Annotated in this window: 41 protein-coding genes and 1 pseudogene (1 of these 42 running past the window's edge); 17 read left to right on the top strand and 25 right to left on the bottom strand. The window is 70.4% G+C overall.

Annotated elements, in window-relative coordinates; translation table 11 throughout:
- Positions 1-12 carry the start of a hypothetical protein gene (locus ACSNOD_RS02115; RefSeq protein WP_436764960.1) on the bottom strand. The gene continues 528 nt to the left of window position 1, outside the view, so 12 of the gene's 540 nt are visible here — the first part of the coding sequence; its start codon is at positions 10-12; the stop codon falls past the left edge of the window.
- A gap of 928 nt (positions 13-940) precedes the next feature.
- On the opposite strand from ACSNOD_RS02115, the pseudogene ACSNOD_RS02110 reads away from it, so the two are divergent.
- Positions 941-1,057, top strand: a pseudogene (locus ACSNOD_RS02110) (transporter); the annotation flags it as partial.
- A 234-nt stretch (positions 1,058-1,291) separates the two neighbouring features.
- Here the strand turns inward: ACSNOD_RS02110 and mads8 are convergent.
- The 6 genes from mads8 to ACSNOD_RS02080 all read right to left on the bottom strand — a co-directional run bounded on the left by mads8 (position 1,292) and on the right by ACSNOD_RS02080 (position 18,809).
- Positions 1,292-6,898 (bottom strand): methylation-associated defense system ATP-binding protein MAD8, encoded by a 5,607-nt coding sequence (gene mads8, locus ACSNOD_RS02105; RefSeq protein WP_436764959.1) that lies wholly within the window; start codon positions 6,896-6,898, stop codon positions 1,292-1,294.
- Complete coding sequence (gene mads7, locus ACSNOD_RS02100; RefSeq protein WP_436764958.1) at positions 6,898-8,562, bottom strand: methylation-associated defense system protein MAD7; 1,665 nt, start codon at positions 8,560-8,562, stop codon at positions 6,898-6,900. The genes mads8 and mads7 overlap by 1 nt, the downstream gene beginning before the upstream one ends.
- Complete coding sequence (gene mads6 / locus ACSNOD_RS02095) at positions 8,553-12,875, bottom strand: methylation-associated defense system protein kinase MAD6 (RefSeq protein WP_436764957.1); 4,323 nt, start codon at positions 12,873-12,875, stop codon at positions 8,553-8,555. Before mads6 ends, mads7 begins: the two co-directional genes overlap by 10 nt.
- Complete coding sequence (gene mads5 / locus ACSNOD_RS02090) at positions 12,875-14,299, bottom strand: methylation-associated defense system restriction endonuclease subunit S MAD5 (RefSeq protein WP_436764956.1); 1,425 nt, start codon at positions 14,297-14,299, stop codon at positions 12,875-12,877. The genes mads6 and mads5 overlap by 1 nt, the downstream gene beginning before the upstream one ends.
- Positions 14,296-16,437, bottom strand: a complete 2,142-nt coding sequence (gene mads2, locus ACSNOD_RS02085) for a methylation-associated defense system DNA methyltransferase MAD2 (protein ID WP_436764955.1) — start codon at positions 16,435-16,437, stop codon at positions 14,296-14,298. Before mads2 ends, mads5 begins: the two co-directional genes overlap by 4 nt.
- A gap of 251 nt (positions 16,438-16,688) precedes the next feature.
- On the bottom strand, positions 16,689-18,809 hold the full coding sequence (locus ACSNOD_RS02080; RefSeq protein ID WP_436764954.1) for an AIPR family protein: 2,121 nt from the start codon (positions 18,807-18,809) through the stop codon (positions 16,689-16,691).
- A gap of 173 nt (positions 18,810-18,982) precedes the next feature.
- Between ACSNOD_RS02080 and ACSNOD_RS02075 the strand changes: the two genes are divergently transcribed.
- Entirely contained in the window at positions 18,983-19,423 is a 441-nt protein-coding gene (locus tag ACSNOD_RS02075; RefSeq protein WP_436764953.1) for a hypothetical protein, read from the top strand.
- A gap of 148 nt (positions 19,424-19,571) precedes the next feature.
- On the opposite strand, the gene ACSNOD_RS02070 is transcribed toward ACSNOD_RS02075, so the two are convergent.
- The gene (locus ACSNOD_RS02070; protein ID WP_436764952.1) at positions 19,572-19,835 is read right to left on the bottom strand and encodes a helix-turn-helix domain-containing protein; all 264 of its coding nucleotides are present in this window, start codon (positions 19,833-19,835) and stop codon (positions 19,572-19,574) included.
- On the bottom strand, positions 19,832-20,596 hold the full coding sequence (locus ACSNOD_RS02065) for a hypothetical protein (RefSeq protein WP_436764951.1): 765 nt from the start codon (positions 20,594-20,596) through the stop codon (positions 19,832-19,834). The genes ACSNOD_RS02070 and ACSNOD_RS02065 overlap by 4 nt, the downstream gene beginning before the upstream one ends.
- A gap of 746 nt (positions 20,597-21,342) precedes the next feature.
- Here ACSNOD_RS02065 and ACSNOD_RS02060 point away from each other — a divergent pair.
- Positions 21,343-24,045: a tetratricopeptide repeat protein gene (locus tag ACSNOD_RS02060; RefSeq protein WP_436764950.1), complete on the top strand. Its 2,703-nt coding sequence runs from the start codon at positions 21,343-21,345 to the stop codon at positions 24,043-24,045.
- A gap of 30 nt (positions 24,046-24,075) precedes the next feature.
- On the opposite strand, the gene ACSNOD_RS02055 is transcribed toward ACSNOD_RS02060, so the two are convergent.
- Positions 24,076-24,978 (bottom strand): serine/threonine protein kinase, encoded by a 903-nt coding sequence (locus ACSNOD_RS02055; RefSeq protein WP_436764949.1) that lies wholly within the window; start codon positions 24,976-24,978, stop codon positions 24,076-24,078.
- Between the two features lie 109 nt (positions 24,979-25,087).
- Between ACSNOD_RS02055 and ACSNOD_RS02050 the strand changes: the two genes are divergently transcribed.
- The 5 genes from ACSNOD_RS02050 to ACSNOD_RS02030 all read left to right on the top strand — a co-directional run bounded on the left by ACSNOD_RS02050 (position 25,088) and on the right by ACSNOD_RS02030 (position 34,049).
- On the top strand, positions 25,088-26,584 hold the full coding sequence (locus tag ACSNOD_RS02050) for a PD-(D/E)XK nuclease family protein (protein WP_436764948.1): 1,497 nt from the start codon (positions 25,088-25,090) through the stop codon (positions 26,582-26,584).
- Between the two features lie 56 nt (positions 26,585-26,640).
- Entirely contained in the window at positions 26,641-27,720 is a 1,080-nt protein-coding gene (locus ACSNOD_RS02045; protein WP_436764947.1) for a hypothetical protein, read from the top strand.
- Positions 27,720-31,223 carry a hypothetical protein gene (locus ACSNOD_RS02040; protein ID WP_436764946.1) on the top strand — a complete coding sequence of 1,168 codons (3,504 nt, stop codon included), beginning with the start codon at positions 27,720-27,722 and terminating at the stop codon, positions 31,221-31,223. The genes ACSNOD_RS02045 and ACSNOD_RS02040 overlap by 1 nt, the downstream gene beginning before the upstream one ends.
- Before the next feature lie 32 nt (positions 31,224-31,255).
- Positions 31,256-33,274 carry a pPIWI_RE module domain-containing protein gene (locus tag ACSNOD_RS02035; protein WP_436764945.1) on the top strand — a complete coding sequence of 673 codons (2,019 nt, stop codon included), beginning with the start codon at positions 31,256-31,258 and terminating at the stop codon, positions 33,272-33,274.
- Positions 33,275-33,341: 67 nt separating this feature from the next.
- On the top strand, positions 33,342-34,049 hold the full coding sequence (locus ACSNOD_RS02030) for an RNAseH domain-containing protein (RefSeq protein ID WP_436764944.1): 708 nt from the start codon (positions 33,342-33,344) through the stop codon (positions 34,047-34,049).
- Between the two features lie 194 nt (positions 34,050-34,243).
- Here ACSNOD_RS02030 and ACSNOD_RS02025 read toward each other — a convergent pair whose 3' ends face one another.
- The 7 genes from ACSNOD_RS02025 to ACSNOD_RS01995 form a co-directional block, all read right to left on the bottom strand.
- Positions 34,244-36,490, bottom strand: coding sequence for an MMPL family transporter (locus tag ACSNOD_RS02025; RefSeq protein ID WP_436764943.1), 2,247 nt, complete (start codon positions 36,488-36,490; stop codon positions 34,244-34,246).
- Positions 36,491-36,807: 317 nt separating this feature from the next.
- Positions 36,808-37,047, bottom strand: coding sequence for a ferredoxin (locus ACSNOD_RS02020; protein ID WP_436764942.1), 240 nt, complete (start codon positions 37,045-37,047; stop codon positions 36,808-36,810).
- Between the two features lie 4 nt (positions 37,048-37,051).
- Complete coding sequence (locus ACSNOD_RS02015; protein WP_436764941.1) at positions 37,052-38,266, bottom strand: cytochrome P450; 1,215 nt, start codon at positions 38,264-38,266, stop codon at positions 37,052-37,054.
- Between the two features lie 30 nt (positions 38,267-38,296).
- Positions 38,297-39,100: an ABC transporter permease gene (locus tag ACSNOD_RS02010; protein WP_436764940.1), complete on the bottom strand. Its 804-nt coding sequence runs from the start codon at positions 39,098-39,100 to the stop codon at positions 38,297-38,299.
- Positions 39,097-40,086: an ATP-binding cassette domain-containing protein gene (locus ACSNOD_RS02005; RefSeq protein ID WP_436764939.1), complete on the bottom strand. Its 990-nt coding sequence runs from the start codon at positions 40,084-40,086 to the stop codon at positions 39,097-39,099. Before ACSNOD_RS02005 ends, ACSNOD_RS02010 begins: the two co-directional genes overlap by 4 nt.
- A gap of 169 nt (positions 40,087-40,255) precedes the next feature.
- Positions 40,256-41,092, bottom strand: a complete 837-nt coding sequence (locus tag ACSNOD_RS02000) for a DUF4097 family beta strand repeat-containing protein (RefSeq protein ID WP_436764938.1) — start codon at positions 41,090-41,092, stop codon at positions 40,256-40,258.
- A gap of 102 nt (positions 41,093-41,194) precedes the next feature.
- Complete coding sequence (locus tag ACSNOD_RS01995) at positions 41,195-41,737, bottom strand: hypothetical protein (protein ID WP_436764937.1); 543 nt, start codon at positions 41,735-41,737, stop codon at positions 41,195-41,197.
- A gap of 242 nt (positions 41,738-41,979) precedes the next feature.
- Between ACSNOD_RS01995 and ACSNOD_RS01990 the strand changes: the two genes are divergently transcribed.
- From ACSNOD_RS01990 to ACSNOD_RS01960, 7 genes are all read left to right on the top strand, one after another.
- Positions 41,980-42,591 carry a hypothetical protein gene (locus ACSNOD_RS01990; protein WP_436764936.1) on the top strand — a complete coding sequence of 204 codons (612 nt, stop codon included), beginning with the start codon at positions 41,980-41,982 and terminating at the stop codon, positions 42,589-42,591.
- Positions 42,592-42,718: 127 nt separating this feature from the next.
- The gene (locus ACSNOD_RS01985) at positions 42,719-43,543 is read left to right on the top strand and encodes an aromatase/cyclase (RefSeq protein WP_436764935.1); all 825 of its coding nucleotides are present in this window, start codon (positions 42,719-42,721) and stop codon (positions 43,541-43,543) included.
- Positions 43,540-44,316 carry a cyclase family protein gene (locus tag ACSNOD_RS01980; RefSeq protein ID WP_436764934.1) on the top strand — a complete coding sequence of 259 codons (777 nt, stop codon included), beginning with the start codon at positions 43,540-43,542 and terminating at the stop codon, positions 44,314-44,316. The genes ACSNOD_RS01985 and ACSNOD_RS01980 overlap by 4 nt, the downstream gene beginning before the upstream one ends.
- A 14-nt stretch (positions 44,317-44,330) precedes the next feature.
- Positions 44,331-45,050, top strand: coding sequence for a malonic semialdehyde reductase (locus ACSNOD_RS01975; protein ID WP_436764933.1), 720 nt, complete (start codon positions 44,331-44,333; stop codon positions 45,048-45,050).
- A 56-nt stretch (positions 45,051-45,106) separates the two neighbouring features.
- Positions 45,107-46,375 (top strand): beta-ketoacyl-[acyl-carrier-protein] synthase family protein, encoded by a 1,269-nt coding sequence (locus tag ACSNOD_RS01970; protein WP_436764932.1) that lies wholly within the window; start codon positions 45,107-45,109, stop codon positions 46,373-46,375.
- A complete protein-coding gene (locus ACSNOD_RS01965; protein ID WP_436764931.1) occupies positions 46,372-47,598 on the top strand; it encodes a ketosynthase chain-length factor in 1,227 nt (408 codons plus the stop codon). Before ACSNOD_RS01970 ends, ACSNOD_RS01965 begins: the two co-directional genes overlap by 4 nt.
- A gap of 49 nt (positions 47,599-47,647) precedes the next feature.
- Positions 47,648-47,950, top strand: coding sequence for an acyl carrier protein (locus ACSNOD_RS01960; RefSeq protein ID WP_436764930.1), 303 nt, complete (start codon positions 47,648-47,650; stop codon positions 47,948-47,950).
- Here ACSNOD_RS01960 and ACSNOD_RS01955 read toward each other — a convergent pair.
- The 3 genes from ACSNOD_RS01955 to ACSNOD_RS01945 all read right to left on the bottom strand — a co-directional run bounded on the left by ACSNOD_RS01955 (position 47,910) and on the right by ACSNOD_RS01945 (position 50,323).
- Positions 47,910-49,265, bottom strand: a complete 1,356-nt coding sequence (locus ACSNOD_RS01955; RefSeq protein ID WP_436764929.1) for an MAB_1171c family putative transporter — start codon at positions 49,263-49,265, stop codon at positions 47,910-47,912. The two genes, ACSNOD_RS01960 and ACSNOD_RS01955, sit on opposite strands and share 41 nt — an antisense overlap.
- A 59-nt stretch (positions 49,266-49,324) precedes the next feature.
- A complete protein-coding gene (locus ACSNOD_RS01950; RefSeq protein ID WP_436764928.1) occupies positions 49,325-49,774 on the bottom strand; it encodes an ImmA/IrrE family metallo-endopeptidase in 450 nt (149 codons plus the stop codon).
- Between the two features lie 123 nt (positions 49,775-49,897).
- Entirely contained in the window at positions 49,898-50,323 is a 426-nt protein-coding gene (locus ACSNOD_RS01945; protein WP_436764927.1) for a helix-turn-helix domain-containing protein, read from the bottom strand.
- A gap of 198 nt (positions 50,324-50,521) precedes the next feature.
- On the opposite strand from ACSNOD_RS01945, the gene ACSNOD_RS01940 reads away from it, so the two are divergent.
- Positions 50,522-51,352, top strand: a complete 831-nt coding sequence (locus ACSNOD_RS01940; RefSeq protein ID WP_436764967.1) for an AfsR/SARP family transcriptional regulator — start codon at positions 50,522-50,524, stop codon at positions 51,350-51,352.
- A gap of 97 nt (positions 51,353-51,449) precedes the next feature.
- Here the strand turns inward: ACSNOD_RS01940 and ACSNOD_RS01935 are convergent, their stop codons facing one another.
- The 5 genes from ACSNOD_RS01935 to ACSNOD_RS01915 form a co-directional block, all read right to left on the bottom strand.
- Positions 51,450-52,286, bottom strand: coding sequence for an NAD(P)H-binding protein (locus ACSNOD_RS01935; protein WP_436764926.1), 837 nt, complete (start codon positions 52,284-52,286; stop codon positions 51,450-51,452).
- Positions 52,287-52,471: 185 nt separating this feature from the next.
- Positions 52,472-53,290, bottom strand: a complete 819-nt coding sequence (locus ACSNOD_RS01930) for a helix-turn-helix transcriptional regulator (protein ID WP_436764925.1) — start codon at positions 53,288-53,290, stop codon at positions 52,472-52,474.
- 47 nt (positions 53,291-53,337) lie between these two features.
- Positions 53,338-54,480: an acyl-CoA dehydrogenase family protein gene (locus ACSNOD_RS01925; RefSeq protein WP_436764924.1), complete on the bottom strand. Its 1,143-nt coding sequence runs from the start codon at positions 54,478-54,480 to the stop codon at positions 53,338-53,340.
- Positions 54,481-54,485: 5 nt separating this feature from the next.
- Positions 54,486-54,965, bottom strand: coding sequence for a lipocalin-like domain-containing protein (locus ACSNOD_RS01920; protein ID WP_436764923.1), 480 nt, complete (start codon positions 54,963-54,965; stop codon positions 54,486-54,488).
- Between the two features lie 49 nt (positions 54,966-55,014).
- Positions 55,015-56,589, bottom strand: a complete 1,575-nt coding sequence (locus tag ACSNOD_RS01915) for an FAD-dependent monooxygenase (RefSeq protein ID WP_436764922.1) — start codon at positions 56,587-56,589, stop codon at positions 55,015-55,017.
- A gap of 335 nt (positions 56,590-56,924) precedes the next feature.
- Between ACSNOD_RS01915 and ACSNOD_RS01910 the strand changes: the two genes are divergently transcribed.
- Complete coding sequence (locus ACSNOD_RS01910; RefSeq protein WP_436764921.1) at positions 56,925-57,620, top strand: O-methyltransferase; 696 nt, start codon at positions 56,925-56,927, stop codon at positions 57,618-57,620.
- Positions 57,621-57,671 lie beyond the last annotated feature (51 nt).

Here is a 57,671-nt window from a genome sequence, read left to right as displayed (position 1 = left end):
GAGGAACCCCACCGTCTGGCCCTGTACGGTGATGGTGAAGTGGGGAGACGCACTGTGGCGGCGATGCGACGGGGGTGCGGAGCCGGTCTGTCCTGTGGACTGGAGTGCCCTTCATTCTCGGTGCGATGATCAGCGCCTGGATAAGCCTGAGGGCACGTCCCTGGACGGGCTTGGTCAGGACCATCGGCTGGGTTCCGTTTTGCATGGCCTGGACCGCCGCGTGCGGCCGCGCGAGCCGCGAGGGCACGGGGACGGGTTTGAGAGCGGCCAGACGCCAGGCGGGGATGTCGGCGAACTTGATTTCATACCCGTCACGGCACCAACCTCCGTACAACTTCTTCGTCTCCGGGGTCCTTCCGGACCTGCGTGTCGCGGCGACGCGGGACGGCCACTTCTCCAAGTCCAGGCCACTGCCGCTCTTGACGATCCGGCCGTCGGCCTCCGCGAGCTCTTGCAGCAGCTGCTCCGTGAACGTCACGCGAGACTGTGGGGGAGGGCTTGGCTTTCGCCTGGCGGCCGGGGTTTCCTGCGCTTGCGTGGGCGGGGGTTGCGGAGGGGCTGCCTAGGCTTTCCGCAGGCGAAACCCGCCGGGAGGGTATGTGCCGGGGGGCCAAGTAATGTCGGCCGGCGCTCGTCAGAGAGCGACGCTCCACTGCCTGCCCTCCCGGGAGACCGTGACCGACGGACGAATGTTGTCAGTCCTGGCTGCCAACGACTCGTGCTCGGAACAGATTCGCTCGCAGGGACATGTGGTGCCTTCTCCTGCCTGCGTCAGCAGAAGACGTAGCCTTCCAAGCGAGTCGATCGTGTCCAGAGAGCGGCCCGGGTGTGGGTAGGCGGTGGCAAGGGCTTCGCCAGGCCATTCCATCGCCTTTTCTGGTTACGCGTCCTGCCGCTCCTTCCACACTGTGACGACCGTTCTCAGGATCAGGTGGGCCCCAGGGACGTGACGGGCCTCGGCCACTATGGGACGGGTGACCAGAGGGTACGGCTGCGCGCCGAGCCGGATCTGGAGCGCGCCCAGGACCTGTTCCGCGCCAGCTACGCGGCAGCGTGATGCGCTCATGGACTTTGATGCCGCACGTGGTTTATGCGTGTTCTTCGTCGCGAGGGTGCCTTTCGAAGGACGGGCCGGACGTGGTGGTGGAGGAAGCAGCATCCAGAGAATCCCTGGTTAGGTAACCGGGGATTCTCTGCCTCTATGCCGCCGCGCGCATCGGAAGGTAGCTCGGCTATAACCACCAGCTGGAGGGCTTGGCCGTACCCATTGAGCGGCGTGCGCCAACACACGTCACCTGCTACCTCCCGCAGTCTTGGTCCCACCTCCGTGCATCGTCACCCGGGGGCGACACCGGATGCGCAAGGCACCGTTGGTGAAGGCGGGGTCGGTGGCCTTACTCGACCACACGTACGCCTCGCCAGGTTGGAGCTGTGCCATCTGCTCCGAGCGCAACCCGGCAAAGGCGGTGTTCGCCTTCTGGAGGTGCTTCAGCCAGGCCGGCGAGGTGAACTTATGCAGAATGACGTGGTCGGAAAGTTCAATCAGGGAGATCGGCACGGAAGGAGGATCCTGGCTGGCAACCAGGATGCTCATTCCCTTGTGCCGCATCTCGCGGACGGTCTCGACTAGACCGGCGACGAGGTCGGGACTGTCGATGTATTTGTGGGCCTCATCGAATACGACCAACTTGTTGAAGTGCTCCTCTTCGCCTCGGGCCTCGGCGAAGAGTTGCATGAGGACGACGAAGAGGCCGAGGGCCTCATCCTTCTCGATGTACTCGTCGCGAAGGTCCACGATGATCAGGCGGCCGGGGCGGATCAGCTTGGTGAGGTGGGCGCTGTCGTCGATGTAATCCTCGGCGAGGTTCAGTCGCTCCTGGGCGAGCTGCTTGACGTGATCCGGCATACCGGAGTTGGCAACTCCTTCCCGGATAACGGCGAGGCTCAGGTTGTTGCGGTTGGCCCGCATGATGCGGGTGAGCTGTCGGATGTACGTCGACTGGTTACCGACCGCGCCCATGAGGAAGCGCCAGTGAGACACCTGGAGCTCGCTAGAGGAGAATGCCAGCGGCTGAACCTCGATACCGGGGAACTCCTGCCGGCGCTCGGCCACTTGATCGGAAGGGGCGAGCAGCAGGACATCCGTCAGGGCCTGGGGTTCGGCCCCGTAGCGCTCCTTGAGCACATCGAGCTGTGCGCTGTCGTCGTTCGGCCGAGCCATGGAGGTGAATTCCGGGGCGTAGTCCATGGTCCGGCTGTAATGGAACACCACGGTCGCCAGGGGGTGTGGGAGTGCGTTGATAGGCGGGGTGGGCAATGTGGCCATCTCGATGATGCTGCCCAGGGTGTAGCTCTTGCCACCTCCTTGTACGCCGAAGAGGCTGATGGTGTGGGTCTCATCAAGGTCGACAGCGACCTTCCGGCCAGCCACTTCGCCGAGCACGCCGTGCTGCGCGGACGGACGAGTGACACCGAGGAAGATTTCGGGGAGTGTTCCGTGAAAGGTCATGGCCGGAGTAACGGGGGAGGGCCGGGCGTCGACGGTTGGAGCATTGTGGAAGCCGCGCTGGTCGAGGACGGTGTCCAGGGGGGCCTGGTCACGGATGGCGGGTACGGGCGCACCCGCTTCGATGCCAGGTGTGGACTCCTCCGAATCCGGGTTGTTGTTATGACCCCTCCGTTCAGCGGAGGTAGGTGCGGAAGCTTCATCTGCCTTGGGTGCCGCGCTAGCCTCGTCGGTGAAGGGCACCGCCTTTCCCTCGCTTGCGGGGCCATCCTCCGACTCCGGAATGCTCGCCATGTCGGGTGCACGGAATTCCGCGTCGGGGAGGCGCGGAACCGCCAGTTGCAGCAGCGCTAGGGTGGGAGCGGTGGCCGTGCCGTCCGCCTCCGGCCCTTCCTCGGCGCCACCTTCGACGGGCGCGTCCACGGGGGCACCCGGCCGCACGGTGGGGATTGCGTCGATCAGTTCAGTGACCAGGTCCTTGCCGATCCGGTGGTACTCCACTCCGTTCTCGTGCTCGCGATCGGTTCCACTCCGCGCGAGATCGAAGATCAGTCCGGTGCGGGTGAATTCGAGCCGGTAGCCGTCGTCGAGGCTGTCGAGGAGGGCGTGTGCCGCAGCGCGGGGCGCGTGGCCCACGGTGCCGTGGCGTGCCGCCCGCTCCAGATAGAAGCGGAGCATCAAGCCCAGGGCGAGGTTCTTCACCGGGCGGTCCACCCTGTCCGGAGTGGAGCGGTCCGGGTCGAAGGACTCGGCGAGGATGGTCTCGCTCTGCCGCAGCTGCTGGGCGACCTTCGTCTTGAGGCGCTGGTAGGCGCCGATGTCGTCGAGTGCCGTGTAGCACTTGACCTCGACGAGTCGGCAGGTGATCGTCCGCCGTTGTGCGTCGAGGTGGAATAGGCCGAGGTCACTGCGCTGAAAGGAGAGAGCCTCGCCGAGTTCGCGGGACTGGCGGCGGGCTTCGGTGTACAGCTCGGGATGAGCGTCGAGTGGGACGACCACTTGATTGTGGAGCGCGTCCTGGTAGTCGAGGTAGAGACGGGCCAGGGAGAGGCCGAGGACCTCGGTCCGCTGGTTGGGGGCGGTGGAGGCCAACTTGAAGGCGAGGTTTCCGGAGAGCAGGCGCAGTTGCTCGAAGAAGGTGTTGAGATGGCGCTGCTCCACGTCGATCCCGTGCTGCTCGGCGGTGGGGCCCAGCAGGTTGCGCAGTTCGTCGACCGAGTTCGAGCTGACCATGATCTGGTGACCGAGGCTGCTGTCGAGCGGCGGTGCGTAGTCGATGACGTACTCGGGCCGGTCGCGTCGGGGGGCGTGGTCGAAGTACTCGAGCCCGAGGGTGCGGTCGATGGTCACGACCCAGTCACCGATCCGGTGGGCCTGGTAGAGCAGGGCACGGTCGTCGTTGTCGAGGGAGAGAACGGTGCAGGGCACATTGCGGGGTGCCTGACCGGCGGTGGCGACGTTGGCGGCTGCACCGGCGAGCAGGCCGGGCAGGCGGCTCAGGAGCGTGGCGAGATCCTCGGCGTCCTCCGTGGGCAGAGCGGCCCCATGGCGTGGAACCGTCCGCCAGACGATCTGCTGCTCGGTGTCCTCGTAGGTGGCGGACGTAGTCTGGACGAGCCCGTGGACCGGAGCGTGCACGATGTCGTGACGCCCGACGGAGCTGTGCTGTTCGCCGCCGAAGGCGTCGATGAGGACGGTCAGGTGGGCGTCGAACTCGGCGGACAGTTCACTGAACTCCGCCACGGAGCGCACGGAGTAGACGAGTTTCGCGTTCCGGGTGCCACCCGCGGTGTGGAGGAAGGCCTCCGCCTCGGCGGAGGAGATCTGGATCTGAGGGCTGAGCAACTCGCCCAGGGCCGCCCCGGTCTCCGGCGCTTCCGGGTCGGTGACGCACAGCCGGATGTCGTACGTGAGCTCGCGGGTGGCGGGACGCCGCTGGAGTTCGAGAAGCGCGTCGGCGACGACCTCGGCCCGGCCGGCGTTGACGACGTTCATGACGAGGGTCCGGACGTACGGATGGAGGCGGACGTAGCGCTCCATGCGGTCGGCCAGCGCCGTCCCGGACAGTGCGCCGACCCCGTTGGCGGCGCGGGAAGCGGTGGTCGGCAGGTGCAGTGCGGCGGCGAGCCGGCCCAGCAGGCCCCGGGGGTCGGCCGTCTCGCTGGGGAGATAGGCTCCCCAGTACGGGGTGAGGTTGTCCGCGGCGGCCATGAGGCGTCCGTCCTGGCGCGGGACGGCGAAGGGGAACCCCAGCGGGGAGAGAGCTTCGAGCAGGGAGTCGCGTGCGGCGATGACGCGGCGCTTGTCCGAGCCGGCGAGCCGCCCAGTCCATTCCAAGCCCATGGCCGACCAGCCGGCCAGCCAGAGGGCGCGCAGCGGGTGGGTGGGGGAGACGAGCAGGACGGTGTCACGACGGCCGAGGCCGTCGGTGAGGGCGGCGGCCACACAGTCGATCTGCTGGATCCGGGCCAGTGCCACGAGCGCGGCACCCCGGGCGTCGTCGCCGGCCCGTTCGGCCTGGAGCGACTGGGCCTCCACCAGTTCGGCGTACGCCTCGGCGTAGGCGACGAGTTCATCGCGTACGTGCTCGAAGTCGACGGCCTCGCTGACCAGGAGATCGACCGGCTTTTCCGCGCCGTCACGTCGACCGCTGACGGCGGCGAAATAGGCGCCGCGTGCGACGAGGAAGGCGTCGTACATCTCGGCCGCTCGCCCGCCGAGCACCTCGGCCAGGTCGCCGTCATCGGTGCCGGGCATTTCAGCCGTGCCGTTGGGGTGGAGTACGAGGTGGCGCAAGGAGGTGTCCTCGGGGCGCGCGAGCAGATCCTGCTGGGCCTGCACGAGCAGCGGGGAGAGACGGATCTCGGCGCTTCCCGCAGGCCGGATTCTGGCGTTCAGGGCACGCTGGGGGCTGCGCAGGGACGACGTCTTCCACCGGATGTCGGTGAGCGTGACGCGAGCCGGGTCGTCCCCAGTGGCGAGGGCTTCGAACTGCAGGGACCGGAGCGCCTGCGCGACTCCGTCGTGACGGCCGGCGCTGCGCTCCGGCGGCTCCTCGGTCTCGGCGTCGGGGATGACGTAGAAGCGCTCGCTCTCACCGCCGGGCAGATCGTGGGCGCCGGGGGCGACGTCGAGGGGGTCGCCCGAGGCGTCGAGCGGGGTGACACGGACGTAGTGCCACCCCTCCTCCCAGTCGATCTTGTTCAGATTGCGCAGCGGGGCCTTGTACTCGGGCTTCGCCCGTGTTCCCTTGGCGACATGGGCGATCCGTCCGATAGGGCCGCCGCTCTCCGAGACGATCTCCACCCGGAAGCGTTCGAGCCCGTCCACCTTGAGCGGAGAGGGCTCGACCGTGAAACGGGCCGTCAACTCGCGAACGCCCTTCTCTCCGGCGAGAAGGTAGGGCTGGCCCACCATGGCCTGGAGCGCCGGATAGGTGTGCTGCTCCTCGGCGTTGTCACCGGCGGCTGGCAGGCCGAGCTCGCGGACGTCGATGGAGACGGTGACCTGCCGCCGCTCGTCGATACGCCAGTTCCCGAAGGAGAGCCCCCAGTTCTCCCGGTCGACGACGATGCGGCGCGTCCAGGCCACCGGATCCTCCAGGCCGCAGCGGGTGGCGAATCCGGCGAGCTTGGCGGCGAAGTCCGCGTCGTTGAGACCGAGGTCGAGAACCCGCTGGCGTTCGGAACGGTTCGACGAGGTCAGCCTGTCGACCAGCCCCCGGTTCCGCTCAGCCCGGTCCTTCACCAGGGTGGGGTCGGCGTAGAGGTCGAAGTCGGGGACGAGCCCGAAGTGGTAGACCGCTGCGCCGGCGACTCGCTCACGGAAGCCGTTGATCTGGAGCGTCAGTAGGTAGGACGCGACCGTGCGGTCGCTCAGCCGGCGGTCGGCATTGCGACGGAGGGCGGCGAGCAGCTCGTCCACTCCCCGGCGCAGCCGGTCCGGCACCTGCTGCAGCAAATGTTCGGCAAGCTGACCGTACGCGTCGCCCAGCGGTACCTCCTCGAAGGTCGCGATACCGAAGGAGTCCTCGGCACTCACCCGGGTGCCCGGCGGCACGAAGACGAGGAGCGGACCGGGCAGCACGCCGTCGCCTTCGGTGCGGTTGCGGAGCTCGACCAGCTTGGTGCTGGTGACAGTCACATCGTGGAACGGGTGGTCAGGGTTGAGGTCCTCCGCGGTTCCGAGGACACACACGGTGGCCGCCGGGCCGAGCGCTCCGCGCAACCGGCGCACCAGGGGTGCCGCCAGCTCGGCCTCCACCTCGGTGACCCGCATGCAGTGGCCGGCCGCCCGCTCCCCGACCAGTTTGGCGAGCCCGGGCACGAGCACGCCTTCCAGAGCCTCGCGGAGGTCCTTGGCCGTGATCTCTGTCAGTCCGGTGGCGCTCATCAGGCCCCCGCTCCCGTCGTTGCCTCGGTTCCGATGGTGTACCGGGGGGTGATGGTCTGTGTCAGATAGGCGTCGGACATGTCCTGGTAGTAGCCGATCTCACGGAGCCGGTTCAGGAATGCCGCGGCGTTGGCGCGCAGCGTTGCTTGCTCGTCCAGGTGCGCGCCGGAGAAGCCGTCGGTGTCCGGCAGCTGATCGATGTAGAGCCCGTACCGGTCGCGCAATAGGGCAAGGAACTCGTCCACCCGCATGGGCGCGGTCCTGAGGTTCCCCGACCCGTCGTCGCCCTCCCTGAGCAGCGACACCTGAAGGAGCACTTCGAGAAGGCGGGCGTCGAGGACGAACCGGCGCGCAGTGCCGCTGCCGCCGGAACGTCCGCCGCGGGGCTGCGCGAGCAGCGCGCCGGGACGGTGCTTGAGGAGCATCGAATCGAGGCAGTCGATGAAGTAGCCGCGGTAGTAGCGCCCCCGGTAGTGCATCAGCATCTCGATGTACTCGTCGAAGGGGGAGAGCTTGAGCTGGGTGATCTGCTTCAGCTCGGCGGGCAGGTCCTCTTCTTCGTCCCGCACGCGGTTGACCCGCTGGAGGAAGAAGGCGTCGCGGTCCTTGGTGTACGACTTGCCGAGCCGCTGCAGGGCTTCTTCCGGGGTGAAGTAATTCCGACCGGCCGGGTGGCTGAGCTTGGTGGTCTTGACCGCCAGATGCTCGGAGAACTCGTCCAGCTTCTTCACTTGGTAGGTGGCCTGGATGAAACGCGAGATCTGCCGGTACCAGATCTCCGCGCTGTGCTCGGCCAGCGCGGCGGCCGGGGTGCCGGGAATCCCTTCGACATCGAGGAAGAGCCGCGCCCGGTACGGGCAGCGGTCCGCGGTCTCCTCTCCCGGGTGTCCCTTGCGGCAGGCGGCAGAGCCCGTGCCGGCTTCGACGACCGCGGGTAGCAGCTTCATCATCCGCAGGTGGTATAGGGACAAGTGAAAGGCGAAGAGGATCTTCAGGTAGTCCACGAGGACGGTGCGAGGCATGTGGTCCTGGTGGTATAGCAGCCGCATGACGTCCTGGCACAGCTGCTGTGCCGGTTCGGCGCACAGCGGCGGGTATCGCTTGCGGGGCTTGCTGGTGTCGGGACGGTCCTGCATCTGCTTGCCGGCCTGCTGTACGAGGTGCAGCAGCGCCTGCGTCTCCACGTCGGTGCCCGGGCCGGGAGTGATCTCGCCGGTGGAACGGTCCACGTCCGAGAAGAAGAACTCACGGAGCTCCTTCAGCGCCCCCTCGTTCTCCGCGAGCATCTCGTACAGCTGCTCGTCGGCCCCGTACGGGCGCGACTTGCGACTGTTGCGGAAGCGGTAGGTGAAGCCGTGTAGCGGCCGGGGGCTCGCCACAGCCTCGGTCGCCTTCCCACGGTTGACCAGGTCCAGGAGGTGGGTGGATGTCCAGCGGGTGGTGGTCTCCCTGTCGAAGCCGTCGAAGACCTCCGGGTGCTGCAGGAACAGTTTGACGAACACGTCAACGTCGAGCGTGTTCGCCCGGCTGATCTTGCTGGGCATTCCGCCGTGCCACAGGCGGGCCAGGAGCGCGGTGAGGACGCGGTCCATGTCCAGCGCCTTGTAGTCGATTCGGCTGATGCCCGGGTGGTGGAACGTTCCCAGGGATGCGGTCAGCGCCATGTCGTCTCCTCCACCCCGGCGGCGTGCGGGCCGGCCCCGTCACCGTGGTCGGCCGTTGCCGTCAGTTCTTCCATGTGCAATACGGAGTCCTCGGTACGGTGGATCCGCCGCAGGTCATGGCCGTGCGTGGTGAGAAGGACTTCCTGGTACGGGACGGCCGCCAGCCGGTTTTTGAAGACGGCGAGGGCGAGCTGCTGCCCCTGCAGGTCGGCGACCGAGGGCCGGTAGCCGCGCTCGAAGCGCCGCAGCAGCTCGAACAGGTCGAGTCGAATGTCCAGTTCGGCCGTGCCGCCCTGATTACCGGCCGGATCCCGGTAGCTGAGACGCAGCGAGGTGCGCCCGGACTCGATGTACGGGGAGGCCGGTGCGGCGCCGGGTTCCAGCCGGAAGCCCTCGGCCGGGAACCGGCGGAAGCTGCGGATGGTGCCGCCGGGTACGTCCCGCACTTTCAGCGCGAGGGCGTCCCCGATGCGCTCCGGGGCGACGAGTCCTTCACCGCGGTTGAGCGCCCGCAGGATGGCGTCCCGTTCCCCGGTGCCCGCTTTGGTGGCGCGGGAGAGCAGCTCCATGAACCGTAGAACCGAGGGGTAGGGGAGCATCCGCTCGGCCCGCTCCTCGTCGTGGAGCTCGAAGTAGAGCAGTCGGCGGGCCGCGTCCACGTACCGGCGGTGAGCGGCAGCCTGGGAAGCACGCTCGGTGGCCGACCGGCCGAGCTGCGCGAACTCCTGGCGGAGCAGGACACGGTCGCGGTCTCCGCGCCCGTCGACGGTGACCAGCGCCCCGTCCTCAAGGAGTCCGGCGTAGTCGAGCCGCCGGTCCAGCTGCGGCTGGGGCACCGCCGCCACGTCGGCCTCCCGCAGCAGGGAGAGCAGCCGGTCTCGTTCACGCGGGGAGCCGTCGGCGGCGGGCGGGGATCCCAGGTGCGCGGAGAAATAGAAGCTGTCCAGGATCTGCTGGGACTCACCGGCCGCGTACAGATGGTGGATCTCGGCGCAGTCGCGGCCTGAGGTGAGCGTGTAGGCGAGCGCGGAGCGCAGGTCGCGCAGCGTGATGTGAAGCTTTCCGCGCAGCTGGGTCAGTTCGTAAACGCGCCGCAGGCGCCGCTTGGCCTGGGGGCCGGCGGCAGGGTGCTGAAAAGTCTGGGCGTTGTGCCGGGCGTAGCAGACGGCGGCGAGGTCGCAGCTCTCGCAGTCCTCCCAGAAGCGGTCGCTTGTCATCCGGTCCAGCATCCGCTCCAGGAGCGACTCCCCGTCCTGCGGTTTCCCGTCGGCACCGAGCGGGCGGGCGGCGACATCACGCGCGTTGAGGTTGACGACGGCGACCGACTGCCCAGTGGCGTTCCCTGCGAGACCGAGGTTCGCCAGCTTGGCGAGGTGCGGGAAGCGATCATGGTGGTGGCTGAGGAAGTCGACCAGGCGGCCCTCGTTGATGGCGATCAGCCGGGTCTCGCCCTGGACCTGCCAGGACGACTCGTCGGTCCCGGCGAACGGCGCGAAGAACGCCTCCAGGACGTCGTCGCCGCTGGTTTCGCCTTCGTCCTGACTTCCGTCGTGATTCGTGCGGAAGCGGTGCCCGGCCAGCGTGAAATCGGTACCGTTGGGACGGGCTGGCCCGAACTCGGCGCCGAGGTCGCGGGCCTGCCTCTCGAAGCTCTCCAGGAAAGCGGTCTTGCCGTCGCCCGCGTTGCCGGTGACTACGACCAGCGCGTGCCGTCCCGCGCGGAGCGCGGGGACGAGCTCCCGGTCCAGGGCCGTCTCGACGTACACGGACATGGCGTGCGGGTCTAGGCCACGGGTGCCCCGGTTGCTGCGCCGGCTCTGGCTGTAGAGCGTCTGCAGGTGCGCGACGAACGGGTTGCTGTTCGGTTCGGGCGGGCCGCCCCGGACGTCGCCTCCGGTGGTCGGCGACGCGGGCGGCTTCTGACCGAGCGTCGGCACCGGTGCCGACGCGGTGGCTACGCGCACGGACTCCAGCGCCTCCAGCGCGCCCAGGAGCTCTTCGGCGGTGGTGAACCGCTCGCCCCGGTAAGGGGAGATCATGCGCAGCAGGGTCTCGGCGAAACCGGGCGACAGATCACTGAACCCGCTGTACTCGGTGCGCGGGTCGAGCGGACGCACGCCCGGCGACGGCTGGCCGACGCCATCCCAGGGGTACTGCCCGCCGGTCAGCGCCTCGTACAGGGTGACGCCGAGACCGAACAGGTCACGGTCGGTGTACCCGGGGCCGTCGGCGGGGACCTGGTCCAGGTCGGGCGGGGTGTAGCGCGGGCTGGTGTAGGTGTGCCCCTCGGAGGAGTCCGCGGTCTTCGCGATCCCGAAGTCGATCAGCTTGACGCCGTCGTCGGTCCACAGCAGATTGCTCGGCTTTATGTCACAGTGCCACACCCCGCGCTCGTGGATGTGCCGCAATCCGCGGGCCGTGTCGACCGCGAGCCGCAGGACGTCCGCCGCTCCCATCCGCCCGCCTCGGATCACCTCGGCCACGTCCTTGCCGTCGACGAACTCGAAGACCAGGTACGGGTACTCGTCCGGCGGCAGCAGCCGGTCCGCGTCGACCATCGCCACCACATTGGGGTGCCGCGCGTCCTGGAGCCGCTGCAGGACGTCCGCCTCGCGGCGCAGCCGCTCCAGGACGGAGTCCCGATCCCGCAGGACCAGCTTCACCGCCCGGTCGACACTCCTTATCGTGTCGTACACCCGGTAGGCCACACCGAACGAACCAGGACGGCCGAGCCGGTTGCGCACCAGGTACTTCGTGCCGAGCTGGAAGTCGGCCGGCAGGTCCCGGAAGAACTCCGGGCCCCGCGGGGCGTCCGGTGCCTGCTGCGCGGCGGCAGCGGCCGGAGACCCGGAGGCGGAGGACGAGCCGATGCGTTTGGCCGGGGCGTTCCGCCCGCCCATGACGAGGTCGAGCCGCCGCAGCGCCTCGACGGCGGTGGGCCGACCCGCCGGATCCGTCGCGCACAGCTTCTGCAGCCAGTGGGCCAGCTCCACGCGTACCTGTGCCGCTTCGAGCCCGCTGGCCGGCAGCCGTCCGGCAGCGTCGGCCTGCTCGGTAGCCGAGGAGAAGGGCAGCTCGCCGGTGAGGAGCTGGTAGCCGATGACGCCGACGGCGTAGATGTCGGCCTTCATACCCATAGCGGACGGGTCGGCGTGGCACTCGGGCGCCAGATACGCGCGGTCGGCGATCTGGTGCGCCTCCTGCCCCACGGTGTGAGCGCGCCGCTGCGCCGTCTTCGCGTACTCGAATCCGGTCAACATCGCCCGGCCGTCCTGGGCGATCAGAACCGTCGACGGGTTCAGCTCCCGGTGCGCGATGTGCCGGTGGTGCGTGTGCGCGAGGCCCATCAGGATGTGCCGGATCGTGCGCAGTTTCGCGTCCGTGGTCAACGGGTCGGCGGCCCCCGTCAGATGCAGGGCCAGCGCGTGTCCGGGCACGTCGTCGTAGACGGTGACGAAGACGCCCTCGTCGTCATCGGGGAAGAAGTCCCGCACCCCGACGATGTTCGGGTGTGGGGGCAGTTTGCCGAGTGCCTCGTACGCGATGCCGATCCGCTTCTGCTGCAGCAGCCGCTCGGCCTCCGGGGCGTACGGGTCGGCCTTGCGGACGGACAGCCGGACCGTGCCCGAACCCTGCGGCGCGATGGCGTTCTTGGCCCGGTACTCGCGGTGGATGCCGTCGCTGCTCTCCTCGGGCGCGGTCTCGCCAAGCCGCTCTATCACCTCCCAGCTACCGAACTGCAGCGGACCGGACGGCGGACGGGATGCCCCCTGGACCGTACGCACGATCAGCTCGTGGTGGGCGGAGATGTCCGTGTCGAACCGGTTGGTGGAGGTGGGGACACGGCTCACGTCCGCGAGCCGCCCGATCAGGTCGGGCAGCTTCACGGTGTCGCGGGCGTCCAGATGCCGGGGTGTGCGGTCGACGAGCAGGGCGTCCGGCGCGGGCAGCACCACGAGCGCGTCGGTGTAGAGCCGGGACAGTTGCCGGTGAGCCGTCTCCAGGATCGTCTTCAGATGCTTGGCGTGCCCGCGAAGCTTCGGCAGCGGGGAGCGGAACGGGGCCCGGCGGGACGGGTGCCACTTCCGGCCGTCGACCTCGATGCGGCCCCGGGCCCCCTTGACGTCGATGACGTACACGGCGTGCCCGGTGACCACGACGAGGTCGACCTCGAACAGCTCGTTCCGGTGGTGCGGAATCTCGACGGAGTGCAGGACCGTCCAGTCGTCGGGGGCGTGATCACGCAGGTGCGCGATCACCCTCCGCTCGGCATCGTTGACGGCCTCCCCAACTGCAACGATCCTGGCACCCATCAGCCAGCGGCCTCCTCGATGGCGGTGGTGAGCAGCGCGAGGGCCTTATCTTCGAGGACGTCGGCGCGGTCGCGGCACTGGTAGGCGTAGCGGACGGTGGCAGCGATGCGGGCGCGGTCAGCGGGGGGTGCGAGGGGGATGTGCAGTTCGCGCAGGAACCGAGGGTGATACTCCTGCTGCTTGCCCCCGACACTGAAGGAACGCAGCGCCCGGAAGGCTGCTTCCGACCTGAAGAAGGCAAACAAGTAGGCGCCAGATACTTCTGGGTCGCCACTGAGGACGCGGACGTAGTCCTGGCTGTAGGCGTGCTTCAGCCACGATCCGGTGACGAAGATGGAACGGCTGTACACCTCGTTCTCGCCCAGAGTTCCACGTGCCGCGACCAGGATCGTCTCGTCCTTGAGGCGAATGTCGTCGGGAGCCTGCGCTTCATTGATCCAGCGCCCCTCAGGGCGGAGCCAGAAGGACTGACGCTGGCCGATGAGGCGGACACCATGCCCTGGGTCGCTGTCGATTCGCTTGAATCGGGCGCCTGTCCTGAGGGTGCCGCCCTCACAGATCGCGCCGAGTGATCGGCCGGGCACCGCTCTCAACTTCTCAATCAATCGCTGTGCCCTTGGCGCGAAGTTCAATGCTCGTAGGGAGACTGACCCCACACTTGCGACCTCGAAGCCGAGATCCCGCTCCTGTTGGTGCCATCGCAGCTCATTCAGCTCGGGTAGCCCGTTGCTGTCGAAGAAGTCCTGCGTCGCTGCGACGAGCTGCTCCTGGTGCCGAGCCCGCAGTCGAGCGCTGTGCTCCACAAGCCGATGGATCCGGCCCTCGACCTCCTCGCCGAACCGCGGCACCGGAAGCCCCGCGATGTGGTGCGGCTCGATGTGCTTCACCGCCGACCCGTACACCGACCCGCGTACGAGCGACTCGCCGAAGCGGCTGAGGAGGAAGGCGTACAGATACCCGGACTTGATCTTCTTCGGGTCGGGCTCGACCTTGACAATGTCTTCCGAAGCCCAGCAGTCACCCATGTCGGGTCGGACGTAAGCCCGTCTGCCAGCATTGAAGCCCGAGCGTGAAATTAGCGTCATCCCGGGTTTGAGCCGGAGGTTCGACAAAGCGGGCGACTCGGCGTCCGTCTTCCGTAGCCGGGGCAACCCGGTGAGGTCGGCCGCCATCATGTCCTTCGTACCGAGGAACGGCACACTGTGCTCGGGGTCCGTGAGGTAGATCCTCCGGAACATGGGCCCGCTGAAGATCCCGCCGTTGTGCCCGGCAGCCAGACTTGCCAGAGGCTCGGACTTCGGGATCCGCTCCAGCAGCTTCTTAGTCTTCATCGAACCCGCGACATACGGCGACGCATCCAGCCTCAACCCTTGCTCCGCGAGCCAGCTGGACATCACCGGGTTGGAAGGGTTCGCGATCTTCACGCGCCCGCCCCCGTGACCTTGCGCGCGTCCACGCCCGGCATCGGATGCTTGGCCCGGAACTCCCGGTACTTCTCGGCGATCACCGGCAGGTCGTTGTCGATGACCGGCTTGCTGCGCCGCAGCGGCCGAGTTACCTCCTTGCCCCGGATACGGAGCCGCTCCATCACGACCTCTGTCTCCACGACGATGTCCCCGTTGGGCTCGCGCTTGTACAGGTCGTTGCCGCGCCGGTCGAAGCCGACCTTCTCGGCGACCGCCATGAAGACCGGGTACGACTTCTCTGTCCCCAACCGGCAGTTGCGCACTTCCTGCTCAGTCTTTCGCTTCAGGAAGAGGAGCGTGGTGAGGATGTTGACGTTGGCGTCGACGACGAACGTTTCCACCGGGAGCTCGACGCTCGCGAGCACCCAGCAGTGCTCCAGGATGTACCGGCGGATCGCCTCGTCGGTCGGCCCGGGGTTCGACAAGATGCCGTTGGGCAGGACGATGCCGATCCGCCCGCCGGGCTTTACCCACTCGATGGCCCGCTGGATGAACAGCTGCTCCGGCGCCATGCTCGCCGGCGTGCTGGTGGTGCTCGCCTCGACCTCGCCGGTCTCCTTGTTCCGTCCCCACGACTTGGCGATGCCGTCGCGGAACGAACCGAGGACCGACTCGTCGCTGACCGGGATGTCCGCCCCGAACGGCGGGTTGGTCAGCAGTACATCGACGGTCTCGCCGAGCGGGATCTTCTTCTTAGCCTGCTCCACGCCGGAGAGGTGCCCGCGCGGGAAGGCGAGGGAGTCCATGTGGAAGACATTGCCCGTGGTCTGCGCGAGCGTCATGATCGCCATGGTTGTCGCGCGTACCAGGAACGGGTCGAAGTCAGCGCCGACCAGGTGCTTCTCCGCGTACGCCTTGAGCCGGTCGCCGTAGCGCTCGCGCTCCTCCTCGGTGTCGGGGAAGCCGAAGGTGCCGGCTTCCTTCTTCCAGCTGTCGCGCAGGTGCTTGAGTGTGGCCTGGAGGAAGCCTCCGGTACCGCAGGTCGGGTCGAGAACCGTCTCGTCCTCCTGGGGATCGAGCATCTCCACCATCAGGTTGACCGCGCCGCGCGGGGTGAAGTACTGGCCCCGGTCGCCGCGCAGGTTGGTGCCAACGAGTTCCTGGTAGGCGATGCCCTTGGCGTCGACATCGGTGCCGGTCAGGTCGTACGGGGCGAGCTCACTGACGATGAAGGCGAGCGCCCGGTCGGACAGGGTGATCTCGTCGCTGGGCTTGAAGACGTCCTTGTACTCGGTCTTGACGTCCTCGAAGAGCTCCTTGACACGGGCGCTGATGGCGGCCCGTCCGTCCTTGTCGAACATCTCTTTCAGACCGGTACGGAACCGGCCTCGCCCGGTGCCGCGGCTGACCCGCTCGTCGTACATCTTGGAGAACAGCAGATAGAGGAACTGCCAGAAGGCGGCGTCCTTCGGCATTCCCTCGTTGCCGTGGATGTAGTTGTGGCAGCGCCGGAAGGCGATCTTGAGCATTTCCGGGTCGGCCTGGCGCAGCCGCTGGTGCGAGGCGACGGTCCGGCTGCCGATGGTCCCGTCGGCAATCTCCCAGTCGCTGCGGTCCTCGAAGGTCACGCCGAAGTCGCCGACCACCTTCTTGAGGAAGAAGAAGTCGACGCCGTCCGTCCACATACCGTCCACGCACTTGGGCCGGTCCTCGTTGCCCATCAGCTCCTGGAGCTCGGCTAGGTCCTTCTCCGCCTGCTCGGGCTCGCGGATCTTCACGACGTTCTTGCCGCGCTTGGGCTCCTGCTTGCAGACGACGACCCGGCGCAGGTTCGCCGTGGTGTGCGGCATCCCGGACTCGAAGATCGCGATGTCGGCCTTCTTCGTCCGCTTGCGCGTGGCGCCTTCCTCACTCACCGTGACGGAAAAGTCGCGGGCCATGTCGTGGGGGTCGATACCATGCTCGTGGACGAGAGCCCGGGCGATGCGCTGGCGCACCTTCTCCTTCGCCGTCTCCTTGATCGCGACACCGCTGATGTAGTCGACGACCTGGCCCTCTTCCAGGGCCGTGACCTGGGGCTGGGTGTCCTCCGCCGCAGGCTCCGCGCTGTCCCCGGGCTGCCGCGGGATGTCCAGGTCCAAGGTCAGTTCCTCCATCGGCGTGCTGCTCTTCTTCCTTGTGCTCGGTGGTGCGGGGCGGTGTCCCGGTCGGGCAGGTCCGCGCGTGCGCGATCACAACCGCCACCTGCGAATCCTACGGCCGCCAGGGCACCCCCAACGGTGGTTCCCGTCAGGAGGCGGGGCTGCCTGCCGACGCCGCTGCGCGAGACTACAGCGAGGCACTGACAATCCCCGGGGTGCGCCGTCCGGCAGCGGCGCGTCACTGCCTCCGCCTCACGGTCCGACGATCAGCCGTCGGTCGGCTCGTCCCCCACGTTCAGGCCTGCCTCCAGCCGCACGGCCAGCGCCAGGTCGTCCAGGGACCCCTCACCGGGAACAAACCAGCGGAGGGTGCCTTGTACGGACGACGTCACTCCGGACGCCTGCTTACGCATCTCCTTGGCGAGACCGCTGGGCGAGTACCACTCGCCGTCCGCATGCCACTGCAGTGGGTAGCGGCCGTTGTCGTTGCTCCAGGATGCCAGCGACCGCTTGGGGTCCGCGGCCAGCCATTCGGCCATGTCGCGGCGCTCGGGCTTGCTGTAGGGCCGGTACTCCAGTACCGCGCCCTCCGCGATGCGGCCGTTCGCGATCAGCGTGGTGACAGCGTTCACCTGCCGTCCGCGCGTCTCGACCTCGGTGACCTGGTAGTCGTCGCCCAGGGGCGGCGCGTCCTTGCCGGAGTCCAGCCCCCGGAGCGCGGCCCGGACGACGCGCTCGATCCGTTCCGTGTTCCGCACCGCGGCGATGATGTGGCTGGACTTCCCGTACTCCTGGTCGATCGCGGAGAGTGACCAGGCGAGGGCGTCCCGTACCAGATCGGGGACCTTCTTGAGCTCGTTCGGCCAGTAGAAGTCGGGGTCCTCGATTGACCGCGTGTTCAGGCTGCGGAAGACGATGTGCGTGACCAGCAGATCGCCGTGGAAGGCGGCAGCGTCCGCCCGCCACAGGAGTCCGTCGCGGAGCTCCTGGAGCCGGGCTCGCACCGCGCGGAGGAGCTGGACCGAGCGCCAGACCCGGTAGGCGTTCGGCGACGGGCCGAAGATCTCCTGGTAGGTGTCGTCCTCCCACAGGCCGGCGAGGTTCTGGTCGCGCTTCGCCGCCGCCGCGAGTTCGGCGTTCGGACTTGTGGCCGCCAGGGCTTCGGCCGCCTCCGTCATCGAGCAGCCGTGCTCGGGCTCCGGCAGCGCCTCCCCGCGCTTGATCACATAGCTGAGGTGCAGCATCAGGGCGAAGTCGTCACGGAGCTGGACCTGGGCCTGATCGAGCGACTTGAAGTCGCGCTCCTCGATCGGGTTCTGCGTGTTCGTGGTCGTGGTGACCTGGTCGCCGAAGCCCGGTGGGCAGTCCTCCAGCGAGATCAGCCGGACCATGACCCTGCCGAACTGGGCGGAATCTGGGTTCGCGGTGTACGCCCGGTGGATAGCGCTGACCGTCTGTGCGCCGTTGACCACACTGACCCCGGTGAGCTGGAAGTCACCGACCTTGCCTGGGACCGACTTGCCGATGGGCCTGATCGTCTCGCAGAGCATGGTGATGCCGTTGCTGAAGTACCAGAAGTGCTCCGGCTGCTCCAGCAAGGTGTTCCTGATCTTGATGTTGACATCGGTCAGGTCGAGGTTGTCGCGGATGTTGCGGGCGAAGAGACCACGCCGGTGCTCGCCGTAGAGGTCCGCCAGGTCCGGCGCTGTCATGGTTCCGTACAGGGCCTTGTACGGGGTCGACTCCTGGATGAAGCCGTCCAGGCGGACCCTGGTGTTGATCTGCGGGGCAGCCGCGTCGCCAAGGATGGCACGGTGGAAGTCGCGCAGGTCCAGGACCTTGTAGTCGACCATCTCCTCGACCTCGTTGAACTCCGCGATCTTCTCCTCGATGAGATCGCGGATGCCCGGGTCGAGCGGCGCGGTCCGGACGAGCGCGAGGACCAGGGTGATCTTAGGGGTGCCGGACTCGTAGGCGCGCTCGATGTCGGGGACGAACGGCTGGAACCGGCTGTTGAACTTCGAGTACCGGCGGTCGAGCATCATGTTCAGGCCCCGGAACATCCGGTCGACCTCGGACTCGCCGAAGCTGCCTTTGGCCTGGTCGCTCCACTTTGCCTGCACCAGGCAGATCCTCGGCTGGGCCGACCTCAGCTCCACGGCGATGGAGTCGAGACCGCGGTCGTCCTCGCCATCGAAGACGCTGAGCGCCGCGACACGATCGGGACAGGGGTGCTCGATCTGCACGGCGAGCGCTGCGAGCCCTCGGCTGAGGAAGGCCTCTCGCTGCTTCGTCTCCGAAGCCCGGGCCTTGTCCGCCATGTCGATGAGGCCGGTGAACCGCTCGTCGATCGCTTTGCGGACGTACCCCACGTGCAGCTTGCTCATGCTTCCACCCCTGTCCACGCCTTGGAGATCCTCGACACCCTATCGAGGGAGGATGCTTGGTGATGACGATGTGTCATTTCCGGGTGCAGGCAATCGGCCGCTTCGGCTCATAATCGTGATCGTCACAGTGACGCAAGATGGCCCAGTTGGCTCGCAGCGGGGAGGGACACATCATGAGTGAGCTGGTCGATCAGATCGCGGCACTTGAACGGAGGGTCGGGGAGGCGGACGAGGCGCGCAAGACGACTGACCGTCTCTGGGATGCCACCGAGGACGTACTCGACGAGCTCCGCTCGCTGCAGTCTGCGTTCTACACCTTCAGTTCCGACACCGACGGACCGGCGACAACGACTATCCGGCTGTCCAACGTGCTGCGTACGAGATTCAGAGCGCTGTCGCCGCCCAGCGCCTCCTCCCACTCGTTCGCCGACCATGCTGCTCAATTGGCGCTTCACAAGGGTTCGCCGCTCCCTGCCCTCGGCACGATGGGATCTGTCCCGGAGGTTGCAGCCAGCGGAGCAGGGACCCGCCCTCACCTGGGAGGAGTTGATGTGGGATTCGGAGCGGGGTTGGCGTCTCGGGAGGAGTCGCTTCGGAAGATCCGGTGCCGATGACGCACCATGTGGAAGTGCGTCGCGCTCCTAAGGATGGTCAAGAAGGAACGCCTGCCCCGCCGGTTTCCTAAGCAGCGCCGTGCGGCCCCGTGGCATCAGCCACGGGGCCGCACCTTGGCGGAGGATACGAGGCCCCTCTTCTTCCTTGTCAGGACCTGGCGCCCGGGTCGTCCACGTCCACGCTGTACAGCGGACGGTCCTCGATCCCCAAGGCGTGCATCAGCTCGTTGGTCGGAATCCTGTACCTGCCTCCGACGCGAAGGACGGGGCAGGGGAACTCGTTCTTGCGGATCAGCCGGTACGCGGTCGTCGAGCCGATCCCGAGCGCCCGGGCCGCCGTCCGCAGGTCCACTGCGACCGGCAGGTCGAACATCTCGGTGAATCTGAGTGGCCCCTCGGCCGGGTCCTTCATGCTCGCCTCCTCGCAGGGCGGACCGGCCGGGTGCCCACCCGGCCCCCGGACCGTCGCTGCTTCCGGGGGCCGTGGCGCGTCGAACGGCCCCACGCCCCGTCGTCGGTGTTGATAAAGGCCCCCTTGCGCAGACACTCCGGGCGCACCCGGAAGCGCAGCGGTGCGCGCAGCCCGTCCGGGCTGTTCGGACGGTCGACCTGCACGTCCAGGCCCTCCTCGGCCGGAGCGTCTGCCTCCCAGTCGGACGCGGTGAGCGCGCGATCCTGCGCGATGCGCTCGACCTCGGTGGAGGGGAGCTCCCGCAGGCCGTCGCGGGCGAAGCGCCACGCCCTGCTGCGCGCTGCGTGGATCAGGGAGGAGTCGGAGAGGCGGCTCGCGGTGTCCGGGGCCGCCAGCTCTTCCAAGAGGGCCAGGACCATCTCGGCCTCCACGTCCGACCGATCGGCACGCAGGCGCGTGCAGACGCGGTGAACCGTCCCGGTCAACCGGGGCAGTGCCAGCCAGATCATCAGGAGCTTCCCCGTCCTGTGTGGAGCGAGGTCACTCAGCGCGGTGCAAAGTACTTCCTTCCAGATCGCTGCGGCGAACTGCGGGTCGGAACCCGGACCGTACAAGGCCACGTGCGTCTCGGCGGCGGTCAGCCGGACCGGCTCCACTCCCTCGATGTCCGTAGGTACGGTCACGAGGACCGCGTCGCCGACCTGCAGCTCGTCGAAGTGCCGCCTCACCGAGGCGAACGTGCTGCTGGATGGTGGGTACATCAGGAAATATCCTCTCTCTGAGCTGAGAATTTGAGGTGTGCCGAGGTGCTGACGGGCTGCAGGCCTACAGGGTGGCCATCCCTCAGATGCGGATGGAATGGGAATAGGCCCCAGGCGCCCCACTTCGATGCGTTCCTATGCGGTGTTGGTCTTGCCGACCAGGAATCGTCGCCTTCGACCACGAGCGCGTGACAGGTGCGGACAGGCCGCGAGCTCGCCGATCGGAGGAGTTCGGAGGGGTGGGGTCGAGGTGGGTGGGTGCCCGCCCGGGGCGGGCACCCACGAGCTGTGGAGCTCAGACGGTCTCGAAGGGTGAGGCGTCCGGTGCCTCGGTGCGTGAGGTCGCCGGTGTGGTGCCCTCGGTCCGGTCGACCGCCCGCCGGCGGTGGCTCGGCGGCCAGTCGGGGGACTGGCGCAGACGGCTCGCCCGACGGTGTCGCTGACGGTTGTTCATTGAACCCGCGTTCCTTCCTGATGGATCGATGGATGACTACGCCGCCGTCTCGCGCTTCTGCGAGAGGCTGGTGCCATCGTGCCCGGGGACGGGACGAGCCCGTGGAGCGGAAACTGAGGGAAAACTGAGATCTGGGGGCGCGAAGGAGCAAGCGCGTGTAAAACGGCACACCGCAGCACACAAATGAAGGGGCGTTGTCGAGGGCCATACCACTGCTTTCGGTGCAGAGGAGGGAAGGGCGATGGAGGGGCGCGTACTAGGCCCGGTCAGAGCCGAAGGAGACGGCGGTGGAGTGGCCTTCGGAGTTTCTAAACCGGCCGCGCTGTTCGCACTTCTGGTGACATCACCTGGCTGCCGGTGCACCAGGAAGGAGGTCGCCGAAGTCCTCTGGGAGGGTGTCGAGGACGCCGGCGACCTGGTGGACCGTGTTGTCTCCGACCTGCGGAAGCAACTGGGCCGGGAGGTAGTGCCCCGGGGCACGTCGGGTTACTGCACGCTCCGCGTCCCGGAGGGCGGTGTCGACCTGCTCCGCTTCCGCGATCGGGTGGCGAGGGCTGCAGAGCTGAGTCATCCGGAGCGGTTCGAGCTACTCGGTGCGGCCCTGGAGGAGTGGGACGGCGGCGAACCGCTGCGCGGGCTCATCGGGAGCGGCTTCCATCTGCGCCGGGAGGAGCTAAGGGCCGAGTTGATGGCTGCCGTGTACGCCCGGCTGGACGCCGCCTGGAGGTCCAGGGAGGAGAAATGGCTCCGCGAGGAGACGGAGAAATGGCTCGAGCGTGCCCCGGAATCGCCCCAAATTTTCCGGTTCTACCTGCTCGCTCACGGCGACCTGCCGGAGCGTCGACGTGAACGGCTCATCCAGGAATGGGCGAAGCGCAACGGAAAGCCGGACGCCGACTTGCAGAGCGCCATCGACCAGGTCCGGGGAGTCGCCCACCGGCCGGGCGGGACGGTCCTACCGCCCGTACCCGCCCAGTTACCCTGCAGCGGCCGCAGGCCGGTCGGGCAGGATGAACTGATCCGCAGGCTCGTCGAGGCCGTGTGCGAGGAGCAAGACGCCGGCAACCTGGCGCTGGTCCTCATCAGCGGCATGGCGGGTGTCGGGAAGAGCTTGGTGGCCCGACACCTCGCCCGTCGGCTGCGGGAGCGGTTCCCCGATGGGGTGCTCTACGCAAAACTGAACGGGTTCGCCGACGGAGATGTGCGCCCTGCTGAACCGGACGAGGTTCTGAACCGATTTCTGGCCGCGCTGCCGCCTTACACCACGGTGACCGGACCGGAGAGCAAGAGCAATGCGCTGCGGTCCGCGCTGGCCCACCGCTCGGCTCTCATCGTCCTAGACGACGCGCTCAATACCCAGCAGGTGCTGCCGCTGCTCCCCGGAGACGGTACATGCGCCGTGATCGTCACCAGCCGCAACGACCTCTTGCGCCTGCAGTCCGAGAGAAAGGTGTTGTTCCGCAAGGTGGAACCGCTGCGAGAGGTGGACGCCCTGGAAGTGCTTCAGGAGAAGGTGCCGGCCGAAGACCGGGCGAAGCACGCCCAGGCCTTCAGCGATCTGGTCCGTCTCTGTGGCCGGCTGCCGCTGGCCCTCGTTGTGGTGGCCCGGCTTTTGGAAGGCGGTGGGCGTCCGCTGCGTACCCTCCCGGCCCTGGTGCGGGAGATGGAGGAGGAGCGGAAGCGGGCGAAGCTGGACACCCTGCACCTTCCGGAGCACGAACTGTCGGTCCGTGCCGCGCTGAACTGCTCCATGCGCGTGCTCGGCGACGATGCCCGGCTGCTGCTGTGGCAGCTCGCCGTCCACCCCGGGCCCAGCGCCTCCTGGGAGGCGGTGATGGACCTCGGGAGGGCGGCGGGCGAAGGGGCGCGCACCGACCTGGCCCTGGTGGAGCTCGTGGCGGCGAACCTGGTGGAGCTCCAGGGTGACCGCTACGGGCTGCACGATCTCGTGCGGGCCTTCGCCCGCAGCCACGTGCGACCGGGGTCGGACGCAGATACGGCGGACATCGAGAGGGCGACCGTACGGCAGGTGCTGGAACACCAGGTGCACAACGTCCGCGCCTGTGACCGGGTGCTTGACCACGAGCGCACCCTGCCCGTCGGCGAGCCCGACGGGGTCACGGTCACCGACCCCGCGGAACCGGGGCAGGCCATGGCGTTCCTCGACAAGGAGTACGCCACCGTCCAGCGAGGTATCCGATTAGCCATCGGTCAGGGCCTCGAGCGGTACCAATGGCTGCTACCGATGGCCTTGGTTACCTACCAGTGGCGCCGCCACCTCCTCGACGACGCACTGAGGAACCTCCGGTACGCCGCAGAGGCAGCGGAATCCGCCTCTGCCCCGGTCGATTGCGCCATGGTCCACCGGATGCTGGCAGGGACGCAGTGGCGGCTCGGCAACTACGACCCTGCCGTGGGCCACCTGCGCCGGGCCGTCCTGCTCAGCAAGGAGGACCAGAGCGAGGCAGGCCGACTGAGTCTGGCCCGGTCGCTGCACCGGCTCGGGATCACCCTGCGCAAGCAGGACGACCGAACGGGTGCGGAGGAAGCGCTGTGCCAGGCGCTGGAGTTGTGTCGAGAGGTGTCCGACCCGGTCGGGGAAGCGGCCGCCCTGAACGCCCTTGGTGCGCTCCACCACGACCGGGGCGATCACGAGCAGGCTCTGCGTCGGTGCGCCGATGCCCTAGTTGTGGTGGAGCGCACGGTGGAGCGCAGCGGCTTGGCCGACGTGCTGTTCACCCTGGCCAAGGTGCACCTGGCCCGCGCCGAGCGGGGCGAGGCCGTGTCCCTGTACCGGCGGGCCTGCGACATCTACCGCGAACAGGAGAACTGGCCCAACGAGGACAAGGCGAGGCTGCTCTTCGCGGACGTCCTGGTGTCCGCCGGTAAGACCGAAGAAGCGGTACGGGAGCTGGAGAGAGTCATCGTGCTGCGCGAGCTGATGGGTAATGAAGGCGTACGTGAGGTCCGGGAGCTGCTGGAAGGGCTGAGGTGACCCGGTGGGCCGGCGGCCGCCGGGTCACCGTCACAGCCGGGGCGGATGCGTGCGGTAGTGCTCGGTCGGGTCGGGGCGCAACCGCTTCGACGGCCGCCGTGAGCCCAGCCGGGGCAGGTACGGGCGGAGCCGGTCGAACACCTCACGGACATCCGCCGGGCGCTCCTCCGTCTCCCACCGGACCATCCACAGTGCGAGGGAGGCGAACTCAGGGGGGAGCTTGGCGAGCAGATCGGCCGGCAGCACCGGGCCGCCCGGTTCCGCCCGCTCCTCCAGTCCGCCGTAGGGCAGCCGCATGACGGTCATCTCCAGCAGGATGCAGCCGAGCCCGAAGATGTCCGCCCGCCGCGTCAGACCTGAGGGGCACGCGTCGGACTGCTCGGGGGAGGCCCAGCCACGCGTGCCGCGCTCGTGGGATGTCGGCTCGCCCGCCATGATCGCGTGGCCCATGTCGATGAGACGGAGACGGCCGTCCGGTTCCACGATGACGTTCTCAGGTTTGAGATCGCAGTGCACCAGATTCCGGTCGTGCACTTCCTGCAGGATTTCGCACAGCTGGCCGATGACGGACGCGACAGTCCCGGGATGCCGTACGGGGCGGGCCGCCAATAGGACGTTCTGCAGTTGGCGCCCCTCGACGAATTCCATGACCAGGCATCGGCGTCCCCGGTGCATCCCGGTGGCGATTATTTCGGGAATCGCCTGAATTCCCGTCAGCATCATCATGCGCGAGCCCTCTTCGAGAAGCTTACTGCCGGCCCAGTGGAAATCGCTTTCGGGGCCGAGATCCCGGGCCTTCTGGAGCTTCAACGCCACCCTCTCCCCGCTCCTGCGGTCGCGGCCGAGGAAAAGGTCGCCCTGGCCGCCGTCGCCGACCATGTCCAGCACTTCGTAGCGCTTTTCCACATTGCCGATCTCCTGAATCTCCCTCAAGGCCGCCCTCCTTCTCTTCCGTACAGAAACGGAGCAGGAAATGTCACAGTCATGGCTGCCACCCGACGGGGTGACCCGCACCTCCGAAGTCATCACGGTATCCGCTGGAATGTTCAAGGGAGGAGAGTTCCGATGCCCCGCCGCCGACGCCCTCAAGTCCCGCGGCTACCACACCGCCGCACCCGTACCGCGCCGCCGCGAGCGGTTGGAACACTTCGCTCTTGGCCCCTTCATGGCCGCCTGCGACGCCCGCTTCCGGCCTTCCGGCAGCCCGCCCCGGACACGTACCGCGCCCCTGCACGACGGCCTGAGGACCTGGTCGGACCATGGCGTGAAGATGTACGAGGCGGCCTTCCCCGCCAACCCGGAACGCCCCCTGAACGAGGTCCCCGAGCCGTGGACGTACCGCTACCGGCCGTCCGGCCCCGACCCGCGGAATGCCCAGGAGTACCGCTTCACCGTGTGGGGCCGCTGCCTGGCCTCCGCCGATGGTGCCTACCGTGAAATCCGTCTGCCCGTGCACCGCCTGAACCGGGACCTGCCGCCCCACGGGTTCACCGCCGCCGTCGCCCTGGTGTTGGCCGAGGGCACCCCCGGGCCTCCGCCGGAGCATGTACGGATCGTGGAGTTCGCGCTGTTCGACGGCCGTACGCGGGAGCTCTTCGCCGGTAACCGGGCGCAGGCGCTCGCCCGGTACCGCGAGCACGGCCCCGACGCCCTGGCCGGCGTACTGGACGGACGGGACTACCGCCCGGGGTCCGCCTGCGGCGGATGCCCCTACCTGCCGGTCTGCCCGGCCCTGCGCGCGGCGCCCGGACTGCTGGGCATCGAGGCGCCGGACCGGCCCCGCCGGACCTGGTCGGTGACCAACGGACGCAACTACCGGGCCTGCCCGGCCCGCGACCACATGCGCCGGTTACACCTACCCACGGCGGACTCCGTTGAGCGCGAGGTGACGGCCGAGCGTGGCCGGGCCTTGCACGCCTACCTTGCCGACCGGCACGGCCACGGATCGCCACGACCGTGCACGGTCGAGGTCCCCGAGGAGTGGGTGCCGGACGGATTCGACCTGCCCGACCACGAACGCACGCTAGGTGCCCTCCTGTTGCGGCGGCACGCCGCGGTCTGCCCGCTGCGATGCGTCCGGGACGGGACGGACGTGCGGACCGAACCCCGGGTGGTGCGGCACGACACCGCCGCCGACGTGGTGGTGATCGCCGCACCCGACCTGCTCTACCGGGACGCCGACTCTTGGGTATGGCGCGAGACCAAGACCTCTGTCACCGACCGGCCATCCAATCGCCCCCTGATGGAGCTGTACCCCCAACTGGCCCTGGCGGTCGTGCTGATCGCCCGCGGTGACCTGGGCGGAGCTCCGTCACGTGCCCGGGTCGAGCTGGAGGTGCTGCGCCCCGGCGGTGCCGACCTGGAAATCATCGATCCCTTCTCCTCAGCCAACCGGACCGCGGCGGAGGAAGTCCTGCGGGCGATGGTGGCCGACTGGCACGGGGACGATCGCTACGCGGCCGTGCCCGGACGCTCCTGTGAGCGGTGCGAAGTGGTCCGCTGGTGCTCGGCGTCGCGCGCCACCGAGGCCGCGGCATGAGGGCGGGGGCAGCCCGCCGGGCCGGCCGGCCGGGCCCCGGGGAGGCGTCCGACGGCGTGGGCAGAGCACTCTTCGGCGAGCTCGCCCGCATGGTGGCGGCCCTCGCCGAGGTGCAGGAACTCCGCTCGTTCGCCCTGCCCTACCCCAGTATCGCCCAGCGTGCGCTGGACCGCACGGTCATGCACTGCCTCGATGTCGGGGAGACACCGCCGAGAAGCCTTCCAGAGCTGTGGGAGTGGTGCCGGACGAGGCCGGCTGGCGATCCGCTCTTCGCGGTTCCAGCCTCCCTGGTCACCCCGGATACGACGCTGGTGCACCCGGTTGGCCGAATGCCGACCCGGTCGTGCCTCGAAGTCGCCTCCCACGCGCCGGACGGGGGAGCGGCGGCAAACGCCCGCGCGCTTCTGGACGACCTGGAAGCGCGGTGCGCAACGGGTGAGCGGTACCGGCAATGCCGGAGATTCCTGGCCAACCACCCGGTGGTCCACCAGCGGGACCGCTTCGGGCCCGGCTGGAGCAAGGCCGTCTGGAGCCGGGTCAAGGACCTCTACGGGCCGTTGCCCGAATCCCTGCTTGTCGACGACGTCTTCCTGCGCTGCCCCTCGTGCGGGCTTCCTGCGCTGTCCCGGAACGGGGCTGTGCCCGTACCCGGGCCGTCCGCCACCGACGCGGACATCTGGTGCGAGGGGGAGGAATGCCCGCGCGACGATCCCCTGGAACTAATCCGCGAGCCGGACCAGGCGTGGATTCTGCGGCGTTCGTTGCGGATGTTCCTCGCACTGCCGCACCGGACCGAAGAGGCTGCCCGGGACGCCCTGGATCGCGCCGGAATCGACCACGAGGCCCTGCCAGGGCCTCTGTCCGCCTACCGGTTGAAGGACGCCGGTCCCGGGATCGTTGACATGCAGGTGTACGACCGCCTGCAGCCGGCCCTTCTTGCCGCACATCTCGCCGACAGCGCGCCCTTCGCGGACCGCACCCTCGTTGTGGTACCGGCCTCGCTTGCCGGACGGGACGGTTACCGGGAGGCCTTCACCGACGCCCTTCCCGCGCTCCCGCGGGCCCGACTGGTGCTCACCACACCCGTGGACCTCGTGCCCGACCTGGGACGGCCCCCGGAGAGAGGAGAAGGATGATGCGTAGCATCACACCGCCCCTGACCGACGTACTACGCACACTCAAGGCGTTCGTGGGGTCGTCCGTCCCCAAGCCCGCCCTGGAAGCCCTCTGCCAGGTGGAACTCGGCCTGTACCTCCAGCAGAAGCTAATGCCGGGCAGCCCCGCGAGCAGCGCCTGGGTGCTGTTCAGTGGGTACGGGTTCGCCGAGGCGTACGGAGCGCCGCTGCCACCGGAGACCGCGCAGACGCTTCGTGTCGCCAGGTACTCGCTGTGGACGCTGCGCAGGAGCCGTACCTGGCGCGAGGCGCTGGAGATCTACCAGACGTTCGCTCCCAGGGTGCGCGGCTACGACGTACCGGACACCGAGTCACCCGCCACCCGCCGCGAACTCTCCGTCGCGGGCGACCGCTTTTCCGTCTACGAGCAACTGCTTCGTGTCGCCCCGCCGCTCGCGGGCCAACGCATGCCTGTCGCGGGCCAGGGCCCGCATGCCTTCCCCGTCAGCCGCACCATGGCCGTCGTCGACCTGCCGCCCGTCCCTCACACCCCCCTCGTCGCCCACGACATGGACCTGGGGCCGGCCGGCGGCGGAGAGCCCCTGGTCTTTACAAGGAGGAGCCTGGAGCGCACAGCGGCGGAGATGGACGCCACGCACGCCCGCGTCGGCGAGGGAAGGGCGCCGCGCTGGCTGGACCGGCTGCGGGCCTTTGACCTGTCCACCAAGGAGAACGGTACGTTCCACAAGGCCAGCCGGGAAAAGGACTTCACGTTCACGGTCGACGGCACCCAGCACCTGCTCGGCATCGTCGGCGCGGGCAAGAGCACGCTGCGCGACATCGTCGCCGTCCATCTCGCCAAACTCGGCAAGCGCACCACCATCGTGGTCACTGAAGTCGCGGAGGTGCTGAAGCTCGTCCAGCTCTACAACCTCTATACCGGCGGCGCCGCCGCACCCGTGCTCGGCTCCTCCGGCCGGGAGCGGCACGCCCAGCGGCTGCACCGCCGGCTGGCGGGCCGGGGCGAGCACCGGCTGCTTGCCCATGACGACCCCGGTTTCGCCTACCTCGGAACCTCCTGCGTGCTCAACGTCAGGCGCCAGGGCGCCACGTCGTCCACCGAGCCGCTCGCCTTCGGCGAGGCGCCCTGCTCCCGGCTCCAGCCACCATCGGACCCGCGGCGCGACAAGGGCGGCGGACGGGCCTCCGAGTGGCAGAAGGGGGCGACGAGCTGCCCGTATTGGTCCGCCTGCCCCCGGCACCACGGAGCTCGCGCCCTGGTCGGCAGCCTGATCTGGGTGGCCACGCCGGCCGGACTGATCGACGGCTCGACGCCCCGCCCCCAGAACGGTGAGCGCATCCGCTACCTCGAACTCGCGTGCGGCCGCAGCGACCTCGTGATCGTCGACGAGGCCGACCGTGTACAGATGCAGCTCGACCAGACCTTCGCACCCGCCGTCGTCCTCGCCAGCGAAGAGGACAAGGGCCTCATCGACCAGCTGAGTCGGCACAAGATCCGGGAACTCGCGGCGAGCGGGCGCACCCAGCTCTCCGAACGGGACGTGGAGACCTTCGCCGCCGCCCTCAACACAGCCGCAGCGGCCACCGACCGACTGTACGCGATGCTCGTCGCCGGGTACGAGTTGCGCAACTGGGTACGGACGGGTTACTTCAGCGCCTGGACGCTCCAGCTGGGACTGCTCGACGAACGCTACGCACTCCCCGACGGCAGTGGGCCGGAGCACCAAGACCACGCGCCCAGAGAGGCCCTCGGAAAGCTTCTCGACGCCTTTCGAGACAACCCCTTCGGCGACCGCCGCCGCAGGACGCAGGAAGACTTCAGCCGGCTGACCGCCCTTCTCAATGAGCTGCTCCACACCGGTAACCCGGAGAACACCCGGCGCCACCTGACCGAGGTCATGGACGAGGTATTTCACATCGACCCGGAGTACATGGCTGCCCGGAAGCAGAAGTACAAGGAGGAATACGAAGAGTGGCGGCGCGAGGAGGAGGAACGGCAGAAGAAGCGCGGGCGCCGCCGGAAGCCCAAGCCGCCACCCCAGACCCCCGAGCAGTGGCGGCAGAAACTTGCCGAGCGCTTCGAGTTCGCGCTGCTGTTGAGCGCCCTGGAACCCCGGCTCGCCATGATCAACGCTATGTGGCCCCGTGTCGAGGCGGCCCTCAGTTTGGGCTACAACACGATGTACCGTCGGCCGCTCGACTACGGCCCGATGGTGCCCGAGGCCCCGATGGGCAACGTACTCGGCTTCCAGTTCCGGGTCGCGGGCGAAGACGAGGGTGGAATCCGCAGCGGCGAATTGACCTTCTTTCGATGCAGCGGCGTCGGGCGTGAGCTGCTGCGCGCCATGCCCCACCTTGCCTCCGTCGATGGCAGGCCCGGCGCCCATCTTCTACTCATGTCCGGCAGCAGCTGGGCGGGGGCGTCCAGCCGCTACCACGTCTGCGTCCCGGTTGGTGTGATCATTGAGCCGCCGACCGAGGTGACCGAACGCATCGCGGACGAGAGCCTGATGCGATTCGAGTTCATCGACGACGGGGACGAAAAGCTGCGCCTGTCGGGGGCCCACCCGGACGACCGCCCCGAAAAGCTGCGCCGCATCGCCACCCACCTCGGAGCAGGCGAGTACGAAGCTCTTGAAGGGGGCCCGCTGGAGCGCGAGTTGCTGTCCCTACCCCCGGGGCGCGCCCAGATTCTCCTGCTGGTCGGCAGTTACGCCGAGGCGCGCATCGTGGCCGACACCCTGCACAACCTTAACTCCCGCTGGCGCGACAGCGTGCTGTGCCTGGTCTCGGACGACGAGGAGATCGCCCCGGAAGACGAGGCGCCGTCCGCCTATCGCGCCCGGTCACTGCGCCGGGGCGACGTCGAGTACCTGAAGGACCTCGACGCGAATGTCCTCGTGGCCCCCCTACTGGCCGTGGAGCGGGGCCACAACATCCTCAACGACGACGACGAGGCGGCCATCGGCACGGTCTACTTCCTGGCACGGCCCAATCCGCATCCCGAGGACCTGTCCCTGGCCGTCCACGCCGTCAACGACTGGATCGTCCGCGCCGTCACCAGCGGTGACTTCGACACCTGGGTACGGGGACAGGCCACGGTCGAGGAAGGTGCCGACGAGGTCCGCCGCCTCGCCCGTTCGCGCTGGTACCAGGTGCTTGCCCGCTCGATGGCGTGGAGCCGCCTCGACGACGAGGTCCGGGAGCAGGTCACGTGGGACATGCTGGTCCTGATGTGGCAGGTGATCGGGCGGCTGGTGCGCGGCGGTGTACCGGCCCGGGTTGTCTTCGTCGATGCCGCCTTCGCCCCCAACCGTGGGGCCGTACCACCGCGAACCGACACCCCTGAGTCCAGCCTGCTGCACAGCGTGCTCGACGTGCTGGACCCGTACTTCGAAGGCGGCACGAAGAGCGCGGAGGAGCAGTTCATCGCCCGCGCCCTGTACGAACCGCTTCGGCGCATGCTCACCCGCCTGCTCGTCCCTGCATCCCCCCACCCGTAAGCGCTGGACTCCAACTGTAAGGAGGCAATCTCGTGTATCACACCATTCGCGTCGCGGCCTACGAACCCGACCCGCTCCATGGACCGTGGCAGGAGGAGATGAGGGTGCTGCGGCTCGGCGAGGAGTTGCACACCGAGCTCACCAGGATGCACGCCGAGGCAGACAAGGGCTCCGTTAGCCCCGACCGGCTTCCCGTACGTAGGCTCAACTCCCTGCTCCAGGCGATGGCGCCCGGTGTCATCGCGACCGGCCGCAACGCCGGAACAGACGGTCGCCTGCCATGGCTCTATGCGCGGGAAGCCGTCCCGCCGGAGGTGCTTGTCCCGGTGATCGGCGCCTGGGCGGCGGGCATGTACCGGGAGGAAGACGACACCGAAGACGCCGATCTGGAGGAGAGGCTCTGCTCCGACGACCCGGCCGAGGCCGTCCATCTACCACGTTGGGAGGCCGAATCGGTCGACCTCGCCGAGACCGTGACCTCGGCGGGCGGAACCGCCGAACCCGCCGCGCGGCTCTACAGCCTGCTACCCGAGTGGGTCGCCTTCCGCCTGGCCGCCCGGGCGTTCCGAACTGGGGGCACCACACTCCACTTCCGCGTCGAGAGCTCGGGCAACGGTGCGCGACTCGTCTCCTGGCCGCCGCAGCGATATGAGCGACGCGGGCAAACTTGGTACTACTCGGCCTGCCTCAACATCACCGTCCACACCGTGCCGTTTGCCATACGGTTTCGGGTCCATGTGTCCACTCAGGTACGCCGGTGGGCCACCCGGCTCGACGTACGCCCCCACCAGCTCGGCGGCACGACCGTCCTGCTCGATGCCCCGCTGCCATGGCCGGGAGGGCCGGACCGGGGCCACCGGCTGATGGTGAACACCCTCGGCTTCGACTGGCGGCTGAAGAAACTGGCCTGGCGCCACCACAGCCCCGCACCGCTGGTGCCCGAGCTGGACATCGTCCGCAACTACCCGCTCCCCGAGGCGCTCTTTTCTCACCCGGAACACTGGATCAATGGGTCCGGGGATGTGGCCGCCGGCATCGTTTACCATCCGGCGATCGGCCCACACGAAGTCGGACCGGGGCTGATGCCTCGGGAGCGGGCGAATCTGGACGCCTGGGTCGAGGAAGGGTTGCGCCCCATGCTGACCCGGGTCCCTGATCTCACACGCGTGACCCGGAGGAACACCCCCTCGCTGCTGCCCCGTTCAGGTGCCGGACGCGATCCGGGCGTTCGGGACGCGCAGCTGGCCTTGCAGCGGCGGGCGGCGCTGGTGCGCGCACTGAACGGCCGTCCCCTGGAGATCGACGTTTTCTGGCAGTCCCCGGAAACCCGGGCCGCACTGCTTGCGGAACTGCCGAAGCTCATCGGCTGCCCTCCCGGGGAGAGAGTGGGGCCGGCCGAGGACGACACCTGGCGGTGGCGGGGCGAGGGGGTCGAGATCCGCGTACGAGCCCGGCCCGCGGGGCCGCTGGCCGACGCCCTGCCGGTCTCACGGGAGCGCAGGAGCCCCAGGGCCGTCCGGCTGGCCGAAGCCATCGAAGGGCGCTGCCGGCTCGTGGTGGACCGGGTGGTCCCGCGACCCGACGGGGCCGGAGTCGTGATTGCGGAGATCGCCGGGAAGGAGCGCTTCGCCGCGGTCCCCGACTCAGACCCCAAGCACGCGCTGCGCATCGCCTGGGCGCGGCAGGGCCGGCTGAGCCAGTTCGTCAACCTGCCCGACGACACTGACAGTGGCCTGGAGCACCGGGCCAGGTGGACGTGGCTGGATGCCTTCCGACAGCTCGGCGCGATCAGTCCGCCCGCCCACCGGGTGGGAGCCGGAATTCCCGGCGACCTCCAGTACGTGGCGCTCTGGCTCGTACGCCACACCAGGAAGGGGCCCACGCGGTGCCCCGTCCGCCGGCTGGTTGCGGTGCGGGTCCGCCCTGGGGACGGACCGGGCGTCATCGAGGGGTGGGATGCCGAGCGCGCCGAATGGGTGCCGTACCCGAAGCTCTTGCTGCTGCTCTCCCAAGCAGTGGAACCCGTGGCGGGGGGCGAGGGAGGAGGCTGATACGGGAGGCTCTGGCGATGGTGCGGCCGATCGGGGAGGAGGGCTCCGGCCCGCTACCCGCCGGGGCGTGGAGCAGCGCAGGCAGCGGGAGACCGAGCGGCAGATTCGCGCGCTGCTCTTCCAGCTCCGTGACCGCCCGACGCTCCTGCTGGCGGATGCTGGCAATCTGCGCCAGTGCTGGCCCGGCCTGTGCAACGGCGAACTGGACCGCGACATGCTCGGCTTCGGCAGCGAACCCGCCCAGCGCCACACGCTCTACGGCGATGACCTACGGGTGGTGCTCGTACGGGATGCCAACGCGCGAGAGGAAGTGGCGGAGTGGTACGCCCACGACGCCAAGGGCAGGGTTGGCTTCGCCGAGGGTGTGTGGGGGACGGCGGAGGCGGAGAGCCGCGTCTTCGCGAGTACAGCCTCGAAGCCGCACACGGTGGCGAAACTGCCGAAGGGACTCATGAAGCTGGCGCCCACGGCACAGGGCCGGACAGCACCCGGGAAGACTGCCTGGAACCCCGGGCAGCTGGAGATCACCGTGCTCGGCTGCCTGTCGGAGAAGGCGCTGGCGGACTCGGGGCGTGAAGGGCACCTGCCTGACCGGCCGGCGGAGTGGGCGACGCTCACACACCAGCTGCGCTACCACGACGACTACCCGCCGCTCGCCCGGCCTCTCCCGCTGCACCTGGCGCGCCTCGCCGGTGAGTACGTGCTTCCGGTGGCCGGGACATCAGGAGGAGGGGAGCACGTGATCCGTTCCAAGAGCGAGGCGCCGCCTGCATAGGGCGTCCCAACGACCGGCGCTGATCAGAATCGTTGTTCCCTCGTTTGAGTGCCAGAGGCTGAACCTGACCACTGTTGACAGCGTCTGGTGCACTTCTTGCTGGGATCACCGCGCGCCATTGCGGTGTGACACGACGTCGAGGGCCCGGCGGGGAACCGCCGGGCCCTCGGGGTGTGGGGAGTCGTGCGGGGCGGTCAGCCCACGAGCTGCTTCTCCCGGGTGAGGCGCGTGGCGGGCGCCCCCTCCCGCCTCCCCAGCTTCTCGCCCTCGACATCGATGTTCGGCAGCAGGCGGTCCAGCCACTTGGGCAGCCACCACGCGGACTCGCCGAGGAGGGCGAACAGGGCGGGGACGATCGCCATGCGGACCACGAACGCGTCGAAGAGGACGGCCGTCGCCAGGCCGAAGCCGATCATCTTGACGAAGTCGTTGTCCTCCATGATGAAGCCGGAGAAGACGCTGATCATGATGATCGCGGCGGCGCCGACCACGCGGCCGCCGTACCGGAAGCCGGTGACGACCGCCTCGCCGGGGCGCGCCCCGTGCACGTACGCCTCGCGCATCCGGGAGACCAGGAAGACCTCGTAGTCCATCGCGAGGCCGAAGACCACGCCGATCATGAAGATCGGCATCGTGCTCATCACCGGGCCCGGCTGCTCGATGCCGAGGAGGTCCGCGAGCCAGCCCCACTGGAAGACCGCGACGACGGCGCCCAGGGCGGCGGCCACCGACAGGAGGAACCCGAGGGCCGCCTTCAGCGGGACGAGCAGGGACCGGAAGACCAGCATGAGGAGCAGGAACGCCAGGCCGACCACCAGGGCCAGATAGGGCACGAGGGCGTCGTCCAGGGTCTGCGAGAAGTCGATGAACAGGGCCGTCTGGCCGGTGATCAGTATGTCGGTGGCGCCGGACTCGGACTCCAGGCGGGGCGCGAGGGCGCGCAGGGAGCGGACCAGGTCCTCGGTCTGCTCGTCGGTCGGCCCGGTCGTGGGGACCACGTTGACGATCGCGGTGTCGCCCGCCCGGTTGGGCGCGGCGGGGGACACGGAGGCGACCCCAGCGCGCCCGGCGAGCTCCTTGCCGACCGCCGTGGCCGCGGCCTTCGCGTCCGGGGCCTGGACGGTGACCGTCAGGGGCCCGTTGAAGCCGGGGCCGAAGGAGTCCGACAGCAGGTCGTACGCCTTGCGCTGGGTGGTGTCCGGGGCCATGGTCCCCTCGCCCGGCAGGCCCAGTTCGAGGCTCGCCGCGGGCACGGCGACGGCGCCGAGTCCCAGCACGCCGAGCAGCAGGACGGCGACGGGGTGGCGCAGCACGAGGCTCGCCCAGCGCGCGCCGAGGTTGGGCTTGCGGCGGGCCGCCCGCTTGGCGGCCTTCCGCTGCTGACGCTGTGACAGCGGCTTGCCGGTGTACTGCTTGCGGTCCCGGCGGGCGAGCACCCTGACGGGGGCGAAGCCGAGCAGCGCGGGCACGAGCGTGATGGCGACGAGCACGGCGACGGCGACCGTGCCGGCCGCGGTCAGGCCCATCTTGGTGAGCATCGGCACGTCGACGACCGCGAGCCCGGCCAGGGCGATGATCACGGTGAGCCCGGCGAAGACGACGGCCGAGCCGGCGGTGCCCACGGCCCGGGCGGCGGCCTCCGCGCGCTCGCGCCCCTCGGCGATCTCGGAGCGATAGCGGGAGACGATGAACAGCGCGTAGTCGATGGCGACCGCGAGGCCGATCATCATGGCGAGCGTCGAGGTGGTGGACGACAGGCCGAGGACGCTGCCCAGCGCCGTGATGGCGCTGATCCCGATGCCGACGCCGATCAGGGCCGTCAGCAGCGGCATGCCGGCGGCGATCAGTGAGCCGAAGGTGAGGAGCAGGACGACGGCGGAGACGAGGATGCCGAGCTTCTCGCCCGTACCGTTCATCGTCTGCTCGATCCTGACCGCGTCGCCGCCCGCCTCGACGGCGAGGCCCGCGCCCCGGGCCCGCTCCATCGCGTCTTCGAGACCGTCGTGCGCCGCGTCGGTCAGCTCGGTGGCCTTCGCCGCGTACGTGACGTAGGCGTACGCGGTCGTCCGGTCGCCGTTCACGGCGTTCGCGTCCGGCGCGAACGGATCGGCCACGCCCGCGACTTGGGGCGCCTTGGTCAGGTCGGCGACGAGCCGCTCGACCTGCGCCTTGCGGGCGGCGGAGGTGATCTTCTCGGTGCCGGGGGCGCGGATGACGACCCGGGCGGCGGCCCCGTCCGCGCGGGCGTCGGGGAACTTCCGCTGGAGGAGGTCGAACGCCTTCTGCGACTCCGTGCCCGGCATCGAGAAGGTGTCGGCGGGCGGCGCGGCGGCCGTGGAGGCGGCGAAGCCGGCGCCGACGAGGGCGAGGAGCCACAGCAGGACGACCAGGCCCCGCCGCCGGAAGGCGAAGCGGCCCAGTGTGGAGAGGAAGGTGGCCACGGTGGAGAAATCCTGTCGGTGAGTGTCGTGGTGGAGCGGGTGGGGTGAGCGCGCCGCGCGGGCGGCGGCGGGGCGTTTCCGCGCGGCGCCGGAAGGGCGCTTCCGCGAGAGGTGGCGGGGCGCGTTGATGGCGGCGGGGCGCGTCTGCGCGATGTGGCGGCGCGGCGCTTGCCCGCGTCGGCGGGAAGGGCGCCCTCTACGCGATGGCGGTGCGGGGGCCTGTACGGGTGACGGCCGGGCGCCTGTACGTGACGGCGGCGGGGCGCGTCTGCGCGATGTGGCGGCGCGGCGCTTCTACGCGGCGGCGCGAGGCGCGTTCACGCGACCGTGGAGGGGCCGTGCTCCGTGACGGCGATGGCCGAGGCCGGGCAGACGCCGGCGGCCAGGCGCACCGCCGCGTGCTGCTTCCGCGGCGGGCGGGCGTCGACGAGGACGACGAAGCCCTCCTCCTGGTCCTGGTCGAAGACGGCGGGGGCGGTCAGGGCGCACATGCCGGCGCCGAGGCAGCGGTCGCGGTCGACGTGGACGGTGACGGGGCCGGTGACGGGGCCGTTCATGGGATCAGCCCTCGTCCCAGGCGACGGGCAGCCGGTGCACGCCGTAGATGTTCATGTCGGTCCGCAGCGGGACCTCGTCGGCCGGGATGTCCAGCCGCAGCGTGGGGAACCGGGTGAACAGCGCCGGCAGGGCGACGGTGAGCTCGACGCGCGCGAGCTGCTGGCCGAGGCACTGGTGGATGCCGTGCCCGAAGCCGAGGTGCCCCGTGGCCTTGCGGCGCAGGTCGAGGACGTCGGGGTCGGGGAACCGCGCCGGGTCCCGGTCGGCGGCCTCCAGGGAGATCGTGACGCTCTCGCCGGCCCTGATCACCTGTCCGTCGAGCTCGACGTCCTCGAGCGCGGTCCGCACGGTGGTGTGGGCGACGGTGAGATAGCGCATGAGCTCCTCGACGGCCCCGGCCGCGAGGTCCGGGTCGTCGCGCAGGGCCGCGGCCTGGGCCGGGTTGCTCAGCAGGGCGAAGGTGCCGTGGGCGATCATGTTGGCCGTGGTGTCGAGCCCGGCGGCGAGCAGGAACCCGCCGAGGCCGACCAGCTCCTCGTCGGTGAGGTCCGAGTCGCGGGCCAGGTCGCCGAGGAGGTCGTCGGAGGGCTCGGCCCGCTTGGCGGCGACGAGTTCCGCCATGTACTCCTGGAGACCCGTCATGGCCGCGTACCGGTCCTCCGGCGTCGCGTCCATGGTCATGAGCGTGTCGGCGTACCGCTGGAAGCGCCCGCGGTCGGCGTACGGCACCCCGAGCAGCTCGCAGATCACCAGCGCGGGGATGGGCCGCGCGTACGCCTCGACCAGGTCGGTGCCCGGCCCCCGGCGCTCCAGCGCCTCCAGGTGCTCGGCGGTGATCTCGGTGACGCGCTCGGTGAGTTCGCGCATCCGCCGTACGGTGAACCGGCCCATGAGCAGGCGCCGTAAGCGGGTGTGCCCGGGCGCGTCCATCCCGGTCATGTCGCCGGGCGGGGCGGGCGGCAGCGGGCCCTCGGGGCCGCCGGGAAGGGGGTAGTGCATCAGCTCGTAGCGGGAGCTGAAGCGGGGGTCACCCATGATGGCGCGGACGGTGGAGTGGCCGGTGGCCAGCCAGCCGATGTGCCCGTCGGGGTACGCCATCCTGGCCAGCGGCCGCTCCTCGCGCAGCTGAGCGAGTCCGGCGGGCGGATCGAAGGGGCAGCCGGCGGTGCGCTCGGTGGGAAGGGTGACGGGGGCGGCGTGCGTCGGTTCGTGCTGCATGGTGTCCTCCGTGGAGAGAGACGTCCGGACTTATCGGTTGGCGGTGCGGCCGAAGGCGGAGCGCGCCCAGAGGTAGCCGACGAGGGTCAGGCCGAGGCACCAGGCGAGCGCGATGTACGCGCTGTTGCCGATCTCGGTGCCCATCAGCAGGCCGCGCAGGGTCTCGATGATGGGCGTGAAGGGCTGGTACTCGGCGAACCAGCGCAGCCCGGTCGGCATCGAGTCGGTCGGCACGATGGCGCTGCCCAGGAAGGGCAGGAACGTCAGCGGCAGGGGCGTGTTGCTGGCCGACTCGGGGGTCTTGGCCACCAGGCCGATGCCGGCCGACAGCCAGGTCAGGGCCAGGGTGAGCAGGGTCAGCAGGCCGATCGCGGCGAGCCACTCGACGGGCGTGGCGTCGGGGCGGTAGCCGATGGCGAGGGCGACGCCGATCACCAGGGCGACGGCGGCCAGGGTCTGGATGACGCTGCCGACGACGTGCCCGGTGAGGAACGCGGCGCGGGAGATCGACATCGTACGGAAGCGGTTGACGATGCCCTCGGTCATGTCGACGCAGACGCCGACCGCCGTGGCCACCGCGCCCGAGGTCGCGGCCATCAGGATGATGCCGGGCGCGACGTAGTCGATGTACGCGCCGCCCCCGCTCCCGGCGGTGCCGGTTCCCGGGCCGATGCCGGCGCCGAGCGCGCCGCCGAACGCGTAGTTGAACAGCAGGAGCATCATCACCGGCATGACGACGGTCGAGAGGGACATGGCCGGGTAGCGCAGCGCGTGCTTGAGGTTGCGCCGCAGCATCGTCATCGAGTCGCTGACAGCGTACGAGAGGGTGCTCATCGGGAGGAGTCCTTCAGCGAGTGGGGCCGGCCGGTCAGGGCCAGGAAGACGTCGTCGAGGTCGGGGGTGTGCACGGTCAGCGACTCGGCGTCGACCCGGGCGTCGTCGAGGATGTCGAGCACGGCCCGCAGGGTCGGGATGCTGCCGTCGCTGGGGATGCGCAGCGACAGCGCGTCGATGTCGCACGCGGCGGCGCCGAAGTGCCGGGCGGCGAGGTCCAGTTGGTCCTGGCCGGAGAACTGGACACGGATGTGGCCGCCGGGGATGAGTCGCTTGAGTTCGTCCGCGGTGCCTTCGGCGACGAGCTTTCCGCCGTCGAGGACGGCGATGCGGTCGGCGAGTTGGTCGGCCTCTTCGAGGTACTGGGTGGTGAGGAAGATGGTGACGCCGTCGTCGGCGACGAGGGCGCGAATGATCTCCCACATGGTGCGGCGGCTGCGCGGGTCCAGCCCGGTGGTCGGCTCGTCGAGGAAGATGATGCGGGGGTCGCCGACCAGGGTCATCGCCAGGTCCAGCTTGCGGCGCATGCCGCCGGAGAAGGTGGACACCGGCTTCCTGGCGGCCTCCGTCAGCTCGAAGCGCTCCAGGAGCGCCGCGGCCCGGCGCCGGCCCTCGCGGCGGGGCAGGTGCTGCAGGTCGGCCATGAGGAGGAGGTTCTCCTCGGCGGTGAGCAGGTTGTCGACGGCGGCGAACTGGCCGGTGACGCCGATCGCGGCGCGCACGCCGTCGGGCCGGTGCGCCAGGTCGTGGCCGGCGATGTGGGCCGTGCCGCCGTCGGGCGCGACGAGGGTGGAGAGGATTTCCACGGTGGTGGTCTTGCCCGCGCCGTTGGGGCCCAGCAGGGCGAAGATCGACCCCTCGGGGATGTGCAGGTCGATGCCGTCCAGGACGACCTTCTCGCCGTAGGACTTGCGCAGGCCCAGGGCGGAGATCGCGGGCGGGGCGGCGGTGCCGGGGACGGTGGGCGTGGTGCGCGGCGCGGTCATGCGGGCGGGTCTCCTGTGTCTGTCGTGGGGCGTGCGCGCACGACAGGTCGCCCGTGGGGCGTCACGGCGGGGCTCGCCCGGGTCCTGTCATGAGTGCGGCGTCACGCATGGGGTGTTGCTCTCTTGCGGTGTGTCGGGGTGCTGGGGTCGTCGGGAAGGGGAGGAGGCGTCAGGCGCGGCGGATCACGATGTCGCCGACGTCGGTACGGGCATGGATCTCGACGGTCTCCTCGGAGGCGTCGGGGCCGTCGGCGGCGCCGAGCGCGTTGCGCAACGTGCCGAACTTGGAGTGGACGTCCAGCCAGGCGGCGGTGGACTCGCGCACGCCGACCTCCAGGTCCCCGACGGCGGTCCGGAGGTCGATCACGCCGCGCGCCGCCTGCTGCACGATGATCGCGCCATTGGCGGACTTGGCCTGGACGGAGGCGTGCGCGACGCCGACGGTGATGCGGCCGTTGGAGGCGTTGACCTTGAGGGCGCCGGTGATCTCGCCGATCGCGGTCTCGCCGTTGCCGTTCTTGACGGTCGCGGCGCCCACGAGCTCGTCGATGTCGACCCGGCCCGAGCCGTGGATCTCGGCGTCGCCCACGGCTCGGTGGACGCGGATGTCGCCGAAGCCGGTCCGCAGGTTCGCGACGGCCGTCTCGTCGAGCCGGATGTCGCCGAACGAGGTCTTGATGTGGCAGTCGCCGAGGATGCCCTCGCCGATGTAGTCGCCCATGGGCGCGGTGCTGCGAATGTGCGAGCCGGCGGGGAGCTCGACGGTCACGTCGATCGAACCGTGCCGGCCGAACAGGCCGCGCTTCTTGGGCCCCTTGAGGGCGAGCGTGCCGTTGGCGTAGGTGACCGTCGTCTGCTGCGCGGCCCGTACGTCGGCGTCCTCGGCGGGGTTGCTCGGCAGAACCTCGACGACCGTGTCGGCGCGCTTGCTCGCGGTGAGCCGCACCTTGGCGACCTCGAACTCGAGGACGGCGGTGATGGGTGCGGGGGTCTCGTAAAAAGGCATGGCTGTCCCGTCCTCTTGACTCTGGTCGGTGTTCTTCGCGGGTGAGGCGGTGGTGGCGCGGTGGCCGGGAGGTGTGCGGGATGGCGGAGCGAGGGGCTCCGGCTAACGGACCCAGCCCTGGAAGCCCTGGCCCCGACGCGGGGCGCGAGCGGCCGACCGGGCCGGCCCGGCGCCCGGCTCCAGGGCGGTGGCCACGGCCCGTACGAGCCAGGCGTTGACCGACAGTCCCTCCTGGCCGGCCGCGTCCTCGACGCGGGCCTTGAGGGGTGCGGGGAGCCGGAAGTTGATGCGGGCCGTCGCGCCTTCGTCGCCGTCCCCGGCGAGTGGTGCCACTGACGCCATCGATGGCGCCACCGGCGGCGCCGCCGCCTCGGGCGCACCCTCGCCGGGCCCCTCCGGGGCGGGCGGCGCCGTCACCACGAACTCGGGGTCGAGCCCCCGCAGCCGTACGTCCACCGAGCCGGGCGCCAGCTCCCGGGTGATCTCGTCCGAGGCGGCGGACAGGGCGTTCAGGAGGGTCAGTCGGGCGGCGGACTCCAGCGGAGCGGTCAGCCGCTCGGCCAGGGCACGGGCCTCTTCCCCACCCGCCTCCGCGGCGACGGCGAGCTCCTGGCGGAGGTGATCAACGTAGGGCGTCAGGTCCATGGCTCTATTGTGGCACCACGATGGCGCCATCGCAACCCGCAATGGCGCCACATGGCGCAATCGCGGCACCACGTGGCATCACCCGGCGCCAGATGGTGCCGGACGGTGTCGGCTGGCGCCGGGTGGAACGGGTCGCCCTCACCGTCCCCGCCCTGCCCCTGGGGTGAAACCGACCGACCCGTACGCTTGCCCACGGATGCCGCTGTCGTCACATAATCCGCCGAAAGGCGCAAAGGAAACGCATGACCCCCGCCCCCGCCCCCGTCTCCGCCGGCGCGGTTGGAGAATCGCGCCTGGCCCGTTCGCTCACCGACGGTCTTGAGCCCAGGACCTGGATCATCGCCGTCACGGTGCTGATGGGCTGGCACGCCGACCGGCTCGCCGGGGTCGGCTGGGGCCTGGTCGCCGCCCTGTTCTCCGCGGTGATCCCGGTTCTGTTCATCACCTGGGGCCAGAAGCGCGGCCACTGGGGCGACCGCCACGTCCGGCGCCGTCAGGACCGCCTCGTCGTCATTCCCGGCATCATGGCGTCCGTCGCCGCCGGCATCGCGCTCATGGTGCTGCTCGGTGCGCCGAGCGAGATGACCGCGCTGGTCGTCGCCATGCTCGTCACCCTCGTCGCGATACTCGCCATCACCTTCGCCTGGAAGGTGTCCGTGCACACCGCCGTCTCCGCCGGCGCCGTCGTGATGCTCGCCCTCGCCTACGGCCCCTGGGTCCTTCCCGCCTTCTGTCTGGTCGCGCTGGTCGGCTGGTCGCGGGTCGAGCTGCGGGACCACACCCTCGCCCAGGTCGTCGTCGGCACCCTGCTCGGCTCGGCGGTCGCCGGCGCCGTGTTCTCCCTGCTGCGCTGAGGGGCGCCGCCTCACCGGCGGGCGGATTCCCCTGAGAACTCCTTGAGGGGCGCTTGAGGCCGCGCTTCCAGGCTGGGGGTCGAGTTCGCGAAGGACTCCTCGACTTCCGTCGTTCAGAGGTGGGCCGATGATCATCCATACGCTCGTCTATCAGTTCTCCGACTCCGTGTCCGAGGCGGACCAGCGGCAGTTCTTCACGGAACTGCGCGAGCTGACGCTCGGTTCCGGGCTGGTGCACAGCTTCGACCACAAGCCGCACCTGTGGCTGCCGGTGGACGAGAAGTCCCGGGGGATGACGGGCACCCACATCGCCCAGTACGGCTGCCCGGACCTGGAGTCCATGCGGCAGTTCTCCGAACTCCCGCACGTGCACGCGTTCATCGACCGCTGGCGGTCGAAGGTCACCTACCAGGCGGCCTACGCCAACCACGAGGAGCTGACGCTCACCGGGCCGCCCGTGCTGCGCCACACCGAGCACACCGTGACCGTCCAGGCGCCTGTCGACCTGGTGTGGGAGGTCCTCGTCGACGTCGAGGGCTACGCCAGGATCTTCCCGCCCACGCAGGAGGCCAAGATTCTGGAGGAGAGCCCGCGGCACCAGACCGTGCGGCTCGTGGTCGACGTCAACGGCCAGATCCAGTCCTGGGTGTCCCGGCGCGACATCGACCACGAGCGGCGCGTCATCCGCTACCTCCAGCTGGAGCACGCCCCGCTCATCGGGCACATGGGCGGCGACTGGCGCGCCCTGCCCATCGACGAGGGCACCACCCAGCTCGTCCTCACCCACGACTTCCGGCCGCGCGAGCCCGTCGACGGCAAGGTCGCGGGCAAGTTCAGCTACGCGGAGGCCGATGAGCTGCTGCAGGGCGCCGTGGAGCGCAACAGCGTCGCCGACCTCGGCGCGGTCAAGGAGGAGGCGGAGCGCCGGGCCGCGGCGGCGCGGGCCTCGTGAAGCGGCTCGCGAAGCGGTTCATCGACCTGAGCGTGGCGACCCGGGACACCCCGAGCGAGGCGACGCGGGTCACGGTGGACCTTCTCGACCACCGGACCGGCGCGACCGTCCTGGGCCTGCTGCCCGAGGACTTCCCCGACGGGATGGCCATCTCCAACGAGACGGTCACGCTGACCACCCACACCGGCACGCACATGGACGCCCCCCTGCACTACGGGCCGCTCAGCGGCGGCCGGGCCGCCAAGAGCATCGATCAGGTGCCGCTGGAGTGGTGCCACGGCCCCGGCGTACGACTGGACGTGCGGGCCGTGCCGGCCGGCGAGGCGATCACCGTCGACCACGTGCGCGCCGCGCTGGCCGCGGCCCGCCACGAACCGGCCCCGGGCGACATCGTCCTGCTGTGGACCGGCGCCGACGCGCTGTGGGGCACACCGCGGTACCTGACCTCGTATCCCGGCCTGAGCGGTGAGGCCACCGCGTACCTCGTCGAGCGGGGCGTGAAAGTCATCGGCATCGACGCGTGGGGGCTGGACCGCCCCATGCACCGGATGATCGAGGACTATCGCCGCACCGGTGACAAGTCCTTGCTGTGGCCCGCCCACGTCTACGGCCGCACCCGGGAGTACCTGCAGCTGGAGAAGCTGGCCAACCTGGCGGCGCTGCCGGGCCCGACGGGGTTCACCGTCTCCTGCTTCCCGGTGTCCCTGGCCGGCGCGGGTGCCGGCTGGACCCGGGTGGTGGCCATCGACGAGGACACGGACGCTCACACCTGATCCCTGGGGGAGGCATGGCCATCCACTCCGCGGCCGGCACGCGACGCGAGCCCGGCCCCCGCGCCGAACCGCCCGGCCCCCGCGCCGAACCGTTCCAGCCCCGCGCCGAACCACCCGGCCCTCGCCCCGAACCGCCCGGGGCCCGAGGGCTCGCCCTGAGCCCGACCGCGCAGGACCTGCTGTTCCGGACCGCGCGCACCCCCAACACCTTCGCCCCGGAGCCGGTGAGCGACGACCAGGTGCGGGCGATCCACGACCTGGTGAAGTACGCGCCGACCTCGATGAACCAGCAGCCGCTGCGCGTCGTCCTGGCCCGTTCCCCATCGGCCCGCGCGGCCCTGGAGCGACGGATGTACGGCGGCAACCGCGCCAAGGTCGCCTCGGCGCCCCTGGTCGCGCTGCTCGCCGCGGACCTGGAATTCCACCGTCGGCTGCCGCGCCTTTTCCCGCACGCGCCGGGGGCCGCGGAGCTGTACGCCGATTCCGGGGTGCGCCGCGAATCGGCGGTGTTCAACGCGGCGCTGCAGGTCGGCTACTTCATCCTCGGCGTGCGGGCCGCCGGCCTCGCGGCCGGGCCGATCGCCGGGTTCGACGTGGCCGGCGTGACGAAGGAGTTCTTCGGCGACGGCCGCCACGAGGTCCTGGCCGTGGTCAACATCGGCAGGCCCGGCCCGGACGCCTGGTTTCCCCGGCTGCCCCGGCTGGAGTTCGACGAGGTCGTCAGCGTCGTCTGAGCGCGCCCCACCGGCGGCGCCGGCCGGCACACGAGTTGAGAGGCAGGTGTATTCCGATGACGCGCCGTGTGGCGATCACCGGTATTGGCGTACGGGCTCCGGGCGGGGCCGGCAGAAAGGAGTTCTGGGATCTGCTGACCTCCGGGCGGACCGCGACCCGCCGGATCACGTTCTTCGACCCCGGCCCGTTCCGGTCGCAGATCGCGGGCGAGTGCGATTTCGACCCCGTACGCGAAGGGCTCACGCCCCAGCAGATCCGGCGCATGGACCGGGCCGCGCAACTGGCCGTCGCCAGCGCCCGGGAGGCCGTGGCCGACAGCGGGCTGGAGTTCGCCGACGCGGACCCGCACACCATCGGGGTGAGCCTGGGCAGCGCCGTCGCCGCAGCGACCAGCCTGGAGAACGAGTATCTGGCGCTCTCCGACAGCGGCCGCAACTGGCTGGTCGACTACGACTATCTGTCCCCGCACATGTTCGACTACCTGACGCCCGCCGTGTCCGCCGGCGAGGTCGCCTGGACCGTCGGGGCCGAAGGGCCCGTGACGATGGTGTCGGACGGCTGCACCTCGGGCCTGGACGCGATCGCCCACGCCTGCCGGCTGATCCGGGAGGGCACCACCGACATCATGATCGCCGGTGCCTCGGACACCCCGATCACACCGATCGTCGTGGCCTGCTTCGACGCGATCAAGGCGACCACCCCCCGCAACGACGAGCCGGAGCGGGCCTCCCGGCCGTTCGACCGGTCCCGCAACGGATTCGTCCTCGCCGAGGGCAGCGCGATCCTCGTCCTGGAGGAACTGCAGAGCGCCCGCCGCCGCGGCGCCCACGTCTACGCGGAGATCTCCGGGTACGCGACCCGGCTCAACGCCTACCACATGACGGGTCTGAAGCCCGACGGCCGGGAGATGGCCGAGGCGATCCGCGTGGCCCTCGCCGAGTCCCGGACCGCCGCCGACGCGATCGACTACGTCAACGCGCACGGCTCGGGGACCAAGCAGAACGACCGGCACGAGACCGCCGCGTTCAAGCGCAGCCTCGGCGAGCACGCCCACCGGGTGCCGATCAGCTCCATCAAGTCGATGGTGGGCCACTCGCTGGGCGCCATCGGCTCCATCGAGATCGCCGCCTGCGCCCTCGCCATCGACCAGGGGGTCGTCCCGCCGACCGCGAATCTGCGCGAGCCGGACCCCGAGTGCGACCTGGACTACGTACCGCTGACCGCGCGGGAGCAGCGGGTGGACACCGTACTGAGCGTGGGCAGCGGCTTCGGAGGATTCCAGAGCGCGATGGTCCTGCGCCGCCCGGAAGGAGCCGAGCGTTGACCGACAACGTGGTGGTGACCGGCATCGGCGTCATGGCGCCCAACGGCCTGAGCACCGAGGAGTTCTGGACCTCCACCCTCAAGGGCCGCGGCGGCATCGCCGAGCTCACCCGCTTCGACGCCGCGTCGTCCCCCTCCCGCCTCGCCGGGCAGATACCCGGCTTCGACCCCCTGGACCACATCCCCAAACGGCTGATGCCGCAGACGGACATTTCGACCCGGTACGCCCTGGCCGCCGCCGCGGCGGCGCTCGAGGACGCCCGGGTGGACCCGGCCGGGCTGCCGGAGTACGACATGGGCGTGGTGACCTCGAACGCCACCGGGGGATTCGAGTTCACGCACCGGGAGTTCCGCAAGCTGTGGACCGAAGGGCCGAAGTCGGTCAGCGTCTACGAGTCCTTCGCCTGGTTCTACGCGGTCAACACCGGCCAGATCTCCATCCGGCACGGCCTGCGCGGCCCGGGGTGCGTGCTGGTGGGCGAGCAGGCCGGCGGGCTCGACGCGCTCGGCGCGGCCCGGCGCACGGTGCGCCTCGGCACGCCGCTGGTGGTCTCCGGCGGGGTGGACTCCGCGCTGGACCCGTGGGGCTGGGCCTCGCACGTCTCCAGCGGCCGGATCAGCCGGGCCACCGACCCCCGGCGCGCCTACCTGCCCTTCGACGCGGAGGCGCGGGGGTATGTGCCCGGCGAGGGCGGGGCGATCCTCATCCTGGAGGCCGCCGACGCGGCCCGGGCCCGGGGCGCCCGCGGATACGCCACCATCGCCGGATACGCCGCGACCTTCGATCCGCGGCCGGACTCCGGGCGCCCGCCGGGGCTGCGCCGCGCCGCCGAACTGGCCATCGCGGACGCGGGCCTCGACCCCTCCCGGATCGATGTGGTCTTCGCCGACGCGGCCGGAGTGCCGCATCTGGACGCGGCGGAGGCGGAGGCCATCAGCGGGCTGTTCGGCCCGCGCGCGGTGCCGGTCACCGCGCCCAAGGCGCTCACGGGCCGCCTCTACGCCGGCGGCGGGCCGCTGGACGTGGTGGCCGCGGTGCTCGCCGTCCGCGACGGTGTCGTCCCGCCGACCGCCGGCACCACGGACGTGCCCGCGGCGTACGGGATCGACCTGGTCCTCGACGGGCCGAGGTACCAGGAGGTCGGCGCGGCGCTGGTGCTGGCCCGGGGCAAGGGCGGCTTCAACGCGGCGGTCGTCGTCCGCGCCGCCGACTCCACCGCGTGAACGCCGGCGCGGGACAACGCACGGAACCAATCGAACGAATGGACGCGACATGAGCAAGGCAACGACCGCAACGACCGACGAGACGACCACGGTGACCATGGAGGCGCTGCTCGCCGTCCTCACCGAGTGCGCCGGGGACATCGAGCTCCCGGGCACGGCCGACGAGATACCGGACCGCTCCTTCGGGGACCTGGGGTGCGACTCCCTCGTGCTCCTGGAGACCGCGGCCCGCCTGCAGAGCGAGTACGGGATCGTCATCCCGGACGATGTCATCGCCGAGCTGGAGACGCCCCGGAGCCTGCTGGAGTTCGTCAACGGCAGGGTCGGCGGCGCGGTCGGCGCCCCGGCCTGAGGCCGGCGCCGCCGGCACCGGCATCGATGTCGGCACCGGCGTCGATGTCGGCACCGGCATCGGTCTCGGCACCGGCACTGATGCCGACGCCGTCCATGGCCGCTGGGCCGGTCCCGGGGTGCGCCGCGCCCCGGGACCGGCCCAGCGCCACGAAGGCGTCGTTGACCGCGATGAGCCACGCCGTGTCGTCCCGTTGGCCGTGATCCCCGCAGGGGTCGCCCGGGGGCGCCGAGACCGACGGGCTCCAGGGCAGGGCCGGCGGGACGACGCACTCCTGCTTGTCCCGCACCGCGGCCCGCAGGCTCGCGGCCTCCACCATGGCCCGCACCCGCAGCTCCGGCATCCCGCGGCCCGCCAGCGTCCGGCGGGCGGCCGTGGCCACGGCCGGCCGGGTGTACGGGCGCAGCGCCAGCCGGCCGTCCTGGATCTCTATCACCCGCCGGTACAGCCGGAACTCCGGGTCACGGGGCGGGATCAGCTCTCTCAGGCGGGAGCCGGGCGGGTCCAGCGCGATGGACGGGGTGGCCCGGTACAGGGCCTCCCACAGCGGCCGAAGCCGCCGGTAGCTGTGGTAGTTGCCCAGCCACTGCCGGGCGGCGCTGAGCCGCGGGCCCCAGGAGGGGACGGTCCACCCCAGCACCTCCAGGCACGATCCGAGATCCCCGGCCAGCCAGCGCAGACAGTCCCAGGCGCCGAGGGAGTAGCCGACGAGGACGCCGCACACCTCGATGAGCCGCAGGGCGCAGTACGCCAGGCTGAGCACGGCCCCGGTGACCATCGCCCACATGCCCCGCCGCAGCCAGGGGCGATGGCGGGCCATGCGCGCGTACCGCCGCGACAGCCGCACCGTCTCCCACTGGCCGATGCCGCAGCCGATGAAGTAGAGGCACAGATACACCTCGTAGTCGGGGTCGGCGCCGCTCAGCAGCGCCTCGGGCGGGTTCGACGTGGCCAGGAACAGCGCCAGCAGGCCCGCCGTCAGGAGCGCGTAGCCGATCAGATAGCGGCGGGCGCGGCGGCGGGCGGTGTCGGGCGGATGGGACCAGTGGGAGAGCACGACCTGTTGCGCCCCGGTGAGGCCGATCACCAGCAGGCTGCCGGTGACGTACGCGGCGGATCTGCTGCCGAGCACCCCCACGACGGTGGGCGCCAGGGCGTCCAGCTCGACCGCGTAGCTCAGCGCGGAGCACAGGAAGTAGACGGACATCGCGACGGCGGCGGGCTCCGGGCGGCCACGCACCGCGCCCGGTAAGGAGTGGCAGAAGGAGGCCGAAGCGCCCAGCGCGCAGCTCCATTCGAGCACCTGATACAGCAACGCCCCGCCCCCGTGTGTTCCTCGCCCGACCCGTGCCGCTCGCGCCGTTCCGGCGCCCGTCAGCGGCGGCGGATGGTGTTCTCTATCCGGCCGATGACATCGGCGTTCTCCGGTGGCAGCGGCACCGCCGCGGTCTCCTCGGCCGGGCGGCGGCGGGCCCGCTTCAGGATCAGCGAGGCGATCATCTCGGCCTCGCGCTCCTGCGGGTCGGTGTAGGCCGTGCGCCCGAGCATGTCGCGTACGAGCTGGGGGTCCAGATCGGGGAAGAGCGCGCGCGTCCCGGCGTCGTCCATGCGGCCCTCGCCGTGGTGGCCGCACAGGATGTGGGCGAGCTCGTGGGCGATGATGTGCTCCTGGTGCGAGGGGCTGGTGTCCGGCTCGTACAGGATGATGTCCGCCGTCTCGCAGGCGACCCACAGGCCGCAGGGCGACGCGTGCCGCACCGGCATCGGCACCAGGACGATCGGGCGGTCGCGGCTCCGGCTCAGATGCTCGCAGAGATCCGTCACCCCGCACGCGTCGGGGACGCCCGAGGCGGCCAGCAGGGCATCGCACCGCCGACGCAGTCCTCGTTCGGATTTCCTCAGGGCATGGGGTAACAACGGGGGAAACCAGGGGGACATCGGTGCGATCTACTCCTCGACGGGTGGCAGCCCCTGCAGTTTGCGTAGCTGGTCGATGACCGCCGTGATGGCCGAGAGGCTTTCGGGTGGCAGCCCCACGGCGCGCATCGCCACGGCCCGCACGCCGGCCTGGTCCAGCTCGTTCAGCGCGGCGAGCTGGACGTTGACGCGCTCGGCGTAGTGGGCGTCGACGAAGTACGCGGGCGAGACCCCGAAGAACGCGGCGAGGGCGTTGAGCAGCTCGGAGGAGGGGTTGGTGCGCTTTCCGGTGCGTATCGCGGAGAGGTACGCACCACTCACCTTCAGACCGGGGTGGGCCGCCTTGATCTCCTCGGCGACCTCCCGGTTGGTCCACTGGCGCCCCCGCGGGCGGCTGACGCGGAAGAGGTGATCGAGCCGGTCCGCGAGCAGGGAATCACCCGCGCTGTCGGACATGCTCTCACCCGCCTTCGGGACACCGGTGAACGGACCGTTGACTCAAGCATCGCGGATCGCCTGACAGTTGACAAGGTCGATGTCGCGTGCCCACAGTGGCTGTCAACTACACGTTGTTTCGACCGGTGCCCGAGTCATCTGGTGGTTGAACGGTCGAAACGCGTGGGAACCACGCGGGGAGGCTTCGTGGAACATCGCATGGCCATCGGCGTACTGGGCCCTCTGGCGCTGCGATCGGGGGGCAACACGGCGGAACCCAGCGCTCCGAAAGAGCGCCAGGTCCTGTCCTTACTGCTCATGAACCATTCGCAGGTCGTCCCGGTCTCCGTGCTGATCGACGAACTCTGGCCCAGCCGGCCGCCGAAGACCGCGTCCACCATCATCCAGACCTACATCCTCAACCTCCGCAAGTTCCTCTCCCGACAGTGCGGCATGCCACCTGCCCAGGTGGCGGGCGAGCTGCTGCGCACCCGCAACCGGGGCTACCTGTTCGACACCGAGGCGTGCCAGTTCGACCTGCGGGAGTACCAGCGCCTGGAGGCGGCCGGGCGGCGCGCCCTGGAGCTGGGGGACCCGGCGCACGCGGTCGAGCTGCTGCGCCGGGCGGACGGATGGTGGCGCGGACCCGCGCTGGCCGATGTGCAACGCGGCCTGGCGCTGGAGGCCGAGGTGACCCGGCTGGAGCAGTCCCGGCTGCTGGCGCGGGAGCTGCGCATCGAGACGGAGCTGCGCATCGGCCGGCACCGCGAGGTCCTCGGCGAGCTGTCCATGCTCGTGCTCCAGTACCCATACCACGAGCACCTGCACGGCTACTACATGCTCGCCCTGCACCGCTGCGGCCGCCGCACCCAGGCGCTGGAGGTCTTCCTGCGGCTGCGCCGGGTGATGTCCCGGGAGCTGGGCCTGGAGCCCTCGCCGAGTCTGCAGCGGCTGCAGCGGGACATCCTGGAGACGGCCGACCTCGATCCGGTGGGTGCCGGGGGCACGGCCGACGCCCTGCTCGGCACCGGCCGTACCACCCTGCTCTGACACCCCTGGTCCGCCTGGCCCGCCTGGCCCGCCTGATGCGCGGGCCGTCCGCGGGACAGGCGGGGCAGGCGGGATACGCGGGGCGCGCCTGCTCGCGTCAGCGGAAGTCGTCGGCGTGGTCGGTCGCCCACTCGGCGTACGTGCGGGCGGGCCGCCCCAGCATCAGCTCCACGGTGTTGACGACCGGCATCGGAATGCCGTCCTGCTCCGACAGGTAGCGCAGCAGCTGGTCCACGAGCTCGTCCGAGCCCCAGCGGCTCAGCGTCTCGCGGTACTCGGCGGGGGTGAGTTCCACGAACTCCACCAAGCGGCCGATCGCCTTGGAGATCGCCTCCACCTGCTGGCGCTGGGTGACCGACTCCGGGCCGGTCATCAGGTAGGCGCGGCCCTCGTGCCCGGTCTCGGTCAGCGCCCGCACCGCCACGGCCGCGATGTCCGCCTCGTGGATCGCGTCGATGTGCGCCTCGGGGTACGGGGCGCGCACCACGCCCTCGTCGCGGATCGAGGCCGCCCACTGCAGCGTGTTGGTGGCGAACGCGCCCGGCCGCAGGAACGTCCAGGGGAGGTCGGACGCGATCAGCGCCCGCTCCGCCGCCCGGTGCATCCGCGCCAGCGGGTTGAGGTCGGGGTTGGCGGCCGTGACCGGGCTCGCGGACAGCAGGACGACATGCTCGACCCCCGCCTCGCGCGCGGCCTCGACGAAGACGTCGACGCCCTGCGGATCGGCGTACAGGAACACCTTCGACACGCCGCTGAGCGCGGCCGGGAGCGTCTCGGCCCGGGTGAGGTCGGCCTCGACCACCTCGGCCCCCGCCGGCGCCGTGAGCGCCGAGGCGTCCCGCGTGGCCACGCGCACCCGCTGTCCGCTCTCCACCAGCTGGTCCACCAGGCTCCGCGCCACGTGGCCGCGCCCTCCGGTCACCAGGATTGTCACTGCGTCTCCTTCATCGCTCAGGCCCCGTGAGCCGTGTGCTCACCGGACCGCGTGCTGCTCGGTCACCGCGGGCCGGGTCGGCCCGCGGTGTCGTGACACCAAGCCTGGCTCTGCCGGGCCGGGATGAGGAGAGATCACTTGAGCCTAGGATCGACGGTCCTACCGTGCACGACGGACGTGTGCGGTCAGGTGGTGACGAGGGCGGCCTTGAGCGACTGCAGGGCCTTGTGGGACGGTGATCCGGGCGCCGCCGTGTAGAACATCAGGCGCTGGTCCCGCCCGGGGATGACCAGCATCTCGCAGTCCAGCTCCAGTTCCCCCACCAGCGGGTGGACCGAGCGTTTGGTCGTGCTGCGCTGCACCTCGATCTCGTGGCCGGCCCACAGGACGGAGAACTCCGGGCTGTGCGCGCACAGGTCGTCGACCAGCTCGCGGACGGCGGGGTCCTCCGGATAGCGCCCCGTCGCGCGGAGATCGGCCACGCACTCGCGGGCGAAGCGCCAGCCGTCCGGGGTCTTCAGCCAGGGGCGCTGCCGGAAGAACAGCCAGCGCAGCGTGTTGCGCTCCTTCACCGGCAGCGTCTCGAAGTCGACCATCAGCGCCGTCGCCATGCGGTTCCAGGCGAGGATGTCGTACGTGACGTCCAGCACCATGGCCGGAACGTCCTCCAGGCGTTCGAGCAGGATCAGCACGCTCGCCGGGACCTCGCGCGAGGTCCCGGCGAAGGTCGGCGCCTCCCCGACCAGCCGCAGCAGATAGGTGCGTTCGTCGTTCGACAGCCGCAGCGCCCACGAGAGCGCGGTGAGCACCTGCCGGGAGGGCCGCGGTCCGCGGCCCTGCTCCAGCCGCATGTAGTAGTCGGGGCTGATCCCGGCCAGCTGAGCGACCTCCTCGCGGCGCAGCCCCGGGATGCGGCGCCGGCCGTTGCTGGCCAGGCCGACGTCGGAGGGGTGCGTACGAGCCCGTCTGGTGCGCAGGAAATGTGCCAGTTCCGCCCTGTCCATAGGGTCAAGAATGCCTGATCACCCGCCCGGTCAGGTGCGCCGCCCGGTCAGGTGCGCGGACCGGCCTCGTCGACCAGGTGCCGGGCGAAGTGCCCGCTGGTGCGCTCGGCGCTGAGCACGGCGTGCGCGGTCGCCGCGTGCACGTCCCGCCAGGCGCGCTGCACCGGGTGGGACTGGGACTGCACCCGGCTGCCGCCCGCGTGGAAGACCCGGTCGACCGCGGCACGGACCAGTTCGGCGGCCATCGTGGCGTCCCGGGCGTTACGGGCCGCCAGCGCCCCCGTCATCGCGCCGGTGTCCGTGACCTCGGTGGCCCGGTCCAGCAGCAGCCGGGCCGCGTCCAGTTCGGCGGCGGCGCGGGCGAGGGTGAGCTGGACCCCGGTGCCGACCGCCGTGGTGCCGCTGCCCCGCGCGTGCCGGGTGACCTCGGCGGCCCAGGTGTCGTACGCCGCCCGCGCGGCGCCCCAGGCCGGGGCCACGAACACCGGGGCGTGCGCCCCCAGCAAAGGCACCCGGTAGCAGGCGGCGGCCGCCGGGGAGCGGCTGCCCCTCAGCAACGTCACCTGGGGGTAGGTGCGGTGCTCGGGAACGAGGACGCCGTCGAGCTCGACGGTGTTGCTGCCGGTGCCGCGCATCCCGAGCGTGAACCAGGTGTCGTGGACCGCGCAGTCCCGGCGCGGAACGAGGAAGTAGCGGGGCTCGCGGTCGTCCCCGGTGCCCGCCGGGGCACACAACAGCGCCCAGTGGGCGTGGTCGACGCCGCTGAGGAAGCTCCAACGGCCGCTCAACCACCAGCCGTCCGGCGTCCGGCGCGCCGTACCGGCGGGGTTCAGCGCGGCGGCGATCGGCACGTCCGGGCCCGCGTCCCACAGCTCGGCCTGCGCCGCGGGCGGCAGCAGCGCCGCCATGCGGCTCGACAGCGCGTAGATCATCCCGCACCAGGCGGCCGCCGCGCACCCGTGGGCCACCTCGGCGGTGGTGCGCAGCAGGCCGGTGAACGTGCCGCCGCGGCCGCCGTACGCGGCCGGCGTGAAGTGCCGGGCGAAGCCGGCGTCGACGACCGCGGCGGCCACGTCGTCGGGGAGCCTGCGGTCGGCGTCGGCCGCGGCGGCGTGCTCGGCGGCGGTCGCCGTCAGGCGGGCCACCGCCGTCCGTGGTGCCACGCCGGGGTGGGTGTCCGTCGTCGGCACGGCGCTCACCCCCTGCCCATCGCGCGCTGCCACTGCAGCACCCGGCGCTGCGGCCGTCCGTCGACGATCGCCGTGCCGTAGAGGGTGAGCACGTCTCCGGCCAGCACGATGTCGCGGACCTGCTCGGTGTCCACCCACTCGGACTTGGGGGTGACCTCGACCCGGTGGATGACCTTGTCGCCCGCGTGGTGCCAGCGGCCGGCGTAGCCCATGTAGGTGGGGGCGTCCGGGGTGCTCGGGGCGCCCGGGGCTGTGGCGGCACCGGTGCCGGGCCCGGTGCCGACCCCGGGGTTGGTGTCGGCGCCGGTATGGGTGCTCGTGCTGGCGCTGGTGCGCATCATGTTGACCGTCACATGGCCGTCGGCCGTGTACACCAGCAGTCCGCGCGGGGCGGGGCCGAGGGGCCCCTCGTGCCGGGTCCCCTCGTTGTCCAGGTCGTGGTAGGACACGAGGTGCCACACCCCGACCAGTTCGTCAGCTCGCATGGGGCCACTCCTTGTCTTCGGTGCCGGTCCGTGGGGCCATGTCGCCGCGTCACCCGGCGTCCGCGACGGCCCGGCGCTCCGCGGGCCGCCCGAACCAGGTCGTCAGGGCCCGGGTGAGGGGGCCCGCGGCGAAGGCGTCCCCCTTGGACAGCACCCAGGCGACGCAGCCGTCCGGGCGCAGCAGCATCGCGTCGACGTCGTCCCGCTCCGCACGCGCGGTGACCGTCCGCACCCGTGGCGACCAGCCGTCGGCGGCCGCCCTGACCTCGGCGCGGTCGGCCAGGTCGAGGAGGACCCCGCGCCCGTCGGCGGTCACGTCCGCGAGCGTGGCCGCCGGGGAGCCGCCCGGCCGCGGCCCGGACAGCCTCAGCGTCGGGCACAGCGTGCCGACCAGCGGGTGGTCGTCGCCCAGGTCGTACCGCACGTCGAAGCCGGCGAGCAGGTCGATGACGTACCGCTTGACCTCGTCGAGATCGAGGAGGCGGTCGATGAACCGGCGCAGCGCGGTGCTGTGGACGTCCGGGCGCATCAGAGCGGTCTGGGCGCGGGTGTTCTCCAGCAGGGCGGCGCCGACCGGGTGCCGCTCGGCCTGGTAGCTGTCCAGCAGTCCGGCCGGCGCCCAGCCCCGTACGACGGCGGCCAGCTTCCAGCCGAGGTTGACCGCGTCGCTCAGCCCGACGTTGAGCCCCTGGCCGCCGAAGGGGGCGTGGATGTGCGCCGCGTCACCGGCCAGCAGGACCCGGCCGCGCCGGTACTCGGCCGCCTGGAGCGCGTGGTCGGTGAACCGGCTGCCGGTCGCCATCGCGCCGACAGTGATCTGTCGGCCGCTGACCCGGCGCAGGGCGTCCTGGAGTTCGGCGGCGGTGAGGGGGCCCGCGTCGGGGTCCGGCGGGCCGTCGAACTCGATGACGGCGACCCGGTTCACGCCGAGCCCGTGGACCGTGAGCCCGCGCGGGGTGTAGTGGAAGCCGTGCGCGGGCCTCTCCGGGCCGTCGAGCTCCACCACGCCCTGGCGCCCGGTGACCGTCGGGGCGGTGCCGGGGAAGTCGAAACCGGCGAGCGCGCGCACGGCGCTGCGGCCCCCGTCGCAGCCGACGAGGTACCGGCCCCGTACCCGCCGTACCCCGTCGGGCGTACGGGCCTCGACGACCACCCCGTCCTGGCTCTGGTTCACCCCGGTCACCTCGTGCTCGCGGCGCAGGACGACGCCCAGCCGCTCGGCGTGCCGGGTGAGGATCTCCACCAGCGCCGGCTGCTCGACGCGCATCCGGCGACGGCCGTCGTCCGCGCCGTGCGGACGGTCCAGCTTGTCGATGCCGGCGAAGTGCTCCTTGGGCACGGCCTGCTCGGGGGGCAGGCCCAGTTCCTCGGCCATCCGCAGATAGCCGTCCACGGTGGCGCGCTCGGCGGCCAGCAGCTCCTCGCGCAGCCCCCGCCGCTCCAGGGCCTCGACGGCCAGCGGCCCGATGGAGCCGGCCTTGGTGACCTTCTCCGGTTCGGCGTTCCGTTCCAGGACCACCACCGACACCCCGGCCGTGCGCAGTTCGCACGCCGTCATCAGGCCGACCGGTCCCGCTCCGGCCACCACGGCCTGGAATTCCTCGTCGTACGCGGCGCTCTCCATGTGCCGGACGCTCCCTTCGTCGCTGTTCGCCAGGCTCCGCAGGGCTGCTCAAGGGCTGGTCAAGGCGGGTGCCGGCAGGCGGGGGCAAGGGTGCGCGGGGGCTCTCGGAGGCTCGCGGGTGGCGGGTGAGGGGGCGCGGGGGGCGTACGGCGCGGGGCGTACGGCGTGGTGGAACGGCGTGGCGGAGCGGCGCATGAACCGGCCTTGAGCCGATCTTGAGGGCGGCCCACCACCGTCGATGCCGTTCGTATCGCTGCCGTTCGTGTCGACGACGGGCACGACGGATGACGAGTACGACGGATGACGAGTACGACGACGAGAAAGTGGTGCGGGCTGTGAACACCTTGACATCCGCTTCGGTCCGGCCGGTCCTCGACCGGCTCTTCGAGGCCGAGCGCAACGACGTGGCCGCCATCGCGGAGATCGGCTCCCGCCTGCCGAACGCGACGCACGGGAACCACCTCGACTCGCTGCACGCCCTGCCGCCCGCGGAGCTGGCCGAGGCGCTCTCCGAGGTGGTCATCCCGGTCTCCCGGGAGACCGGCGAGCTGCTGTACCTCCTGGCCCGCAACCGCGGCGCGCGGCGCGTCGTCGAGTACGGCACCTCCCACGGTGTGTCCGCCATCTACCTGGCGGCGGCGGTGCGCGACAACGGCGGCGGCCAGGTGATCGGCACGGAGCTGCAGCCCAACAAGGTGCGCGCGGCGCGCGCCAACATCGAGGCGGCCGGCCTGGCCGGGCTGGTCGAGGTCCGCGAGGGGGACGCCCGGGAGACGCTGCGGGAGCTGCCCGGCCCGGTGGACATGGTGCTGATCGACGGGTTCGCCAGCCTGTACCTGGACGTCCTGCGGGTCCTCGAACCCCATCTGGCGCCGGGCGCGCTGGTGGTGGCCGACGGCATGCCGCCCGGCCCGGAGGCGATCGCCGACTACCTGGCGTACGTCCGCGATCCGGCCAACGGCTACCTCAGTGTGGCCCTGCCCCTGGGCGACGGGGGCGTCGAGCTGTCCCTGCGCTCCGGCACGTCGTGACGCGGACGGCCGGCGGTGCCGCGATGCTCGCCCCCGCCACCCCCACCACCC

Origin of the sequence: Streptomyces sp. URMC 123 (genome assembly GCF_051386515.1) — a bacterium.
Classification (GTDB): domain Bacteria; phylum Actinomycetota; class Actinomycetes; order Streptomycetales; family Streptomycetaceae; genus Streptomyces.
The sequence above is the reverse complement of the archived record's forward strand: the minus strand, read 5'-3'. Positions and strand labels throughout refer to the sequence as shown.

Coding starts and splice junctions, on each gene's coding strand:
- ACSNOD_RS01920 (WP_436764923.1), bottom strand. CDS start 54,965: ATGCGAGCTGACGAACTGGTCGGGGTGTGGCACCTCGTGTCCTACCAC.
- ACSNOD_RS01975 (WP_436764933.1), top strand. CDS start 44,331: ATGGCCATCCACTCCGCGGCCGGCACGCGACGCGAGCCCGGCCCCCGC.
- ACSNOD_RS01960 (WP_436764930.1), top strand. CDS start 47,648: ATGAGCAAGGCAACGACCGCAACGACCGACGAGACGACCACGGTGACC.
- ACSNOD_RS02050 (WP_436764948.1), top strand. CDS start 25,088: ATGTTCAAGGGAGGAGAGTTCCGATGCCCCGCCGCCGACGCCCTCAAG.
- ACSNOD_RS01970 (WP_436764932.1), top strand. CDS start 45,107: ATGACGCGCCGTGTGGCGATCACCGGTATTGGCGTACGGGCTCCGGGC.
- ACSNOD_RS02015 (WP_436764941.1), bottom strand. CDS start 38,266: ATGCAGCACGAACCGACGCACGCCGCCCCCGTCACCCTTCCCACCGAG.
- ACSNOD_RS02040 (WP_436764946.1), top strand. CDS start 27,720: ATGCGTAGCATCACACCGCCCCTGACCGACGTACTACGCACACTCAAG.
- ACSNOD_RS02080 (WP_436764954.1), bottom strand. CDS start 18,809: ATGAGCAAGCTGCACGTGGGGTACGTCCGCAAAGCGATCGACGAGCGG.
- ACSNOD_RS01995 (WP_436764937.1), bottom strand. CDS start 41,737: ATGGACCTGACGCCCTACGTTGATCACCTCCGCCAGGAGCTCGCCGTC.
- ACSNOD_RS02000 (WP_436764938.1), bottom strand. CDS start 41,092: ATGCCTTTTTACGAGACCCCCGCACCCATCACCGCCGTCCTCGAGTTC.
- ACSNOD_RS02075 (WP_436764953.1), top strand. CDS start 18,983: ATGAGTGAGCTGGTCGATCAGATCGCGGCACTTGAACGGAGGGTCGGG.
- ACSNOD_RS01945 (WP_436764927.1), bottom strand. CDS start 50,323: ATGTCCGACAGCGCGGGTGATTCCCTGCTCGCGGACCGGCTCGATCAC.
- ACSNOD_RS02065 (WP_436764951.1), bottom strand. CDS start 20,596: ATGTACCCACCATCCAGCAGCACGTTCGCCTCGGTGAGGCGGCACTTC.
- ACSNOD_RS02005 (WP_436764939.1), bottom strand. CDS start 40,086: ATGACCGCGCCGCGCACCACGCCCACCGTCCCCGGCACCGCCGCCCCG.
- ACSNOD_RS01940 (WP_436764967.1), top strand. CDS start 50,522: ATGGCCATCGGCGTACTGGGCCCTCTGGCGCTGCGATCGGGGGGCAAC.
- mads6 (WP_436764957.1), bottom strand. CDS start 12,875: ATGGGTGCCAGGATCGTTGCAGTTGGGGAGGCCGTCAACGATGCCGAG.
- ACSNOD_RS02010 (WP_436764940.1), bottom strand. CDS start 39,100: ATGAGCACCCTCTCGTACGCTGTCAGCGACTCGATGACGATGCTGCGG.
- ACSNOD_RS01985 (WP_436764935.1), top strand. CDS start 42,719: ATGATCATCCATACGCTCGTCTATCAGTTCTCCGACTCCGTGTCCGAG.
- ACSNOD_RS01930 (WP_436764925.1), bottom strand. CDS start 53,290: ATGGACAGGGCGGAACTGGCACATTTCCTGCGCACCAGACGGGCTCGT.
- mads7 (WP_436764958.1), bottom strand. CDS start 8,562: ATGGCGCTGACCGCATCCCTGGGAACGTTCCACCACCCGGGCATCAGC.
- ACSNOD_RS02070 (WP_436764952.1), bottom strand. CDS start 19,835: ATGAAGGACCCGGCCGAGGGGCCACTCAGATTCACCGAGATGTTCGAC.
- ACSNOD_RS02020 (WP_436764942.1), bottom strand. CDS start 37,047: ATGAACGGCCCCGTCACCGGCCCCGTCACCGTCCACGTCGACCGCGAC.
- mads2 (WP_436764955.1), bottom strand. CDS start 16,437: ATGGAGGAACTGACCTTGGACCTGGACATCCCGCGGCAGCCCGGGGAC.
- ACSNOD_RS01990 (WP_436764936.1), top strand. CDS start 41,980: ATGACCCCCGCCCCCGCCCCCGTCTCCGCCGGCGCGGTTGGAGAATCG.
- ACSNOD_RS01915 (WP_436764922.1), bottom strand. CDS start 56,589: ATGGAGAGCGCCGCGTACGACGAGGAATTCCAGGCCGTGGTGGCCGGA.
- mads8 (WP_436764959.1), bottom strand. CDS start 6,898: ATGAGCGCCACCGGACTGACAGAGATCACGGCCAAGGACCTCCGCGAG.